Annotated in this window: 53 protein-coding genes and 2 pseudogenes (2 of these 55 running past the window's edge); 18 read left to right on the top strand and 37 right to left on the bottom strand. The window is 45.2% G+C overall.

Features of this window, described 5'->3' with window-relative positions:
* From IPJ71_13705 to ysxC, 12 genes are all read right to left on the bottom strand, one after another.
* A protein-coding gene (locus tag IPJ71_13705; GenBank protein MBK7844720.1) for an AgmX/PglI C-terminal domain-containing protein crosses the window boundary here: on the bottom strand, positions 1–1,586 show its 5' portion. It extends 529 nt beyond the left edge of the window; the window shows 1,586 of its 2,115 coding nt (coding positions 1–1,586); its start codon is at positions 1,584–1,586; its stop codon lies off the left edge, out of view.
* Entirely contained in the window at positions 1,583–1,870 is a 288-nt protein-coding gene (locus tag IPJ71_13710; GenBank protein ID MBK7844721.1) for a hypothetical protein, read from the bottom strand. The genes IPJ71_13705 and IPJ71_13710 overlap by 4 nt, the downstream gene beginning before the upstream one ends.
* Before the next feature lie 11 nt (positions 1,871–1,881).
* Positions 1,882–2,760: a hypothetical protein gene (locus tag IPJ71_13715; protein ID MBK7844722.1), complete on the bottom strand. Its 879-nt coding sequence runs from the start codon at positions 2,758–2,760 to the stop codon at positions 1,882–1,884.
* Positions 2,761–5,988 (bottom strand): tetratricopeptide repeat protein, encoded by a 3,228-nt coding sequence (locus IPJ71_13720; protein ID MBK7844723.1) that lies wholly within the window; start codon positions 5,986–5,988, stop codon positions 2,761–2,763.
* A complete protein-coding gene (locus IPJ71_13725; GenBank protein MBK7844724.1) occupies positions 5,963–7,267 on the bottom strand; it encodes a hypothetical protein in 1,305 nt (434 codons plus the stop codon). The genes IPJ71_13720 and IPJ71_13725 overlap by 26 nt, the downstream gene beginning before the upstream one ends.
* A complete protein-coding gene (locus tag IPJ71_13730) occupies positions 7,215–7,577 on the bottom strand; it encodes a hypothetical protein (protein ID MBK7844725.1) in 363 nt (120 codons plus the stop codon). The genes IPJ71_13725 and IPJ71_13730 overlap by 53 nt, the downstream gene beginning before the upstream one ends.
* Positions 7,574–8,455: an outer membrane beta-barrel domain-containing protein gene (locus tag IPJ71_13735; protein MBK7844726.1), complete on the bottom strand. Its 882-nt coding sequence runs from the start codon at positions 8,453–8,455 to the stop codon at positions 7,574–7,576. Before IPJ71_13735 ends, IPJ71_13730 begins: the two co-directional genes overlap by 4 nt.
* 177 nt (positions 8,456–8,632) lie before the next feature.
* Positions 8,633–9,361, bottom strand: a complete 729-nt coding sequence (locus IPJ71_13740) for an outer membrane beta-barrel domain-containing protein (GenBank protein MBK7844727.1) — start codon at positions 9,359–9,361, stop codon at positions 8,633–8,635.
* A 166-nt stretch (positions 9,362–9,527) separates the two neighbouring features.
* Positions 9,528–10,508, bottom strand: coding sequence for a KpsF/GutQ family sugar-phosphate isomerase (locus IPJ71_13745; protein ID MBK7844728.1), 981 nt, complete (start codon positions 10,506–10,508; stop codon positions 9,528–9,530).
* An 11-nt stretch (positions 10,509–10,519) separates the two neighbouring features.
* Positions 10,520–12,256, bottom strand: a complete 1,737-nt coding sequence (locus tag IPJ71_13750; GenBank protein MBK7844729.1) for a CTP synthase — start codon at positions 12,254–12,256, stop codon at positions 10,520–10,522.
* Between the two features lie 61 nt (positions 12,257–12,317).
* A complete protein-coding gene (kdsB, locus tag IPJ71_13755) occupies positions 12,318–13,067 on the bottom strand; it encodes a 3-deoxy-manno-octulosonate cytidylyltransferase (GenBank protein MBK7844730.1) in 750 nt (249 codons plus the stop codon).
* The gene (ysxC, locus tag IPJ71_13760) at positions 13,064–13,648 is read right to left on the bottom strand and encodes a ribosome biogenesis GTP-binding protein YsxC (protein ID MBK7844731.1); all 585 of its coding nucleotides are present in this window, start codon (positions 13,646–13,648) and stop codon (positions 13,064–13,066) included. Before ysxC ends, kdsB begins: the two co-directional genes overlap by 4 nt.
* 215 nt (positions 13,649–13,863) lie before the next feature.
* Between ysxC and IPJ71_13765 the strand changes: the two genes are divergently transcribed.
* Positions 13,864–15,162: a sigma 54-interacting transcriptional regulator gene (locus tag IPJ71_13765; GenBank protein ID MBK7844732.1), complete on the top strand. Its 1,299-nt coding sequence runs from the start codon at positions 13,864–13,866 to the stop codon at positions 15,160–15,162.
* 26 nt (positions 15,163–15,188) lie between these two features.
* Here the strand turns inward: IPJ71_13765 and IPJ71_13770 are convergent, their stop codons facing one another.
* Positions 15,189–16,181 carry a flagellar basal body-associated FliL family protein gene (locus IPJ71_13770; protein ID MBK7844733.1) on the bottom strand — a complete coding sequence of 331 codons (993 nt, stop codon included), beginning with the start codon at positions 16,179–16,181 and terminating at the stop codon, positions 15,189–15,191.
* Positions 16,182–16,262: 81 nt separating this feature from the next.
* On the opposite strand from IPJ71_13770, the gene IPJ71_13775 reads away from it, so the two are divergent.
* Complete coding sequence (locus IPJ71_13775) at positions 16,263–16,916, top strand: hypothetical protein (GenBank protein MBK7844734.1); 654 nt, start codon at positions 16,263–16,265, stop codon at positions 16,914–16,916.
* Between the two features lie 18 nt (positions 16,917–16,934).
* Here IPJ71_13775 and IPJ71_13780 read toward each other — a convergent pair whose 3' ends face one another.
* The 12 genes from IPJ71_13780 to IPJ71_13835 all read right to left on the bottom strand — a co-directional run bounded on the left by IPJ71_13780 (position 16,935) and on the right by IPJ71_13835 (position 27,219).
* Positions 16,935–18,308 carry a hypothetical protein gene (locus IPJ71_13780; protein ID MBK7844735.1) on the bottom strand — a complete coding sequence of 458 codons (1,374 nt, stop codon included), beginning with the start codon at positions 18,306–18,308 and terminating at the stop codon, positions 16,935–16,937.
* A gap of 212 nt (positions 18,309–18,520) precedes the next feature.
* Positions 18,521–19,525, bottom strand: a complete 1,005-nt coding sequence (locus tag IPJ71_13785) for a 5'-3' exonuclease (protein MBK7844736.1) — start codon at positions 19,523–19,525, stop codon at positions 18,521–18,523.
* Between the two features lies 1 nt (position 19,526).
* Entirely contained in the window at positions 19,527–19,817 is a 291-nt protein-coding gene (locus tag IPJ71_13790; protein ID MBK7844737.1) for a helix-turn-helix transcriptional regulator, read from the bottom strand.
* 44 nt (positions 19,818–19,861) lie between these two features.
* A complete protein-coding gene (locus IPJ71_13795; GenBank protein ID MBK7844738.1) occupies positions 19,862–20,071 on the bottom strand; it encodes a cold shock domain-containing protein in 210 nt (69 codons plus the stop codon).
* Between the two features lie 86 nt (positions 20,072–20,157).
* Positions 20,158–20,481 (bottom strand): septum formation initiator family protein, encoded by a 324-nt coding sequence (locus tag IPJ71_13800; GenBank protein MBK7844739.1) that lies wholly within the window; start codon positions 20,479–20,481, stop codon positions 20,158–20,160.
* A gap of 111 nt (positions 20,482–20,592) precedes the next feature.
* Positions 20,593–21,864: a phosphopyruvate hydratase gene (eno, locus tag IPJ71_13805; GenBank protein MBK7844740.1), complete on the bottom strand. Its 1,272-nt coding sequence runs from the start codon at positions 21,862–21,864 to the stop codon at positions 20,593–20,595.
* Between the two features lie 29 nt (positions 21,865–21,893).
* Positions 21,894–22,901, bottom strand: coding sequence for a hypothetical protein (locus IPJ71_13810; protein ID MBK7844741.1), 1,008 nt, complete (start codon positions 22,899–22,901; stop codon positions 21,894–21,896).
* A gap of 215 nt (positions 22,902–23,116) precedes the next feature.
* Positions 23,117–24,229, bottom strand: coding sequence for a CpaF family protein (locus IPJ71_13815; protein MBK7844742.1), 1,113 nt, complete (start codon positions 24,227–24,229; stop codon positions 23,117–23,119).
* Between the two features lies 1 nt (position 24,230).
* Complete coding sequence (locus IPJ71_13820; protein ID MBK7844743.1) at positions 24,231–24,620, bottom strand: cupredoxin domain-containing protein; 390 nt, start codon at positions 24,618–24,620, stop codon at positions 24,231–24,233.
* Between the two features lie 118 nt (positions 24,621–24,738).
* On the bottom strand, positions 24,739–25,017 hold the full coding sequence (locus tag IPJ71_13825; protein MBK7844744.1) for a cytochrome: 279 nt from the start codon (positions 25,015–25,017) through the stop codon (positions 24,739–24,741).
* 122 nt (positions 25,018–25,139) lie between these two features.
* Positions 25,140–26,468, bottom strand: a complete 1,329-nt coding sequence (locus IPJ71_13830) for a PhoH family protein (protein MBK7844745.1) — start codon at positions 26,466–26,468, stop codon at positions 25,140–25,142.
* 178 nt (positions 26,469–26,646) lie between these two features.
* Complete coding sequence (locus IPJ71_13835) at positions 26,647–27,219, bottom strand: PilZ domain-containing protein (protein ID MBK7844746.1); 573 nt, start codon at positions 27,217–27,219, stop codon at positions 26,647–26,649.
* A gap of 88 nt (positions 27,220–27,307) precedes the next feature.
* Between IPJ71_13835 and IPJ71_13840 the strand changes: the two genes are divergently transcribed.
* The 3 genes from IPJ71_13840 to IPJ71_13850 all read left to right on the top strand — a co-directional run bounded on the left by IPJ71_13840 (position 27,308) and on the right by IPJ71_13850 (position 29,996).
* Complete coding sequence (locus IPJ71_13840; protein MBK7844747.1) at positions 27,308–28,252, top strand: hypothetical protein; 945 nt, start codon at positions 27,308–27,310, stop codon at positions 28,250–28,252.
* 104 nt (positions 28,253–28,356) lie between these two features.
* Positions 28,357–28,932 (top strand): hypothetical protein, encoded by a 576-nt coding sequence (locus IPJ71_13845; protein MBK7844748.1) that lies wholly within the window; start codon positions 28,357–28,359, stop codon positions 28,930–28,932.
* 62 nt (positions 28,933–28,994) lie between these two features.
* Complete coding sequence (locus tag IPJ71_13850; protein ID MBK7844749.1) at positions 28,995–29,996, top strand: aminopeptidase; 1,002 nt, start codon at positions 28,995–28,997, stop codon at positions 29,994–29,996.
* Between the two features lies 1 nt (position 29,997).
* Here the strand turns inward: IPJ71_13850 and IPJ71_13855 are convergent, their stop codons facing one another.
* The 10 genes from IPJ71_13855 to rfaE1 all read right to left on the bottom strand — a co-directional run bounded on the left by IPJ71_13855 (position 29,998) and on the right by rfaE1 (position 40,376).
* Positions 29,998–31,194 (bottom strand): hypothetical protein, encoded by a 1,197-nt coding sequence (locus tag IPJ71_13855; GenBank protein ID MBK7844750.1) that lies wholly within the window; start codon positions 31,192–31,194, stop codon positions 29,998–30,000.
* 143 nt (positions 31,195–31,337) lie between these two features.
* Entirely contained in the window at positions 31,338–32,273 is a 936-nt protein-coding gene (locus tag IPJ71_13860) for a GGDEF domain-containing protein (protein ID MBK7844751.1), read from the bottom strand.
* A 30-nt stretch (positions 32,274–32,303) separates the two neighbouring features.
* Complete coding sequence (locus IPJ71_13865; protein MBK7844752.1) at positions 32,304–33,548, bottom strand: hypothetical protein; 1,245 nt, start codon at positions 33,546–33,548, stop codon at positions 32,304–32,306.
* Entirely contained in the window at positions 33,549–34,631 is a 1,083-nt protein-coding gene (locus tag IPJ71_13870) for a metallophosphoesterase (protein ID MBK7844753.1), read from the bottom strand.
* Positions 34,631–34,963, bottom strand: coding sequence for a GGDEF domain-containing protein (locus IPJ71_13875; GenBank protein ID MBK7844754.1), 333 nt, complete (start codon positions 34,961–34,963; stop codon positions 34,631–34,633). Before IPJ71_13875 ends, IPJ71_13870 begins: the two co-directional genes overlap by 1 nt.
* A 24-nt stretch (positions 34,964–34,987) precedes the next feature.
* The gene (locus IPJ71_13880; protein MBK7844755.1) at positions 34,988–36,022 is read right to left on the bottom strand and encodes a diguanylate cyclase; all 1,035 of its coding nucleotides are present in this window, start codon (positions 36,020–36,022) and stop codon (positions 34,988–34,990) included.
* Between the two features lie 3 nt (positions 36,023–36,025).
* The gene (locus IPJ71_13885) at positions 36,026–37,117 is read right to left on the bottom strand and encodes a hypothetical protein (protein MBK7844756.1); all 1,092 of its coding nucleotides are present in this window, start codon (positions 37,115–37,117) and stop codon (positions 36,026–36,028) included.
* A 142-nt stretch (positions 37,118–37,259) separates the two neighbouring features.
* Positions 37,260–38,168, bottom strand: a complete 909-nt coding sequence (locus IPJ71_13890) for a bifunctional hydroxymethylpyrimidine kinase/phosphomethylpyrimidine kinase (GenBank protein ID MBK7844757.1) — start codon at positions 38,166–38,168, stop codon at positions 37,260–37,262.
* Positions 38,169–38,215: 47 nt separating this feature from the next.
* Complete coding sequence (gene rlmN, locus IPJ71_13895; GenBank protein MBK7844758.1) at positions 38,216–39,298, bottom strand: 23S rRNA (adenine(2503)-C(2))-methyltransferase RlmN; 1,083 nt, start codon at positions 39,296–39,298, stop codon at positions 38,216–38,218.
* An 85-nt stretch (positions 39,299–39,383) separates the two neighbouring features.
* A complete protein-coding gene (gene rfaE1, locus IPJ71_13900; protein ID MBK7844759.1) occupies positions 39,384–40,376 on the bottom strand; it encodes a D-glycero-beta-D-manno-heptose-7-phosphate kinase in 993 nt (330 codons plus the stop codon).
* Between the two features lie 263 nt (positions 40,377–40,639).
* On the opposite strand from rfaE1, the gene IPJ71_13905 reads away from it, so the two are divergent.
* The 6 genes and pseudogenes from IPJ71_13905 (at position 40,640) to IPJ71_13930 (ending at position 46,417) form a co-directional block, all read left to right on the top strand.
* Positions 40,640–41,896, top strand: coding sequence for a Glu/Leu/Phe/Val dehydrogenase (locus IPJ71_13905; protein ID MBK7844760.1), 1,257 nt, complete (start codon positions 40,640–40,642; stop codon positions 41,894–41,896).
* 5 nt (positions 41,897–41,901) lie between these two features.
* Positions 41,902–42,918 carry a quinone-dependent dihydroorotate dehydrogenase gene (locus IPJ71_13910; protein ID MBK7844761.1) on the top strand — a complete coding sequence of 339 codons (1,017 nt, stop codon included), beginning with the start codon at positions 41,902–41,904 and terminating at the stop codon, positions 42,916–42,918.
* An 8-nt stretch (positions 42,919–42,926) separates the two neighbouring features.
* Positions 42,927–43,334 carry a (deoxy)nucleoside triphosphate pyrophosphohydrolase gene (locus IPJ71_13915; protein MBK7844762.1) on the top strand — a complete coding sequence of 136 codons (408 nt, stop codon included), beginning with the start codon at positions 42,927–42,929 and terminating at the stop codon, positions 43,332–43,334.
* Between the two features lie 15 nt (positions 43,335–43,349).
* A complete protein-coding gene (locus IPJ71_13920; protein MBK7844763.1) occupies positions 43,350–44,468 on the top strand; it encodes a hypothetical protein in 1,119 nt (372 codons plus the stop codon).
* Positions 44,469–44,570: 102 nt separating this feature from the next.
* A pseudogene (locus IPJ71_13925) lies at positions 44,571–45,903 on the top strand (glycosyltransferase family 4 protein).
* 232 nt (positions 45,904–46,135) lie between these two features.
* Complete coding sequence (locus IPJ71_13930) at positions 46,136–46,417, top strand: integration host factor subunit beta (protein ID MBK7844764.1); 282 nt, start codon at positions 46,136–46,138, stop codon at positions 46,415–46,417.
* 17 nt (positions 46,418–46,434) lie between these two features.
* On the opposite strand, the gene genX is transcribed toward IPJ71_13930, so the two are convergent.
* A complete protein-coding gene (gene genX, locus IPJ71_13935; GenBank protein ID MBK7844765.1) occupies positions 46,435–47,778 on the bottom strand; it encodes an EF-P lysine aminoacylase GenX in 1,344 nt (447 codons plus the stop codon).
* A 142-nt stretch (positions 47,779–47,920) separates the two neighbouring features.
* Here genX and IPJ71_13940 point away from each other — a divergent pair, with 142 nt between their 5' ends.
* From IPJ71_13940 to IPJ71_13965, 6 genes and pseudogenes are all read left to right on the top strand, one after another.
* Positions 47,921–48,364 carry a hypothetical protein gene (locus IPJ71_13940; protein MBK7844766.1) on the top strand — a complete coding sequence of 148 codons (444 nt, stop codon included), beginning with the start codon at positions 47,921–47,923 and terminating at the stop codon, positions 48,362–48,364.
* Positions 48,365–48,436: 72 nt separating this feature from the next.
* Positions 48,437–48,958, top strand: a complete 522-nt coding sequence (locus tag IPJ71_13945; GenBank protein MBK7844767.1) for a Crp/Fnr family transcriptional regulator — start codon at positions 48,437–48,439, stop codon at positions 48,956–48,958.
* 49 nt (positions 48,959–49,007) lie between these two features.
* Positions 49,008–51,884 (top strand): annotated as a pseudogene (gcvP, locus tag IPJ71_13950) (aminomethyl-transferring glycine dehydrogenase).
* 13 nt (positions 51,885–51,897) lie between these two features.
* Positions 51,898–53,328 (top strand): twitch domain-containing radical SAM protein, encoded by a 1,431-nt coding sequence (locus IPJ71_13955; GenBank protein MBK7844768.1) that lies wholly within the window; start codon positions 51,898–51,900, stop codon positions 53,326–53,328.
* Positions 53,325–54,728 (top strand): twitch domain-containing radical SAM protein, encoded by a 1,404-nt coding sequence (locus IPJ71_13960; protein MBK7844769.1) that lies wholly within the window; start codon positions 53,325–53,327, stop codon positions 54,726–54,728. Before IPJ71_13955 ends, IPJ71_13960 begins: the two co-directional genes overlap by 4 nt.
* Positions 54,729–54,970: 242 nt before the next feature.
* Complete coding sequence (locus IPJ71_13965) at positions 54,971–55,618, top strand: hypothetical protein (protein MBK7844770.1); 648 nt, start codon at positions 54,971–54,973, stop codon at positions 55,616–55,618.
* Positions 55,619–55,657: 39 nt separating this feature from the next.
* Here the strand turns inward: IPJ71_13965 and IPJ71_13970 are convergent, their stop codons facing one another.
* Entirely contained in the window at positions 55,658–56,422 is a 765-nt protein-coding gene (locus tag IPJ71_13970; GenBank protein MBK7844771.1) for a hypothetical protein, read from the bottom strand.
* A 262-nt stretch (positions 56,423–56,684) separates the two neighbouring features.
* On the opposite strand from IPJ71_13970, the gene IPJ71_13975 reads away from it, so the two are divergent.
* Positions 56,685–57,671: the 5' portion of a L,D-transpeptidase gene (locus IPJ71_13975; GenBank protein MBK7844772.1), read on the top strand. The gene runs 60 nt beyond the window's last position; only the first 987 of its 1,047 coding nucleotides appear in the window; it begins with the start codon at positions 56,685–56,687; its stop codon lies beyond the right edge, outside the window.

A 57,671-nucleotide genomic window follows, 5' to 3' on the forward strand; every position in this document is an offset into this window, starting at 1 on the left:
CTCAATTCACCTGCCCCTGAATACGCCTTATCCAACTTTGATTGGGTTCCTTTTGAGCCAAAAGCACCCAACAATCCCACTTTTGAAACGTCGACCTTTTCGCTCGAAGGACTAGCCCCCGATTTCCCGGTATTTATGGCTCCACCCTCACGATTTGAAGTCAGACTCTTCTTGTTCGTCTTGTTTGGATTTGGTTTTGCCTGTGCTGGCGCACCCGCATTTTCTTTAGACTCGGACTTCGGACTTGGTTTTGCCGCAGGTGCCGAAACGGCAACAGCCTTAGGTGTTGGAGCGGGGACTGTTGCAGTGTTCTTTTGCTCGACAATCTTTACAATTTTCTTTTCAGGAATCGGGTCCACTTTTGCTTCCACCACTTCCTTAGGCTCTGGTCGAGGTGGATTAAAAATGACAACAGCCTTGCGCATGGGTTCCTCAAGCAAGGATTCATCGTTTAATTTTTTTGGAGCATACACCATCATGTACAATCCAAAAGTCAGAGCAACAACAGCAGCTAAAATAACTCCCGTCACTTCCGAGGCAGTCAAATCCAGGAGAGGAGCTACAAGGGGCTTTGGGGCCTCAGGAACATAGCGCACATACAAATTAATTAGATCCCCGTAAATTCCTACTCTGGCCATTTCTCCCTGTTTGAGGCCAATTTCATATCCGACTGTATTTCGAACCAAACGGTTTTGTCTGATCAATTCAGAGAAGCTCTTGGTTCCTTCTTCTGAAATCAACTCACCTGACATTTCTCCGGATACGCAGACAGTCGCAAGCGAATCAATACGCACAAGAGAGTGCGAAAATGTCGATCCCAAATTTGGCAGAATGATTTGATTCCCTGGATTGGAACCAACCTTTACCATACCCCTCTCAGTAAAACGATACGTGCTTAAAATTCTTTCACGCCATGCAACGATGACTTCAACGACGGTTCCCTTGCCCGGCCTCAGCACTTCATTCAGACTTCCAAATTCACTAGGCGGCGCGTAGGTTCCATATTTATGAGAGGTAGATACCTTTGGGTTTTCCTTAGACTCTGTCGGCAGACTCCAGCCTTCAGACCTGGTGCCAAAAGAAGGAAGAGATTGGGGAACTTTTACTTCTGTCACGACACTTGGGACCACTGAGTGAACCGTCTCTTCTCGAATAACTGGATTTGTCACCTCTGAAATGAGAGGGGGGATTTCAAGAGCACTGGAGCTCAATTCCTCTGTGATCCCCGCCTTAACATCCACGGCACCAGAGTCCTTCTTCTCAACCTTGGGGGGGGACAGAGGTTTTGGAACCCCCACATAGAAATCGAGCTGGTATGGACCCACCAGGAACGAATCACCAGACTCGATTCTTTCATCCAAAATTTTTCTACCCTTAAATATTGTACCTGTTTGCGAACCGAGATCTGAAATGTAAAATCCCGAATCCCTTTCCTCAATCAAAGTGTGCAAGGGTGCAATCGTCTCCGCTTTCAATTGAATCTGAGAGTTGATACTCGTTCCCACCACGATCTGGGAATCTGAAAACTGCATCACAGATTCAAGCTGCGTACCTTTATAGATGCGTATCACTATTGGCAGCTTCAATCTGCACTCCCACCGCGAGGCATATCCTCAGCGGTTCTTCTCATCTCTGGAAGGAAATTCTCGCGAAGTTTAATCAGCCTTTTGAAATTAAATTGCTTCTTTTGAAGAAGGTAAAAAAGCTCTGGCTTTTTAACCTCGCCTTCAATCAACTCGTCTTCGAAATTAATAGAAGTTCTGCGTTTCTTGGCATCCACCGCTTCTTCTCCAAGAGTTGAAGCCGAAATAACCAAGAAAGACAAAGTCATAACTAAAGAGATAGTAATTCTAATGATCCATTCCCCCATGGCTACCTCATTTATTCCCCAGACTTGAGTTTCTTTTCCAATTCCTCAGCCTTGCGAATAGCCTTTGGATCATCTGCGACAAATTTGATCTTACTGATCACTTTCAAAGCATCATCCTTGGCTTTCAATCGCTCAGTTAAAAGTGTAGCATAATTTAGCAAAACAGTAATATTCCTTGCAGTTCCCCTACCAATTTCCTCATAAATATCGCGTGCCCTATTTGCTTGACCCTCAAAACTCAAGGCAACCGCCAGATTATTTGCCACCCCAACGGCCTCTTCCTTTCCCTCTCGCAGGCCTGATTTAACCATTTTATAGCCGCTGTCCAACGGGGCTAAGGCCCTGTTGTAGTCCCGATACTCCAAATATATAGATGCCAGATTTGTTGCGCCAATGACATAGCCTTGTCTCATTTCTAGACTCTTCTTAAACGACGAAATTGCGGACCGCTGATCGCCCTCAGCTAAAAACACAATTCCCAAATTATTATGCAAAGCTGGCTCTTTTGGATGAACGCTCAAGGCTCGTCGTAAAATGATTTTAGCAAGCCCCAGATTGTTCCTTCCAAAATAGTGCAACGCAAGCGTGTTGAGAGCGACAAGGTGACGAGGGTCCTTCCCCAAGATCCTCGAAGTTGCCGCAATAATTTGGGGTTCAAGACCAGCCCGACGGGCAGTCAGCAATGCCTCAATATCCTCTTGTGCCGTAGTCTCAGGCCTTTCCTTAATCGCAAGTTTTTCATTCGACACGCCACGGACCTCATCCCTGTCCACGCCCGCCTCTTCGGTAGGATCTGAGCCATCAAGATCATCAAACTGAAAAGCTCTAGCTGGCCAAACACCGAAGCTGACGGAGATCACCAAAAGCAAAAATAAGAAGCCTTTTCTCACTTAATTCTCCAGGTAGTCCGGAAGCTTGGTCAAAATAGCTTCCTCTCCAAAATTAGGAAATTTCTCACTATTTAACCGGTTCGCTTCGACAAATGCGGCTTTGAGCCACTCATTGTAGCCTTCGAGCCTGTATCCCTTTTCTATTGCTGCAGTGTAATTGCTCAGTGCCTCGTCCTGAAAAGGCCGTGCGACCTTGTCAACGCCAGCTTTATATTCCTTCAATTGGTCCGGAGAAAGTTTGCTTGGAAGAGCAACAGAATAAAGAGCTGCGCTCATGTGTTGATTTGCCTGACCGGATAAAGTGAGTGCCGCAACAACCATATAAGCATCATCATATTTGATAACCTCTTTTAGTCTCTCCTTTAGTTTACTGATCAGATCAAGCTTTCTACGTACGGCACTGTCCTGCCCCGAAGGATCCGCGGGGATTTTTATGGATCTCAATTCATCGTAAACTCTGTAGATGATTTTGAATTGAGCTTCAGCCGCATAAGCCACTCCAACCGGAGTTCCATTTTTTGAAAACCCCTTCTGAACCGCAACTGTCCTCTTAAAATAGTCGTCAGAGGCCTTCTGTCTTCCCAATTTTTCTTCTATTACTCCAAGTTGAAAGAGCGCCTCTATAAGCGCAGATGCATTTGCTGGATTCAGATCGACGTACTGGCTGTAGTAGCTTCGAGCATTCTTCAAATTCCCTCTCTTTTGCCAGATTTTCGCCATCAAGAAAATAACTTCCATACGATCACGACGCTTACTTCTATCAAAATACTTTTGGTAATTATCAAGAGCTGCATTAAAGAAATTCATGCCGTCCCGAATAACACCAGCATTGTAGAAAAAATCAACTGCGTCCTTATCTCCTTTTGCGTTTTCATTTGCATACTTCTCAAAAAATTCAGCCGCTTCTTTGTATTGCCCAGATTTCTCATACAACAAAGCCATAAATTTCAAAGATTTTTGTTTTAAGGCCTCGTGCCCCTTGCCCGAGCCCTTCAGGACAGATCCATACATAGCTAAGGCCTTCAATAAATCGCCCGCTCTTTCGTAGTTTACCGCAGAATTGAATCGCGCTGAAGTTGCCAATTCGGAACGTGCGTTCTTATTCGAAAAAGACTCAAACTGCTTTGCACTGGACAAAAAATCCTTCTCAGCTTCCATATTTTGAGCACGTTTGAAGGATGATTTCTCTAGAATTGATTGGACCTGAGAACCCACCGGGGACGCGGCCAACTGAGGTATGCTGAGAATTTCCTGTCCGGCCTTTTCTAGTCCCTCATAGTCATTTTTGAGATTGTAGATATCGAGGGTCAGGTTTGCCGAGTATTCGGCAAACTTGGTATTTGGCGCCGTCTTAATTATGTCTTGAAATGACAGCAATGCGCGATCAAATTGATTGTAATAATAATAAAGCGCGCCAAGCCGATACTTAATGGCGATCGAATCCGGACCTTTTGGAAAATCTTTGAGGAATCTCAAGACCACCTTCTCAAACTTTTTGATCGTGGAATCAAATTCGACGGGTGATGTTGTGCCTCCAACGATTTTTTTGACTTCCTCAGAAGTGGGCAATTTCTTTTCCAAAGAGAGAATTGCATTTAGAACTGATTTATCAAAATAAGCGCTATTAGGGGCATTCTCTGCCACCCATAGATAGTGATCCGATGCTCTCTCATATTCTTCTATATCAAAAAGTAACTCTGCAAAGAAAAAATGCATCTCATCTAGCTTAGGAGAATCCTTGAAAACTCGAAAATACAATTCATATCCACTTTTAGCCATCGCTTGAGCATTAGGAGCTCTTGAATTCTGCGCTGTTTGGTGCTGTTGCAAAATGTAGTTTCGCAGAGTCGTCTCTATTAGTTGTGTCGCTTTTGCAATGAGTTCTCGATTACGACCATTTGTTTTTTGCCAGGCACTATCTGGCCCATAGCCCTGAATCCAGTTATAGAGCTCCTGTTTAAAAATTTTGGCCTCGCCCGTCGCCGCATACATCGTTACAATTTGATACTGATAGTCGTAAGCCTTCGGGGCACTTTGGTTTGCTTCAATCAGCTCGTGAAAGGTAAAACGAGCTCCAGTTCTCTGTCCCATATCCGCATAATAATATGCCAGTTTTTCCTGCAGGGAATTAACATTTTTCGGACCTGCAACTTGAGCAAAGTAGTCCTTTGCAGCTTTGTAACTCCCCACTTCAGCATAAAAAATGACAAGATCTTTAAGCGCCTCCGTAGCCAGACGAATGCGACTAACTCCTCCAATTGTCTTTTCCTCTTGGCTCTTTGCCATACGCCCTGCCTTAATCACTCGTTCAAGCGATTGCAAGGCTTCCTTCACTGAGCCCACTTTGTATTGGCACCAAGCCGACTTATAGAGAGCAAACGAAAACAGTCGTGCCCTCCTATTATTTGCCACTTGCTGATAGTGAGGCAATGCCTCTGACCAACGCTCATTTTCAAAGTGAAATTCGCCAATAGCAAAGTTAGATTCGTCAACAAAAGGACTCTTCGGAAATTCTTTTGTCAGTCTTTGGTAATAAGACATACCTTTCTTTTCATCGTTTAATTCAAAATAATTAAACCCGAGAAAAAATAGAGCCTGATCAACTTTCTCGTCAGTAGGAAAATCCCGCAGAAACCACTCATAGAGCTGAACGGCTTTTCTGTTATACTCCTGCGCCGGACCCAAGTTGAGCTTTTGCTTTGGAGAACCTTCCTTTGATTCTCGAATCTTTCGATCGAATTCCTGATGCAGTCGGAATTCAATCAGACGCGATTTTTCCACGTAAAGTTCTGCTAGTCTCAGCCACAACTCACCGCGCTTCTTGCTTGATTTAAATTTATTTGTTAATTTAAAAAGCTGGTCTATTCCGTCATCGGTCACTTTTTCAAGCACTGCTTCTTCAGAACCTTCCTCATAGTAAAGAGAAGTGGACGAAGGAGGCTTGACTGCTTGAAGATTTGTCTGCTTACGGGATTCAAATTCCTGAAATTGCGGCAGTTTTGAATCTCCCTTTTTTATTGAGAGATTCTTTCCTTCAATCTTTCTGAGTACATCACCAACAGTTTTTACCTTTCCTGCCTCTGCTGGAGCTCTTTCACTGGGAGCGCCAACAGCAAATTGACAGAAATTCGATATGAATGCGAAGAGCATCGCTCCGGGAAAAAGAAATCCTCGCCGCCGGCCCCGAATCAGAAGTTCAATTTTAGTTACAACTTTGTGTTCCAACATAATGATAATTACCCAATTCATCTAACCAGTACTCACCTCTAAAAGGCCAGTACTCGAATCCATTTTGAATGTAATAGTCTCGCTCAGCACTTTCATCAACTTGGGCTTGTTCCGGCAGATCCTTCCCCGCCAATTTTTTCTTCAATGATTCCTTTTTGCCATTGATCATTTCGTAACGAATAAAGCCCTCCTGCTCAAAAAGATCGAAGAGATCTTCTCTGATTGTGTCAAGATGACCCCTGATTTGAAGACCCGTCCGTTTTCGGGCTTTGATAAGACGCTTCTGAACAATTCTCTTTGCATAACGTCCCAGTGCGGAATTCTTCCAACCCGGTTCCATTTTTTCAATCAAGGCTTTCTCGGCCAATAGCTTTTTTATGTAGGCATATGAACGAAGAAAATCACCCTCTTTGAATATTTTTCGAGCCACAATCAAGGGGATCTTGTGTTGCGATTCCTTGATTGGATTGTCTCCGCTTTCACGCCATTCCTTCAAGCTCGAAACCGTCTCAGAGAAATACTGATCGGGGGCCGAAGTCTTAAGAAAATTGACGACGTCCCGATAAACAGACTTATATATCTGATTGAAGAGATTCAGCACTTTTTCCATTTCATCATATTTGCATATATAAAGATAAACTATTGACCTTAACAAGAGTGACTCTGGAAGGTATCGATCTTCATAGTAATCAGAATGCAGTGAATGAAAATTACTGAGGGCGGAGCGAAATCGGCCTGAGCGCAACATAGCCCAGCTCGACTCGAAAAGAGTGTCGTGCCACGCGGGAGTATCGCGAGGAATCTGACGATAGCCTTCTATCGCCTCCTCCCATTTCTTCGCCTGATAAAGAACGCGTGCCTTACCGATAAGTCCGGAAACACGGCTCACATCTGTCACTCCGTACCGCTCGCGCGCTTCTACCAGCTCGTCAAAAGCTGAAAAAGCCTCCTTAGATTTCCCACTTTCTGAAGAGGCTAATCCCTCAAGATATTTGGCTCTTGGAAAAAGTGAACTGGTGTTCGCCACTCGTTTGAAGCTTTCTACGGCCTCGGCAAATTGTTGGTTGCGAAGCTGAAATTCTCCAATTCGATAGAAAAGCATGTCCCGGTGAACGCGAGGAAAATCATCGACCTTCACACGAGAGATCGCGTAGTTAAGGAGCGTGTCGTCTCCTAAGGAATCTGCGGCCAATGATAGCTTTTCCAAAGATTGCCTGAGATACTTGTTATTTCCGTCCTTGATTACGCTGATAAATTGAAACGCCGCAATTTGTGGCATTTTCATTTGGTATAGCATGAGACCCAGCAAATATTTTACCTGCATTTTTTCTATCGCGGAATCGCGGATTGTGGCTTAGCTGAAACAGCTTGATGCTTGCTTCTTGAAAGCGACCCACCTTAACCAACTTGAGGGCCTCCACCAGTTCTTGGCGGTTTTTACTTTCCGCTGTCATAGCGGCGCCAGAACGAGAAGAGGGAGAGCGATCAGTTACATTTTCATTTTTAACAGCCGTGGTTTCTGAATTGGCGGCAGCATTCATCGTAAAGAGTGGGAAAGCCATCAAACAGCAGAATATCGATCTATTCATCTGTATGTTGCCTCCGGAAAGAAGAAGCTAAGTCCCAAGGCAACATAGACGTCATCATGATTTGCTTTGACGCTTTGGAGCGAACCACCTTTTAGAACTTCACTCTCAGCTTGGTAAAAATTCCAGTTAATGTCCCAACGAAACGCCATGCCCTTAGAAAGGGCAAAGGACTGTCCACCACCCAAATGAAGGGTCGGGGCGCTGCCTCCCTGGTCAGTATTCGTCATTCCAGCTCCAGCAGAGAAATAGAAGTCAAAGGGAACAATGCGCTTATTCATAAACGTCGTTTTTCCGTACATGGGTGTCCATTTGAAATTTGCTGCAAGGAAATTCTTTGGAGTGACCAGACTCTCGGTCTTAACGCTTCTCTTTGTTCGTAAATTATCCGTGACGGTTCTTTCGGACGAAGACAACATGAAATAAACAAATTCAATTCCATATTTCTCTTGGAAATAATAGCCACCACGAAGCGCCGCGCCCATATTGAGAAAGAATGGATTATTGATTGTTCCCAAAATACTTCCCGACAATTCAAAACGCTTTGTTTTTGGTAAAAATCTCTTCTGGATAACGGCTATGTCGGCAAGCGGAGCTAGCGTAGAGAGCTCAGAAAGCGTCGTCGGATCTGGCTTTGCCTTTTCGATCGATTTGATCTTTTGTTCTGACTCTCTCTTTTCTGCCTTTTTTTCGGTTTCTTTATCTTCAAACTTATCGTAGAGATCTTCAACTTCGTCGTCCGGGGAATCTGATTCCCCCGTCGCTTGTGACTCCGTCCCTGAATTTTCGGAATTATTCGCCATGCTTTGAGAAAAAGCCGACGTGGGACTGATGGCCAATCCAAAAGTAATCAGGAGGATAAGAAAGGGGTTACTCAGCACTGCTGTCCTCACCTTAGATGATCTCACTCTTAAACAGTATCAGTAAAACGGTGAGTTTTTGAGCACATCACATGCAATTCTAGACGTTGTCACTGAGGTCCGGCCCTGATTTCTGTCTGGTAAAGAGAATGAATGACGGGTGAATAAGCAAATAAAAGGGATCTTAAGGACAAAGATCTAGAGAAGATAGACGAGGGCAAGGGTCATCAAGGCATGAATGAAGGTTCCTTCGTCAAAGGCTGAACTTGGGTGGATTGGATCTGTTGGCAATAGTCTTTTTGTCGTAGGATCCGGACCTCTGTAGATAAGGGCACGTAAATCCAGACGAAGTGCCAGATTCGGCGTGAAATAGAACTTCTCTCCGACTCCAACATTAAGGGCGACGACACTCTGGTCATCAAGTCCAATCATTCCCACGCCCACGAGACTAAACATGGATAGATTCATAACCATTTTTTTCGAATAGCTAATTTTTCCATAATAGGCCGTGTATTGGTAGTTGGCCATAAACATATATTTAGGATGAGGAGCTCGACTCGCATCGAAATAATCCCCATCTAGACCTTCGCCCTTCCTCAATTGCTCCCCATAGCTGGAAAGACCACTTTGCCAAAAGGCCGCTGCCAGATTCACTCCATGAATTTCATCAAAATGATAGGAAAGAGAACCGTGAAAATTGAGTGGATTATAGAACGGATCCATCAGATTAAAGCCAAATCCTCCCCCTAGTTCAATTCTCTTTTCGGTGACAACATTTCGGTTTTTCACGTTCGCCAACTTGTCAAAGACAGGCAATACGGATTCACTTGCCAACTCATCCTCAGGAAATTCGATCGTGTCGGCATAGCCTGGAAGAGCAATAGCAATCGCCAGAAAAAGATATAAATAGTTCGATACCAAGTTCATGAATTCATCTCGCACAATTAGAGATCAATACCGAATTCCAAAGACCTACCTCTCGGCATCTTCATCATATGGTTATCTTCGATTTAAGGCTATCGTTTCGAAAATCTCAGGGCTTAGGTCTCATTTCTCAAAAATTTGCCAACTAAATTTTGAAAGATCCAAGCCTCTAACGAACCTTAGCTCGCAACAAATCTTGAAGGTGAATGATCCCCAAAGGAGCCGAAGGGTTTTCTGCCGTCTTGTCGACGACAAAAAGAATTTGAATTTGAAATTGCTCCATGACAAAGAGAGCTCGTTCAGCCAATTCGTTCACGTCTATGGTCTTGGGATGCCGAGACATAAGGACGCTTGCCCGTTCCAGCAGTGGAGATTTACTCTTCTCCAATCGCCGACGAATATCTCCATCTGTCACAACGCCAATCAAGGTTCCGTCCTCCTGAACAACTCCTGCGACTCCCCGAACTTCCTTTGCAGTCATTTGGCTCACAACTGTGGCCATGTCCTCGTCAGGAGAAACCAGTGGAAGGGCCTCTCCGACATGCATCACATCTCGAACTCGAGTTAACAACCGGCGACCCAAGGCCCCACCCGGATGGAACTCAGCAAAATCATCTTTGCTAAATCCTCGACGCTTTAAAACTGCCATCGCCAGAGCATCGCACAAAGCTAAATTTACTGTCGTACTCGCCGTCGGCGCTAGACCAAGCGGACAGGCTTCTTCTGCGACGCCAATATCTAAAGAGACAGTTCCCGCTCGTCCGAGAGTGCTTTCCGAATTAGCAGTCATCACAATAAGCACCACGTTTTTTCGCGCACAATAAGAAATGATAGGAACCAGTTCGGCCGATTCCCCGCCATAGCTCATTGCAATAACCAAATCATCCTTTGTAACAATGCCCAAGTCCCCGTGAGAGCCTTCGGCAGGGTGAAGATATATTGTTGGCGTACCCGTGGACGTAAAGGTGGCCGCTAATTTACGAGCAATAATCCCCGATTTACCAATTCCTGTCGAAATAATTCTGCCTTGACAGGCGAGGACAAGTTCAACCGCTTTAGAGAATTCCCGACCCAGCCTTTCACGCAAATGCAAAATACTTCGAGCTTCAATCTCCAATACTGATCGCGCCTCATCGAGGTCCGCATTCATCTCCCGATCCATCAGGAACCTGCCTCTGGGGCTGGATAAAGACGATCTTTCCATTTTGCTCCGGTGACTCCGCCTCTTCTTGTCTTGGAAGGAATTTCTGATTTTAAAGATGAAGAAACCAAAATTGCAGATTTAACAAAGGAAGTGAATAAGGGATGTGGTTGTAAAGGTCTTGATTTAAATTCAGGATGAAACTGAACACCGATAAACCAAGGGTGCTCATTAATTTCAACTATCTCAACCAAATCTCGCTCTTTACAAACTCCAGAAGAAATCATGCCCTTCTTCTCAAAAAGAGCTCGATATTTGTTATTGAACTCAAAACGATGACGATGTCGTTCATGGACCAATGACTCACCGTAGATTTCACGAACTCGGGTCCCATGAATGAGGCTACAAGGGTAAGAGCCCAACCTCATGGTCCCGCCCTTGTCCGAAACCCCGCGCTGCTCCTCCATCATATCAATGACCAAATTGTAGTTTTTCTTTATTGGTATATTAAACTCGCGGCTCGTCGCATCTTTTATCCCACAAACATGACGGGCAAACTCAATTGCCGCCAATTGCATTCCGAAACAAATTCCAAAAAAGGGGACTTTATTTTCGCGTGCATATTGAATTGCGGCCATCTTCCCCTCAGCGCCCCTTTCGCCAAATCCACCGGGAACCAAAATTCCATCTACACCAGCAAGCGATTCTTTCGCATTCTTGGTATTAAGCGATTCAGAATCAATATAGACCACATTCACTTTCGTGTGATTGGCAATCCCTCCATGAATAATTGCTTCATGTAATGATTTATAACTCTCCTTCAGATCAACGTACTTTCCCACGATTCCAATTTTAGTTTCATGCTTTGGATTCATGAGCGTTGCAACCATCTTCTCCCATTCCTGAATGGCTGGCTCACCGACTTCAATTCCCAGACGCTTTGCAACTTTCTCATCAAAGCCCTCCTGATGAAGAGTCAGTGGGACCTGATAAATACTCGCCGAATCAGGCGCTGCAATAACATTATCCGGATGAACGGAACAAAAAAGAGCAATCTTTGATTTTAATTCACGAGGAATGGGCTTTTCAGTGCGGCAGATAAGAAAATCTGGCTGAATTCCGACTTCACGAAGTTCTTTGACTGAGTGTTGAGTTGGCTTACTCTTTAACTCACCTGCAGCGGCTATGTATGGAACATAGGTGACATGCACAAAAATAGAATTCTGAATTCCAACGTCTACCCTCAATTGTCGAATGGCCTCGATAAACGGAAGTCCTTCAATATCACCAATCGTGCCACCTATCTCAACAATGATGACTTCGGCGCCTTGAGCTGCCTGAAATATCCGAGATTTAATTTCATCGGTGATGTGAGGAATGACTTGGACCGTACCACCCAGATAGTCTCCCCGCCGCTCCTTTGAAATCACGCTTTCATAGATCTGACCTGCAGTAACCGAGTTTGAACGAGTCAAAGAAACGCGCACAAATCTCTCATAATGACCTAAATCCAAGTCCGTCTCGGCTCCATCTTCTGTGACGTAAACTTCGCCGTGTTGCAAAGGGGACATTGTTCCAGGATCGACATTAATGTAAGGATCGCACTTCATAAGTGATACTTTAAGTCCACGAGATTCCAACAAAGTACCCAAACTCGCCGCCGTTAGTCCCTTTCCGATCGAGGAAACGACCCCTCCCGTAACAAAAATGAATTTCGGCTCAAACACCTCAGAGGTCGACTTGAGAGGTGACTTCATTTTTTTCAGAGGTTTCTTACTTCGAACAAATTTCTGAGAGTTCCTGTTTAAATTGGATTTTTTAGCTCCTGCCATTTCCTCGCCTTTTTTGGATCATTGCCTCAATCTTCGCCACATCCTCAGGGGTGTCAACACCCCAAGAATCCTCTTCAACTTGTACCATACGGATCCGTGCTCCTAAAAACAAAGCACGCAATTGCTCTAAGCCCTCCGCCAATTCAAGATCGGCGGGTCCGTGCTCACAAAAAACCTTCAGAAAACTCTTCCGATAGGCATAAAGACCTATATGTTTGTAACATACTTGAGGAAGTTGCTTTGCGTCAATTCGTGAATAAGGGATCGGAAATCGGCTAAAATAAATGGCCTCATGACGTTGGTTTACAATCAACTTTGCAGCGGACATTGATTCGAGATCTCCCGGTTTTAATGCACGTCCCAAAGTCGCCATTTCAAGGCGAACATCCTCTTCGAAAGGAGCTACCAGGGAATCCAGAAGCCCACCCGTCAGAAGCGGCTCGTCTCCTTGTATATTCACAGCCACTTCACACTCCATATCTTTCAAAGCTGCCCAGACACGGTCACTTCCCGATGGAAGGCCTGGCTCCGTCATAATGGCACGAACTCCGCAACTCTCTGCCAATTGAAAAATCTCAGAGTGATCTGTTGCAACATATATCTCTGATAAGCGTTTCGCCGTTCGTGCCCCCTCGATTACCCATTGCAGCAAGGGTTTCCCGGCAATCGGCACCAATGGCTTCCCAGGAAATCGACTAGAACCATAACGAGCTGGAATTACTCCGATAATTTTCATTTGAGCGAACTCCAGTTGCGAATCCATCTCTCGAAAATTGCCTCTTCCACCCCGGCAATTCCGGTTTTCTTGAGGCTAGACACCATAAATACACTTTCCTTGCCAACAATCTCAGCCACTGGGCCCATCTGCCTCAACTTCTCTTCTCTGCCAAGCTTGTCCTCTTTTGTCATAATTACCAGGAGAGGCAAATTCGCTCCCAAGGCATATTCACGAAGTAATTCTTCGTCCTCCGTCCATTTTCGCCTTGCATCCATGATCAAGAGAAGGCCTGTCAAACAGGATCGCTCCATCATATAAACCTCGACCATTTTTCGCCAACTCTTGATTTCGTTACGGCTCCGCGAGGCAAAACCATATCCAGGCATATCGACGTATCTATAGTGCTCGCCTGCCGAATAAAAATTCAGCAAGCGAGTCTTTCCTGGGGAGGCCGATACTTTTGCAATTTTTTTATTGGCCAAGGCATTGATAAACGAGGACTTGCCCGAATTGGACCGCCCAAGAAGGGCCACCTCAGGCAGATCAGGCGAAGGATAGTCTTTGGGTTGAACTCCACTCATCAGAAAATCGATTTTCATGTGCGCCAAGCTAAGCTTTTTCCAAGATCATGACAAGGATCAATGAGTATCCAGTCCAAATCCTGCGACGCAAATCCGAGAATCTGGACTCTCTCCTCGAATTGAGGCGAAAAGGGGCAAAATTACCTCGGCACCAGAATTGTAATTACTTTCAATCTAACGACGGTCCGCCATTATATTAAACCCCTTTTGCGAGGTATTGCATGGACACCCAAATGACTCAATCTATTTCCCGCCCGAAAGTTCCCCAAGCCTTCCTCTCTCACCTTGAAGGCCCAACTCACGAAGTTCACGAGCTCAGCGAGTTTTTGACGATTGGCCGAGACGACAACAACCAGTTTCAAGTCAACGATCCCTCCGTTTCATCCCGTCATGCACGGATCGAGTGGCGCAACGGTATTTATGTGTTAAAAGATTTGCGTAGCCGCCACGGAACTGTGGTCAACGGAGCACAGATATTGGAAGCTCCTCTTTCCCACAATGATAGAATCCGCATTGGAAATTCTGAGCTTATTTTTCGCACTGAAAGGGACAAGCGCCCCTTGTCTTTATTGTTAACGAGCAAGAATACCTCTTGGAATAGTAAATTACGATCGCTTCCAAACTTCAGCAGATCGGACCTTGCCATTCTCATCGGCGGCCCCTCTGGGACAGGCAAAGAAATTCTCGCTCAAATGATCCATCGCTACTCAGCCCGTCGCGAGGGCCCATTTGTCAGTGTCAATTGCAGCGCTATGAGCGAGTCCCTGGCCGAAAGTGAGCTCTTTGGGCATGCAAAAGGGAGTTTTACAGATGCAACTCATGATCGCAAAGGAGCCTTTGAATCGGCCCGTGCGGGAACTCTATTTCTTGACGAAATCGGCGACCTGCCATTGAGCCTCCAACCAAAACTTCTCAGATGCCTCGAAAACCGAGAGATCCGGCCAGTCGGCGCAGATCGCACGATTACAACTGACGTCAGAATTGTTGCCGCCACCCATCACAACTTAAAGGAAAGAGTGGTTCAGGGGGAGTTTCGCGCAGATCTCTATTTTCGCCTAAATATTTTAAACATAAAAGCACCCGCATTGAGAAATCGAATGGAAGATTTTGAAAACCTTCTCCATCACTTTGCCCGAGAATACAAAGTGGCTTTCTCGACCGAGGCGATTGACAGGCTAAAGGAACATCGTTGGCCAGGAAATATCCGAGAACTCAAAAACGTGGTAGCCAGAGCAAAAACCCTCTGCCGAGATAGGGTCATGGCCTCTGACGTAGAAAACTTGATTGATATCCTTCCCGAAAACTTTGGCGTTTCTCTATCAAAGATATCTCCCATCGGACCTGAACCTCTGTCAGGAAATGTAATTAAAGATTTGGAAAGAGCTCTCATAGAGAGAAGGCTCCAAATAAATAATGGAAATCAGCGAAAAACCGCCGCTGATTTGGGTCTGCCCAAAAGCACTCTTCATGACCGGATAAGAACCTACCAAATAGACCTTCGCTCTCTCACATCAGACGGTCCCGACAATTAACCACTGCGAAGAATTGGAGGCAGAAGCTAAGGTTTCGTGATCATCATTTCAATATCTATTTCAAGGGCCCGGCCTTGGCTCAAAACTCGATTGATCTCGTTCCTCACAAGGGATTTAATTGTTGTTTTGCCACCAGGACCGTTGGCCTCTTCGTAGGTGAGTTCTTCGAGGGCTCTTTGCATGCTATCTAACAATTCAATCTGCCGATCCTTAACTTCGACAGCTGTTTCCTGTGAGTCAACACGCACATAAAACTTAAATGCCCCCATGGGATTTTGATGTTCTGATGTTTTTCGAAAATTCAGTACGATCTTTTCCAGCAATACAGTAAAAAAGGGCTGTGGAAACGCATCTGCGAGTAAAATCTCCTTTTTACTGTCGTAAACCTGCACCTTGTTTGAGATCAAACCAAGCTCTCTTGTGTAATCCAAAAAGAGAGAGGGCAGCCACCTCCCCTTCATGTTTTTTGCTACCATCGAGCTAAATCCAACAAAAAATACCAAGGCAGATCCATAGAGTATTTTCTCCTTCCAGGTCTTTGCCCAAAACCTGCGATTGAGTTCAAGACAGAAGGCAATAGCCGCCTTTATTTGAGCTAATAAATACCTCAGTCTGTCAGGAAGTCCATGACGACAAAAACTCCAAAACCCAAATAAAACAGAGAGGAATTCATTCCGCAATTTCAAGATGAAAGTTCTAGATTTTGTTGGAATTCCTTTTATAGGTACAAGACTTTTGGCGATGGCCGTTTGCACCTGTGGATATCTATCCAAAAAACTCTTCTTTTTCTCCTTTTGCTCATCGTCCTCACTCAGTGCTTTTTCGTCCAGGTCCAAAGAACTTATCTCAGCGTCGGTCTTTAGCTCCTCTGGAACAATATCTGCCAAAGACATACTAAACGCTGGATCAGATTCCTCTAAAAATTTATCGATATCCTCAAGAGAAATTGAGCCCACCTGGGCTTCAGAAATTCCTTTTTCACTGCTTTTTTCAAAATTCGTGGTTTTTAAGTCCGCCATTTCAACATTATGACAAAATTTAGCCGATCCTTGGACTTAAAAATTCTTGTTTCATACCGATATCGACTCAGGAGGTCCCAGATGCTGCAAAGCTACGTTCTTTCAGTTCCACTCTTAATGCTTGGACTTTCGTCCTGCTCCCTTCTACAGCGCCATCCTGACAGCGGCTATCTGGGGGCAGAATTTCAAGAATCCAATTCTGCGGTCGATTTCTATCAAAGCCGAAGAATGCGCCAGGAACAACTCGCCTTCGAGGAACTAGGTATAAATCCCTCTCAAACATTAAATGAACAGGACCAAGCAAACATCGAACAAAGACTGCGGCTCAAACGCATGGAATCTGCAATTCCAACAAAACTTCAAAAGCAACAGTATTACCGCTATCAGGCATTTCTAAAAAGTGATCAAGACCGCATCCTATTTCTGCAGATCCCGACCATCGAAGCTCGTGAGCGATGGGTTCAAAGCCTCGGGATTTCCGACACCGACAACGGAGGTTACTCTGATGAAATGGCAAAACTTATTGAGAGCAATGATATTGTGATAGGAATGAGCCAAAAAGCAGTAACAGAATCCTGGGGAGACCCCGAGATTGTTGAAGTTGCAGGGAACCCCATCTATCGAAACGAGTGTTGGAAGTATTCAAAGTATATCTCCTCGGAGGATGGCTATCGACGTGAAATGAGGCTCATCTACTTCGAAGGAGGACGTGTTGTCGGATGGGAAACGATGTAGACAAAAAGGCCGATGGCATTAAGAATGAGCTTCTTCCCAGTTTCTACCCCAAGCCAAGTTAACTTTTAGGGGAATATCTAGTTTAGCCACATTCTCCATTACCTTTTTTATTTCAGCAGACTGACTCTCAACAACCTTTTCCTCGCACTCAAAGAGGAGTTCGTCGTGTACCTGCAAAATCATTGGAGACTCGATTTCCTGGTAAAGTTGAATCATTGCCATTTTTACCAGATCACTGGCCGCGCCTTGAATCGGAGCATTAATGGCGGCTCTCTCTCCGAAGGCTCTGACCGCTGGACGAGAGGATTTGAGTTCCTGAATGTATCTGCGACGCCCGAAAATTGTTTCGACAAATCCATTGATCTTTGCCTTTTCGACTGTCTCCGTCATGTACTCCTTCACTTTTTTAAAACGTTCAAAATATTTTTTTATAATTTCAGCAGACTCGCCACGTGAAATCCCCAAAGTCTGGGCCAATCCAAAAACCCCTTGTCCATAAGCAATTCCAAAGTTCACAGCTTTTGCTTTTCGTCTGAACTCAGATGTCACATCTTTGAGAGGAAGATTAAAAATTTCAGAAGCTGTCGCAGAATGGATATCAAGATCTTCCTTGAATGCTCGAACAAGACCCTCATCGCCCGTGACATGAGCAAGAATACGGAGTTCGATTTGACTGTAGTCGGCCGAAATAAATAATTTTCCTTTTTCGGCGACAAACGCTTTGCGAACCATTCTCCCTCTCTCAGTGCGGATCGGAATATTCTGGAGATTTGGATTTACGCTTGAAAGCCTTCCCGTAGATGTGGCTGCCTGTCGATAGTGGGTATGCAACCTGCCCGTTTCCTTACTGATCAGCTGAGGGAGTGCGTCGACATAAGTCGATTTTAACTTTGCCAATTCGCGATACTTAAGAACCAAACCGCAAATTGGAAACTCAACAGCTAATTTCTCTATCACATCGCTTGCGGTTGAATATCCAGATTTTGTCTTTTTCCCCGCCGGAATTTTCATTTTCTCAAAAAGAATCTCGCCGAGTTGCTTTGGGCTCGCTATGTTAAAAGATTGACCAGCAGCCCTGTGAATTTCAATTTGCAACAGGGACAGATCCTGAGCGAGGAGTTTGCCCTGTTCATTTAGCTCCGCAACATCTATACCTATTCCTTGTCTCTCCATATGATAAAGAACAGGAACAAGAGGGATCTCTAGATGCTCATAAATCCCTTTTCCTCCCATCTCATCGAGCTTTTCAAGAAGAATAAATTTAATTTCTGAATGACAGCTCATTATTTGACCTGCAGAAGCCAAGTCAGGGACATTTTTTTCGCAATATCTCTGATAGATCTGGTTGAAATCATCAACACTTCCCGGATCAAGAACATAGGCGGCGAGCATAGCATCCCATACCACCAGGGGATCACTGATCTGCAAGGATCGAAAAACCTCTTTGAGATCAAAACCTTTCCATTTCAGAAATTTACCACTTAGCACTCTTCCGATCTCTCTATCCTCACCCTCTGCGTATCCGACCCGACCTTTATATCCAAATAAAAAACCACGATCGGTCCTGAGCCCCCAAAGTTTCGAATAAGGTTCAATCGAAGACTTCAGCTCCTCAATGGTCCAATTTCTTTCAATCCATTTCTGTGATTTGCTTTTTCCTTCGGCAGTCGATCGATTCTCAGATTTTTTATCAGGTGAACTTTTTTGATCTGAGCGCTGGCCTCCTCTTTTGGAAACCCAGCTTGAATATCATTTTTGCTCTCGCCGAGAAGACTTTTTTCAAATGATTTGAATCCCATTTCCAATAGAAAATCCCGAAGCCGGTCTTTATCAATGGGTTTAAGACGAAAATCATCCCACTTAAAATCAAGATCAATATCTTGAACAATGGTCACCAGCTTTTGGGAAAGCAGTGCCATATCTTTGTTTTCTATCAAACGAGCTTTCTGAGCCTTAGCAGAAATTTTGTCGATATTTTGATAGATTCCATCTAAAGTTCGGAATTCATTTAATAAATGAATGGCGCCCTTAGGCCCTATCCCCCTGACTCCAGGAATATTATCACTGGAATCTCCAACTAAAGCCAAGTAGTCAATCATTTGTTCGGGAGCCACTCCCCATTTTCCAACAACTCCATGACTATCATATTTTACATTTTTCATCGTGTCGTAAAGCACAGTGAAAGGAGAGACTAACTGCGCAAAGTCCTTGTCTCCACTCACTATGATTACCTCTAAGTTGTTCGCTCTTCCCTTTTTCGCGAGGGTACCGATCACATCATCAGCTTCGTAGCCCGGACAATCTAGTGCGGCTATTCCCAAAATTTCTGGCAACTTCTTAAGGTAAGGAACTTGGGGCACGAGCTCTTCGGGCATTTCCTTGCGATTGGCTTTGTACTCGGAGTAGAGGCCCTGCCGAAAGGATGGCTCTATCCGATCATAACAAAAAACCATGTAGTCAGGCTTATTCTCTCTCAACAATTTTACTGTCATCGACAGCAACCCATACAAGGCATTTGTCGGCGTGCCCTTGGGGCTCGAGAGCGGAGGAATAGCATAAAAGGCCCGAAAAAACATCGAGCTGACGTCAACGAGAAATAGTCTTTTCATTTTACTGGACCTTGTCTGTCAGCCTATAGATCTCTTCGCGATTTATCTGCTGTAGTCCATTCTCTCTGATTAAATTTTCAGCCACGTTTCTTTGCTTGACCCATTCGGCGTTGGCTTCAGCAAAAGAAAGCAAGGTTTTCAATGGAGAAAAATATCGAGGATCTGGCAATGCTTCGCCCAATTCCCAACTCAAAATTGTCCTCTGGGAGCAATCTAAACGGCGCGCCATATTCGCCGTGCACCAACCAAGCCTCAGGCGTAACTGCCTGACTTTTAGACCATCCCACTCCATTCAAATCCCCCTCTAATATGCTATTCAATCAAAATCGAGAATTTTCATCTTCTCAAAGGCCGAATATTCGTTGCTTCCGGCCCCCTTGATGTTTCCAAAAGATCGTAATCTACATCTAACCCAACGATTGAGTCGTCAACTCTACCACCATCACCCCATGAGGTGTAATGAAAATATATAGGCGTTCCATCGTGATGCTGGATATATCCATAACCTTGGTGGGAAAAAAAACACTTCACCCGACCTAAAGACATAAGAAAGCCTCCTTTAAAAAAGTAACTTTTTTATTTGGTACTCCGGACGATTTGGATAGTGCATAAAAAATGTTGAACTCGACATTTTAATGAGTGTCATTCGTGCTTGCCGATTCATCTTCATCATCAGAAAAAACAAAAACCAGATCACCTTGCCCAACTAGGTCAAAACGATCACGAGCTTCTCTCTCAATAAACAAGGGATCCGAGGCATGACGCAGTTTCTCATCAAGCTCTAGAGAACGACCTTCAAGAACGGAGGTCTGATTTTGGATTTTGTAGAAATCATTATGTAACTCCCACAGACGAATCAAACTTCCGTCGGCAAACAGATTGAAAAATGCAAGAGCGGCACAAAACCACAAGACCCGAAGAGGGTGATTCAACTGCTCTTGTATCCACTGAAACATACGGGTTATACCCATCACCTTTATCATACCTTAAAAAAGGAAGGATAAAAGTCCAGGTATTGAGGAGTTCCGCTGAAATTCAATGAAACTCCTCCCCACGCGAAGGCCAAACTAAGCATGAAAAGCCTGAGATCCCCAGTACTTAGCCTTTGAACCCAGATCTTCCTCTATTCGCAAAAGCTGATTGTATTTCGCTGTCCGCTCGCCTCTGCAAAGAGATCCCGTCTTGATCTGCTCCGTTTCCAAGCCCACAGCCAAGTCAGCAATTGTTGCATCTTCAGTCTCACCGCTGCGATGTGACATGACTGTCCGATAAGAAGCCTGTTGGGCCATCTTAACGGCTTTGATTGTTTCTGAGAGCGTTCCAATTTGATTCACCTTCACCAAGAGGGCATTCGCAGCTCCGCGGCTAATTCCCTCCTGGAGGCGTTTTGGGTTGGTCACAAACAAATCATCACCAACCAACTGAATCTTATCACCCACTGATTTCGTAAATTGGATCCATCCCTCCCAGTCATCTTCAGAAAACCCATCTTCAATTGAAACAAGCGGATATTCTTTCATCCAAGACTTATAGATATCAGCCAATTCCACAGAGGATATCGACCGACCTTCCCAAGAATATTTACCATTGTTATACATTTCAGTTGCTGCAACATCGAGAGCGAGGAAAACCTCTTGACCGGGTTTATAACCGGCCTTCTCTATGGCTTTCATAATGAGTTGAAGAGCATCTTGATTTCGCGATAATTTGGGGGCAAAACCGCCCTCATCTCCGACTGCCGTCGTCATTCCTTTTTCATTTATGATTTTCTTTAAAGAATGAAATATTTCACAACCCGCTCGAAGCGATTCAGAAAAAGACTCACCCACAACGGGTACGATCATGAATTCCTGAACGTCTACGCCATTGTTCGCATGGGCTCCGCCATTTACAACATTCATGAGAGGCACAGGAAGCTTCGTTGCACCGGCACCCCCCAAATAACGATAAAAAGCCAAATTTTCGGCTAATGCAGCAGCTTTAGCGGCGGCAACAGAAACGCCAAGAATTGCGTTGGCACCGATTTTTGATTTGTTCTCGGTTCCGTCAATATTTAGGAGCAATTTATCGAAATCCTCTACACTAACGAACTTCTCACCAACAAGTTTCTTGGACAAAATATTATTGATGTTCTCAACGGCAATTCTAACTCCTTTGCCAAAATGTCTTTTCGGATCTTTGTCGCGGAGCTCATGGGCCTCGTAGGCTCCAGTCGAAGCGCCTGATGGAACTGCGAATCGTCCCATATGTCCAGAATCGAATGTCACTTCCACTTCAACAGTCGGGGTACCGCGGCTGTCCAATATTTCTCTACCATGAATGTTCTTAACTTTTGCCACTAATGCTCTCCTTTAATGTTGCTTCTCATTTAAAGATTTAACTGTCGATTCATATTGCCACGATTGGGCCAATCGGAAGAGTTAGCAGTCCCTTGCTCCGAAGGCATTTGGATGGCCGCTCCCCGCAGCTCCGTCTGCAATCCAACCAAACTTGCCACCATGTCTTTGATGAGCTGAGGAAACGTCGAACGTAAGTAATCCCAATCGACTCGCTTCATCGCTTCATGGACCTGGGGGTCCTTTCGCCCTTGACCCACAAGTATGGTTACAAGTTGTTGCGCTCGAACCATATAATCATCAAGGCGCCTCAATTGAGACTTTAATAGATCAAGACGCCCATCGAAATTTCGAGATTCCGAAAACTCGCGAACCCCTTGCTGGCTATTTTCAGCCAAGCAAACCAAGTTCTCAAGCTGCGTCCGATACTTTTCAATTTGAAAGTCTTTAAGAACCAGTTCCCTCTTGCGCTCTTCAAGTTCCCGTTGAGCCAATTCCAATGATTGTCGCATTGTCTTAACAAGTTCTGGTTTAAAGTTCGCGTCGCTGTCTTCGTCTTCAAAAAAACTCTGTTGAGCGTCAGACCACCCAATTGATATTTGGTGACCACGCCAACGCACCATCGCCCGCTGTTTTCCAACATAGGAAGGCAAAGCCTCAAGGGCCGCTCGCAAGTACTCCGACGTCAACGGGTATTCTTCAGCCACCCAAGGCATTTCAAATCTTATTGATTCGCTCTCTCGATGAACCTGTGCAAGATCAGGTGCCGGCGATACAAAATAGGACAAGAAACGATGGGGCTGCTGATAAACATCCTGGGCATTGGGCATCATTCGCAAAACGCTATCCAATACGCCCCAAGACCAAAGCTCATGGCAGTTGTGTCCAACGCTTTCCATCAGATTCCAATCACCCATCCTATCGCCATACTCCCGACTTACGGCGCCTAAAAATTGCTCCACTTTTTGAGACTCAAGCCAGCAGGACGGATCACGCAGAAATTCCTCGGGAAGATCTGTAAGATCATATAGACCTTCCATTCCCGCTCCCTGGCGGCTCACATGAGCTAGAACCGAATTGGTAATCTTTCCGCTAAAATGCACATCCTCGTTGTAACGACTATGAAGGTCGAAAACAAATGATATTCCCTTGTTTTTTCACTCTGTTGTAGAGACTTGATAGAATTGATACGTAGCACCAGAAGCGTCGCGCTAAATTGATGGGCGATAACTTTTAGCCTTATTTCGTCAGTTATTCAGGATGCCTTGGCTCCAAATTTACTCCGCGAAAAGGGAATTTGATTGTCCTCAATCTCAGACATAAAGGATGGAATCTCCCCGGTGGGTTGCAACTGGCCTATGAGTTTTCCATCTGGTCCCTTCGTCAAACGACTCAGATTTAGCAACGGCACAACATCATAGGAACCATCGGAGGTAAATCCTCTGACCTCCGCTATGCTCCCTAACCGCCGGGAGCCATCAGAATACCGAGAAACTTGTACTATCAAATCTATGGCAGAAGCAATTTGGTAGCGCAGAGCTTTTTCACTAAGACCTTTGTCTCCGCCTTGGGCAAGAGCCTCCAAGCGCACAATTGCATCACTTGGGGAATTCGCGTGCACGGTTCCCAAACAACCTTTGTGCCCGGTGTTCATGGCTTGCACGAGCTCAAGGGCCTCTGACCCACGCACTTCACCAACAATAATACGATCGGGCCGTAGGCGCAAACTGCTCTTAAGTAAATCACGAATCGTCACTTCGCCACGACCCTGTTCATCCGCCAGCCTCGTTTCAAAAAAGACAACATGCTCGTATTCAACCCTCAACTCACTGGCGTCTTCAATAACAATAATCCTCTGTCCTTTGGGTATCCGATTGCACAAAACACCAAGCAGCGTTGTCTTTCCCGATCCCGTACCTCCGCTGACCAAAATATTTTTTCCCAATTTCATGCACACATCAAGAAATTGGGCCGCATCAACAGTCATAGCTCCTATGTTCACATAGTCCTTAAATGACATTTGCTTAGTAGAAAATTTTCGAATTGCAACAGTCGTTCCCTTCCTCGAACAGGGCGGAATCACCGCATGGATCCGATAGCCGTTGGGCAACCGAGCATCGAGCCGGGGTTCCTCGTCGCTGATTCGCCTTCCCACGCTTTGAGCAATATTGTTGACCGCCGCTCGCAAGGCGTCCTCGTTCTTGAAATTGAGATTTGTTTTTTGAATTTTTCCAGCAACTTCGACCCAGATCTCATTGTGACCATTAATCATCACTTCAGTGACTCTCTCGTCCTCCAGCAGAGGCACAACAGGTCCTAGAAAATTTCGAATGGCCTGCTCAAAAACACTGCCGTCCCCATTTGCCATATCATTCCTCTGAGGCGGGACGCCGAATCCCCGCCTCAGCGGAGACTGCATGCACGACCACTCTCCCTTGAGCAGAGGTCTCGGGACAGACAAATGAATAGATACCTTCCTTTTTGGGACTCATTACAAATGACCTCATTTTTCCAAAATACGTGGCATGGTGCTCACTAAACGAATCCATCACAAAACTGACGTTTTTTTCTTTTTCATTCACATTCACAACATGAACTTTGTAACTTTCTCCTTCTCGAACTCTCACCGTATTCGGAACAAATCCAGCTTCAGTATTCAAGATAACGATTTCTTGAACGCCGTCTCTGTTCTGAGCAGAAATCAAGTGATCAAAGATTGTCGTATCTTGAGCTCTGCCCTCCGGGGCTGATTCCTTCATCTCACCTTTTCGTTGCTCCTTAAATCTTTTTGAAAAATCAACTGCCCACTCGCCATGAACCTCGCCACTCAAGCCTAAAATGACGAACAGAACGCCAGCCACCAACTTGAGAATTATATTAATGTAAAATTTCACGCGCGTGAAAATCGGCATACTCACGAGCTACCTCCATGGCCAAGTATTTGAGAGCTGACTCATTTAATTTTTTCAATTCATCCATGAGAGTTTTCTTATCATCCTGATAGAGATTTGCGGCACCGATCGCCTTGTGATAGTGATCAAGGTGGTGCGGCATCTGCTCAAGAGCTTGCCCCCAGTCCATTTGCAAAACTGGATCAATGATTCCAAGCTCATAGAGCGCATCAAAAACTTGTTGTAGATTGCCCTGTAAATACATAGACGTCCTTTATGCAAAGGTTCTCTACGCATCTCTTCGGCATTTTTAGGCAGTTGAATGAGGCCCCACGACCAACCTCAGTGTCAACCTCCTCGATGTTGACGTTGTGAGTCGATCTGTTTCTATAGAATATTGGCAGCAAGCTCAGCTAGTTCGGATCTCTCGCCCTTGGTCAGGGTGACATGGGCCGAAATGTGCTGACCCTTGAATCGCTCCACCGCATAAGTCAGACCGCTGTTAGCAGAGTCCACATAAGGATTATCAATCTGATAACAGTCGCCTGTCAGAACGACTTTTGTCTTCTGCCCAGCTCGAGTGATAATGGTCTTGATTTCATGCGGAGTGAGGTTTTGCGCCTCATCAACAATAAGGTACTGGTTGGGAATACTGCGGCCTCTGATATACGTCAAAGGTTCGATATTCAACATACCCTGATTGATCAATTCTTGCGCTCGACCCGCTGCCTTCTTATCTGCTCCTAAAAGGAACTCCACGTTGTCAAATATAGGCTGCATCCAGGGATTTAGTTTTTGCTCCACATCCCCCGGAAGATACCCGATATCTCGACCCATCGGAAAGATCGGTCGGCTCACCAACAGCCTTTGGAAATATCCATCATCAAGGGTTTTATGAAGACCTGCCGCAATCGCCATCAGAGTTTTTCCGGTTCCAGCCTTACCTACAAGAGAAACAAACAAGAGCTCGTCATTCAGAAGTGCGTCCAAAGCAAAACTCTGTTCTACATTTCGAGGGTGAATACCCCAAATGCTCTCGGTGGGACAAATGAGTGAAACAATTCTACCCTGAAGGCCGCTAAATCTGCCAATAGCACTGTGATTTGGATTCGAAGAATCCTTCATTACCACATATTGATTCGAATGGAGCCTCTGGGTTCCTTCATAAACAACTGACTTCTCTCGATAAAAACGATCTATGATCAGAGGGTCTACCTCCAATTCCTTGACCCCGGTGTACATCTCCTCAAATGAGGTCTCGTCTGGATCATAGTCCTTGGCATTGATACCAAAAACATCTGCCTTGATGCGAAGATTGATATCCTTTGTGACCAATTCGACCTGACCAATCGGAAACTTTCGTTGCAAGCTCAGAGCCGTTGCCAAAATACGATTGTCAGCCTTCATACCGTCAAGCTCTGGCGGCATGCCCTCAAGGCTCATATCAGTGCTCACATAAACGTAACTTTTGCTATTTTCTAGCAAGACTCCACTGGCCAAAGGTCCTTGGCTTCTTAAAACATCGATAAATCGAGAAAAATGGCGGGCATTGCGGCCATTCTCTCCTAAATCTCTTTTGAATCGGTCAACTTCTTCAATAACGGAAAACGGAATGAAGATATCCGAATCTTTGAATTTTGTGATCGCCAGAGCATCAAACAAAATCACATTGGTATCGAGAACAATCTTACGACTTGCACGCCCCTCAATTGCCATGAAATACCTCCCAAGTTGACCAACTGCCATTCGTTCAGCAACCAGATCCGCGGCTGTGCTTCCATTCGATCTTATTTAACTATATAAGTATATGAAAAAATAAAGGAAAATGGTCATCCGAAAGAGCAGAAGAAAACTTCCTTCACTCAGAAAATATCGACTAATTCGATGTCTATGTCTATTCCTTTAGATTGGAGACCATGACATCTCCCCCGTCTCTCTCCAAGCTGGCCGAAACGGTTTCTATGAACTTGACAAAATGACCCAAGGCAACGTCATTGACAGACCCCTTTACAAAATCAGCTCCATGGCGAAAAACTCCTTCTGGGCCTTCCTGACGCTGATTTCTCACTTTGATTACAAACGGAAAATAAGTGTATTGGTTGAGGTAGACCCGCATGGCAATTTCTTCGCCCTTGGCAAATTTTCCGAGGTCCATTTCCACATCAAATGACATCCCATTCTCGGAAATATCATAAAGAGAAACCTTCATGAGGCCCATTTGAGGCAACACAGCGAACGCGCCAATAAACTCGGTCAATATCGTGCGCTTTACGGTGCGACGCTCCTTCTGGATCTGCTCGATTCGCCGCACAGTCATATCCACGATAGGGGCCTGTTCTTGGATGAGAATTTGGCTCTCAGCTTGGTTTATTTCGTCGCTGACTGGGGGCTCATCCCTCTTTTTAGACTTTTTTCTAGTCTGACGCCTTTTCGCTAAATCTATGACATTACTCGCTTTAGGTCTCATGTAACCCCCACTCTCTCCTTATCGGCAGAAATTGTCTCAACTTTAAGCGGACTCTTCGATATATTGTTCTCATCAATGGAGTCCTGTATTGAGAAAACACCAATCCTTTCAAGCGATTGTTTTATCTTTCGGGATCCTCCTTAGCCTTTTTATTCATATTGGTGTTTATTTCGGAGCCCTCCATTTGCCCACTCCTATCAGATTTTTGCCAAGTCTCCCTATCGAAGTCGTGTACAGTCGTCCGGCCTCTTCTTCCAAAAGACAGTCTTTCGTAACTGATCCTGATTTGGGTGTTCTCGAAAAAGAGATTACCGAGAGGTCCCGCCTTCTCTCAAAATTCACTCGCCGAGTGAAAGAGGAATCGGTTGCTCGCTTGAATGGCCCTTCGCACAATCGTCCGCCCGGGCGCCCGTTTGCCCGCAATTCCCCTCAAGAATCCAAACAAATAAAAACCTCAAAAATTCAAAAGACCCATTTAAAAAACTGGAAGGATCTGAAGCCTCAGGGAGATTTGTTCATTCACAAAGACTCAAAACCGCTTGATCTGCCTCCGAGGTCAGCCGAGGGGGGCATTTCTTCATCAAGAACCTTGGCGTTCGGAGGTTCCACAAACGGAGAATACATTCCCAATGTTAGAGAAGGAGAATTTACCTCCTTGAACACAGATCAATTTCTTTACTACACCTTCTTTGCTCGGGTAAACGAACAAGTGCGCACTCGCTGGGTGAACGCAATGGCCGAATATTCCTCCTCCCTGAGCAACAATGAATTAGGTAAACTCGCTCTTACCCCACGAATTACGGTCGTCGAAGTCCTTCTTCAGTCTGACGGGTATCTCAAGGATATTTTGATAAATAAGGAATCTGGAAGCAGAGGCCTGGATCAAACTGCTATTTTGGCCTTCTCCAAATCAGCTCCTTTTTTAAATCCACCCACTGATATGATTAAGGAAGATGGTCTCATTCATCTCATTTATTCCTTTCGAGTCGATTGGCAACCCCGATATTTTGTGAAACAGAGCGAAGAGCGATGATTCCCACTTTCAAGGGAATTTATTGCCTAGACATTGCACTTGAATGGAGCGAGAGCGCGCGGATCTGGACCCCTGTATCACTTTCCATTTGGTAAAATACCACCATGAGGATTTCCCAAGCACAGCTTTATTTTTTTCTTCTTCTCTTCATCACTTCTTGTTTTTCGGCTAAAGCGGGAGTTATCGAGATGGGCACTTCAGCAACCTTCAGAAGGTCCACGATAGACGAGAATAACTTCCAGGAAAGCACCAGCTATACAGGTACCGTCAGCTATTATTTCTGGGAAATGTCAGCGCTTGAATTGAGCTATACCGAGGGATCTTCTCTTCTGAGCGTAAAACCTGTTGATGACACAAAGGTGATTACAAGATCCACCTTCCGGCTCATCGGACTGGATCTGGTGATAACCCTTGCCTCCCAGCAATCAAGCCTCCAACCCTATATTAAGATTGGAGGAGCCCGAATTTCGAAAAAAATAGTGCGGCAACCAGAGGGCCTTGATGCCTCAGAAATTGAATCTCCAACAGGAGTGGTCCCCAGCGCCGGTCTCGGACTCAAAATAATTCTCGGCAAGGCCTTCTCAATAAAAATTGGATTGGACGCCTGGACCAGTCCGCTTTCTGAAAGCACGCCCTCCATTGACTACGCCGGCCGAGCCGGAGTCTCTTGGATGTTTTGATGTGGCTTTCTCTTCGATTTGTTTGTCTGACCTCGCTCGTGTTTCAATTGAGTAGCTGCCAGATCACGTACTATATGAAAAGTGCCTATAACCAGGCCAAAATACTCAATGCCCGGGTGAGCATTGATAAGGCATTGGAAAATCAAACCCTTAACGAAAACACCAAACATAAATTGAGATTGGCACTCGACGCACGCCAATTTTCCGAACAAAATTTGGGCCTCAAAGCAACTCAAAACTACACGACCTTCGCAGACATCGGGAGACCCTATGTGTCTTGGATTGTTCACGCCTCTCCCGCCTTCGAACTCAAGCACCATCTCTGGAAATTTCCGATCGTCGGAAGCCTCCCCTACAAGGGCTTTTTTTCAGAAGAGGAAGCAAAACAAGAAGCCCAGATTTTCTCGGATCAAAACTTTGACACTTATGTTCGAGGTGTCACAGCTTATTCAACCCTCGGATGGTTTGAAGACCCAATCCTCAACACAATGATGAATTACTCTGATCATGATTTGGTAAATTTGATCATACACGAAACCGTTCACACAACTCTCTACATAAAGAGTCAAGCCGAATTTAACGAACAATTGGCAAGCTTTATTGGCAATATCGGCACTGAGCTCTTTTATCGCGCGAAAGAAGGCAGCAACTCTCAAACTCTGGAATTGATTTCCAGGCAATCTCACGACGAAAAAATCTTCTCAGATTTTATAAGTCAAGAAATCGACGAACTTACCAAATGGTATCAAACTCAACAGTCCTCCCTGAACACAGATGCAAAGAAGATTCGTCTGGAACAAATCAACGAGCGATTCAAATCCAATATTTTGCCAAAAATGAAAACTGCACATTTTCGATTTTTTAGCCAGCAGGAATTAAATAACGCCAAGCTGCTCGCCCTTAAAACCTACGTTTATGATTTATCAGTCTTTGAACGAGTATTTGATAAACTGAATCGCAATTTTTCCGATTTTCTCAAGCTATGCAAGTCATTGGAAAAGGAGCGAGATCCAAAATCAAAAATCGAAGAATTCGGAACGACCAAAAATCAACCTGACAATTGATTCAGAATTCCAAGCTATCATCAAAATAATTGCTTCCGCGGCCCTGATTTCCCATACCAAGATCCATCATTTCATAGGCAGGAACTTGCGGAAAGGGCTCATTCGCGGAAGGCCTTTGAGGAAGACTTCCCTCCTCTTGCAATTTTAGGATGATCGCCTGATTATCTGGAGAGATCATCCCAAAGGCTCTGGAAAAATCAAAATAGGCTAACATTGCTTTCACACTATCTTGATCAGCAAAATCACTTTGATACCAAGACATCAAATTTGAAAGGACTTGGCGAAATTCCATATCAGCTGTGAGATAAAGAGAAAGAACAGATGTCGCCACGATATCTTCGAGCTGAGACCGCAGATCAACGAAGTGACGAAGCTCCGATGCCCATAAAGAAGCAAACAGAAGTCTTTCTCTGAAAGACTTTGAGGTTTTCCCCAGGAGTTCTCTGGGAGCCTGGTCCGTGATAACCTGGTAAGATTTTTTTTCAGCAGCTTCAATTCGCCTTTTTAAGAAATTCTCTTCGAAAGATTCCCGAAAAGATTCCAATTTATCCTGGCCACGGCCCATTGCAAAACCGATGAGGTCTATAGCAAGTGGATTTCGGCCCAATTCAAGGCTCAAACCATGAAGCTGAATTTGCGTTAGATAGATCTCCATCAATGTCAGACTCAATTCGGCAATCGAGATGTCTCGGGAAGAGATCTTAATCTGCGGAATGAACCTGATTCCCTCACCCAATTGTGATCCCTTGAGAATTCTTATTCGAATGTATTGACTCAGCTTTAACAACATCTCTGTCGAGCCTGGAAATACTCCATTGGTTTGTCGAAAATGGAGCATGATTTTTGAAGCAGATATGTCGGCCCTTTCAAGATACTTCTTATTGTTGCGCATAAATGCCCCCATACTTTGATGAGAATAAATTCTCATCAAAGATCGAGTCATCTTTTCCAAAAAAATACCTTTGTGACGAAGGGATCTTGTCAATTGTGCCACAGTTCCCATCGGTTGAGTGGGAGCCTCCTCAGCAGAATGCAACTTCAAAGCAGCCCGACAAGAGCCCGTCCCTTCTCTTTGTACTGGAATAGAATCTTGTAAGATTTTCTCGTTTGCCAACATTCGATTGAAAGAAAATGTAACGAAAATGACAGTTATCAAGCGCAGGGAATAATAGGGAACGTACTGATTGTTGAAGGCCATTGAAAGTCCTATGAGGCAGGGTTACATGAAGCTGGATAAATTTCTGCAACACTAGTGCCAAAGATTGAAAGGACGAAGTGGGAAAATGGATTTAGCTTGAGCTCGCCCTCAAAGACGAGAGAAAGCTGACTGAGTGGATCTCTTTAAGAACCTACATGGACGCGATTTCGACCCGCCCTTTTTGACACATAGAGAGCCTTATCTGCACGTTCAAAGACATCAGCCCACGTCTTGTCCTGAGGAGTTCTGGTTGCAACCCCTGCCGATATTGTAATTGGAATTTTGCGCCCCTCAAAAAGGAATTCATGAATTTCGATTGTGTGTCTAATCCTCTCACCAATTTCGTGAGCCTGATTAAGTCCGCTACCCAACAGAATCAGGCAAAACTCCTCACCCCCTGCGCGAGCAAAGAAGTCACCTTCCCTGATGAGCTTGTCACGAATGACCCGAGAGATTTCCACCAAAACATAATCACCCGCTGGATGACCAAAAGTATCGTTGACTGACTTAAAATGATCGATATCAAAAGTTACAATGCTAAAAGGGACTCCAAGCAAATCCGAGCGGCGAAACGAATCCATGGCACGAGAATTCAATCCACCACGATTGGCGATGCCTGTAAGGGCATCAGTATGGGCCTTTTCATAGGTCATGCCCGTCGCGACAGTTTCTATGTTTCCTCTCTCCAGAAATTTAAAAATCACGTTCCCCGTTTTTATTTGATCATTGCTCACCAGCTTGTGGGGAACCAATGGCGTCAAGACACGACCATTTATTACTGTTTTATTCGTAGAATCTAAATCAATGATCGAAACGTCCCCGCTAGACAGAATAAGCTTGCAGTGCGACTTGCTCACACTGCGATCATCCACAGAAACATGAGCCGTAGCTGCACGACCCAGAATGCGGTCGGTATCCTCTATGGGCCACTGTCTCCCAACAGCACTGGCCGGCCCCACAAGAAGTATCAGGGATGGCGGCGCCTGGCCCGCCTGGGCCAGACGAACCTTAAACGTCTCGCTCTGAACCACGCTGGTTTTGTCGAGAGGCGCTTCTTCATCATCTTTACCACGACCCATAGACTTCCAATTCAAAAAAACTACTATTTTCTATTCGCCAACTTTTCTCATCAAAAGCTCTTTGGTCAACTTTTTTCCCAACTCGACACCGGGCTGATCAAAAGCATTAATGCCCATGATCTCACCCACTCCACCAACTACTAACTCCATGAGAAAAAATAGGGCGCCTATTGTTTTCGGTGAAAGTTCAGAGAGGCTTAAGGATATGATAGGAATCCCATTGTGAATCAAAGCCGACTGCGTTGCGTCGGCCTGCGCCAAGACCAATTCATTCATATTTCTGCCAACTCGCAGCTCACTGTTCCCAAAAAGACTCTTCTTCAGGCGAGGTCCTTCCTGTTCTGATTTTCTATTTTTTAGAATCCAAACCCACCTTGGTTGGGGACATTCCATGACTTGCTGAAGAGTCGAGTGCTGATCACGAGGCCCAAGACTTGGCACAGGAACAGCGACCATATCTGCTTGTTTGCCATCTCTACGCACGGACTTCCCAAGAGATTCAGCCCACAGCTGCTGGAACCAGCCGCCAAAAACCTCACATCCTTGAAAATAGGGCCAAAAATAAAGCGCTTGATCTTTACGCTTAATGCTCTCAGCAGCAGCGACAACCAAATCTTCCACCAAACCTGTTGCCTGTTTCGTCCATTGCATACCGGTTCGAATATCTTCTAAAGAACATCCCATTAAGGCCGCAGGCAGCAAACCCACTGGAGAGAGCACAGAAAACCGACCCCCAACGTCCTCTGGAATCTCGAGAATCGGAATCTGATGAGATCTCGCCCAATCAGAGAGGCTATTGGATCTTACCTCTGAAACAACCGTGCACTGGGAGCTCAATTCACTCCCGTGGTCCTTTAAAAAAATATCAATGAAATCCGCCATCGCCAAGGTTTCCAAGGTCGTTCCTGACTTCGATATAAGAAAAAAGTGGACCTCCCTCGGATTTTTTAGCTCTTTTAAGGTTCGAAAAAAGACCGTGCTATCCAGATTATCCAAAAAAATCATCTGATCTAACTCGCCCCTATCTTTCCCGAAACAATCCCAAAAAACCTTTGGACCCAAGCTACTTCCGCCCATTCCCAGCAACACAACACGACGGACTCCCTCCTGTTTGAGTTGAGAGGCTCTTTCTTGGGATTGGCTCCAGAGTCTAGATCTCTCTGCCAAATGGAGAAATCCCAACTCACTCCTTTGCCAAAGATTGTCAATGGCTGCCTTTGATTGCTCACGAAATGCCGACGTTAATTCTGGATAAGTTTTTTCTAGTTTAATCATTTATGAAACCGCCACATCTTCTTCAATTCTGTGATACCCATGCCACTCCTTGAGACGTCCCCGCGGACGCCCTCCGTCATCGGGATAATCAAGTAAAACATAGGTGAGTTTAGTTATCATTCCCAGAGATGAAATATCAAGAGAGGTGATCTCTGTCCATGTTCCTGTATTAAAGTATTCCATTTCGGCGCCCCACTGGCGATACTGGTAAACATGAGTATGTCCAAAAATAACAGTATGCACTCTTTCATCTAAAAGAATGCGGCGGGCAGATTCACTCAGATCTGGAAAAATTGTTCGTTCAAAAACCACTTGCAAAATTCGTTTGATGGGAATGCTACGACGGGGGTCCTTTGAGAACAGAGCCTTCACAAAATAAAAAACAAGTCCAATCCCCGCCTTTATTGTAAACCAGGTCTCGTTTAGCAGAGCCCAACGCATCATTCGATTTACGGGACGAATTTTGTCCACATGCGGATACTGCTGTTTAATTTTCAATACAAATTCAACAAAAAAATGAGATCCAAAGGGTAGATTCAAAACTGGTTCAGGTAAATTTCTTCTTAAAAAGAATTTTCGCGGATTCAAACGATTGGCGGCCTCATGCATATGACCATGCTCGATATGCACCCCATCGACAAAGTAGACAATATTTTTAAACCTAATGGTCGTCCCCAAGGTCTCGTTCAGGTGGGCGCGCACTCCGGGCCACAGAATGCATTGGTCATGATTCCCCACCACATAAGTCACGACGTTACCCTCTTTTTTGACAAAATCTTTGATTGCTTGAAAAAATTGGGGGTGCCCCTCAATAATGCGTTTCGTTTTATCCAAAGAGACTGACTCAGTGATAACTGTGAGGAAATGTCCTCTAAAATCAACCTGAAGAAAGTTGAAAATGTCGCCATTCAAAACAAGTTCAACTTCATATTCTGAGTATTTTCCGGTCGTATAGAAATGCAAAAATTCCACAAACTTCTCATCATAGAGGAACTCTTCGAGAGGGTTTGTTTGCCCTGTCTCCAAAACCCTGCCCAGACCAAGGTGGAGATCGCTTACAATCAATTTTATTCGCTTTTTCATTAGCTCGCCAAATACACTAAATTGCGACTTATATTCTTACCTGAGTACATAGCCTGGTCAGCTATTTTGAGTACTTCTTCTTTTGTCAAACCATGCTGAGGATAGGCGGCAACCCCAATGCTCACTGTCACGGAGACACTTTGACCGTCGACAACAAATATCTTGTTTGCAATGTCGTGACGAATTCGCTCCGCCACCGACTTTCCAGCCTTCGCTCCCGTTCCCGTTAAAATTATCACGAACTCATCACCGCCATAGCGAAAACCATAATCGCAGGACCTAATGTTCTCAAAAAGCATTTGTCCCAGCTGCTGAATAATCTTCGAACCAATCCAATTACCGCGAGTATCATTAACTCATTTAAAATACTCCACGTCTAGAAAAAGAACTGTAAATTCTCCCTCCGTCCTCTTGCAGCGGTTTATCTCGTTATCAATTACCAAGGATAGAAATTTCTGGTTATACAGTGGAGTTAGAATGTCTTTAAACCCTTGTGACTCAGCCTCCCAGCAACGCAAACCCAAGACAAGCAAAGGCATGATATATCGCATCGATGCGATAATTTGGCTCGCAAGAAAGTCAATATGGTCTGCTTCGATTTCCTCAAGAAGGAGATGTCCGACGACATGGTCTCCGTCTTCTCCTCTCAATTCAATAAGGGCATGATGTTTTCCCAAAGCCTGCCATTTTAAAAATGATTCATTTTCTTTGACGCCGGAATTTCCCCACGGAATTTCCCTCAGTATACGGTGAACTCGACTCAAGTCCCCCTCGTGATAAGACCGCAAGAGTGGATTCGTCATGAACCGATGTGTCAACTCTAACTTGTATGAACTTTCATCAAGAGCAAAGAGACGAAGCATTTCAGAATGAGTGATCCAATGCACATTGCGGGCTGGAATCAAAGGTCCAAAATGACCAAGCATTCGATCGATTATGTGATTTATCTCTAATCTATCAAACATGGCCAAAGGATCCATTTGAACGGTGTGACGCAGTCTTTTTTCTTGTTCATTCAAGAGCCGACGGAGGGCTCCTAAATTCAAGAGATTTTTTAGAACTTGCCGTTTTCGGCCCTTCGATTCTCGTTCAAACAAATAGAGACGCAGTTCGCCCTCTCCAATTTCGGATCGACCCCGATCTTTTGCAGAAAGTGCAAAAGCGGCGGGTAAACTTGGATATTTCTCCAAGGTAGCGAGTGTCACATTCCAAAATGAAGTCCCTGACTTCCCGTCAAAAAATATGCCGTCAATGTGTTCCCGCTCTATGATGGACTCCAGCTTCGCTGGATCATCGCAGCGAATAACAGAGTAGCCTTCCTTTGCGAGAAAGCTCAGCCAAGGAGCCTTTTGTGAACGCCTGTGCGATAAATATAGCCAAGTCAGTGCCATGCCCTATTTCACTTTCTTTACGGAACCCTCATCGGCCCCTTCAAGCATAGTCAATGCAATGCGCAGTGCTTTAACTGTGCGTTTCACCATTTCCTGTTTTTCTCCCAACTGTTTATTCAACTCCCCGCTTTTATGGCGATAATTATCTAGCTCCATATTTAGCTGATCGGTCTGTCGCTTCAGCTCAAGAACAAATTCATCTTTGGTGCGAACGACAGCAGAACTTTCCATTTTCACAAGTTCCAATCGATTTTCCAACTCACGCTCTCGCACCCGCACCTTCTGCATTGTTGAATTGAGCCTTAGTTCTAATTCTTCGATCTGTGTTTTTAGTTTTTCAATGTCTTTGTCGCGTGAGACCAAAGAGCTTTTAAGAATATCCTTCTCGTCTTGGAGCGAGGAAATATCGAGGTCATATTTTGCCTCCATCGCCTCGGATTTTGCCAAAAGTTCATCGGCCTTTTTTCGAATCATCTCCCCGGCCGTAATAAGATTAGCATTTTCATTGCGCATTTTGTCCATGATCTGTTCCAATTCCAAAATTCTTTGCTGAGCAATCCTGAGGTTCTCACTCTGTGCCAGCGAAGCGCTGGACGGATTAATGGCACCACCCGTGCGTCCAGCAGCAAACTTTCCTATAGACTGCCGCACAGGATCAGACGGTATGGATTGCACTTTTTCTGAGGTGGCCTTGGGCGCTGATCGTTCAGCCAAAATAAAGGTACTCGAAGACGTGTTTCCCTCTTTGCCAATCGGGATACTTGGGACCTCAGGCTGAGCAACTATTTTTGATTCATTCAACTGCCAGGTTTTATCTAGAACACTTGTAGAAGTTCCCTCTTTTCCTTTCGCAGCCCCCGACTTGAATGAGCCAACTTTAGAATCTAAGGACAAACTGCTGGCATTGCTATCAATATCAAGTTCCACCACATCGCCTTCCCGATTTGTAACAGGAGGACGTGGCTGTGATTTTTTGAGCTTATTCTGATCAATGGATTCCGTCTTTGACGAAGATGAAAGTGGTCTCTTCCCATCTTCGAAGAGATCATCCAAGATCATGCTCTCCGCAATGTCTTTTCCTTTTTTTGCCTTCATTCACATAACTTATCGGAAAATCAGGCAAATCGATAAAGATGAAACCCCCAAAAAAGCGCACTGAACACCCACAAAAGACGGATGAAAGACCTCGTCTCTTGCTGTTCTTTACAGGCCGAACGGCGGGATTTCTGATCTCATTCTAATGATGAGAAACCACGGTCCGGTATTCGGCCAATCGTTTCTCGATCATAGGCCAGTCGAGGTGACGAATGGCATTCAATCCAAAACCTTGAACCGTATGGCTCGCCATCACACAGCCGTGCATACAGGCTTGTTTCAAATGACTTAAATTCCACCCCGATCCAATCCTCGCCAAATAGCCAAAAAATCCTCCAGCAAAAGTATCGCCAGCACCTGTCGGATCAACCACATGTGAAATGGGAAAAGAAGGCAGAATAAAGAATTGCTCCTCAGCGTAAAGAACAAATCCATATTCACCTCGCTTGATCACCACTCCACGGGGGCCCATGCCCACGATTTCCCTGGCTGCTTGAATGGTGTTTCTTTGACCTGTCAACTGCTGAGCCTCTCCCTCATTTACTAACAACAAATCCACGCGACGCAAGACGTCAGCCAATTGTGAACGTCTCGAAGTGATCCAAAAATTCATCGTGTCAGATCCCACAAACTTCGGATCTTCGACCTGATCAAGAACTCGCAACTGAAGCTCAGGGTTAATATTAGCTAAAAATACGAATTTAGATTTGCGATAGGATTTTGGTAGTTCCGGATCAAAATCCTCAAAAACATTAAGCTGAGTTTCTAAAGTGATCGCATCATTCATATCGCGCTCATATTTACCTTCCCAATGAAAGGTTTTGCCAGACACCTGCTTCAAACCCTCAAGATTAATTGAGCGCCCAGATAACAAATCGAAATCCTCCTTGCGATAGTCGCTCCCCACAACGCCAACCACATTCACCTTCGCATACAGCGAGGCCGCCACAGAAAAATAATTGGCACTTCCGCCAAGAGTACACTCCACTCTGTCTTCAGGAGTCGAAATGGTATCATAGGCCATGCTACCAACTACCAAAATCTCTGACATAATTATCCCCTTCCCCTCTATTTTCCCTCTCGGTTGGTCAATCAAATTCAATTTATCACGAGTTGAGGCTGTTCCTTATTGGCCGTCGTCAACTGACCGCAAGCCGCATAAATATCCCGCCCCATTGTTCGGCGGCGTAATACATGGACGCCTCTGCGCATCAGCTCTTCCTGAAAAGCGACAACCCTACTGTCACTCGGTCGCTCAAATCCCGAATTTGGATGTTCATTAAACGGAATAATGTTGATCTTGCAAGGAACATCCTTGGTTAATTCATATAGCCGCCGTGCGTCCTCTAAGGAATCCGTAACACCCTTAAGAAGCACGTATTCTAAAGTCACCTTGTCTTTTGAGATTCGGGCATGCTCGCGACAAGCTTCCAGCAAAGCGCGCAAAGGCCACTTTTTATTGATCGGCATGATTTGATCTCGTATTTGATCGCTCGCCGCATTTAAACTGACGGCTAACCGCGCCCCACTTGCTGTAACCAAAGGTATTTGTGGAATCAATCCCGATGTTGAAACCGTCACTTTCCGAAGCGACAAATTATAACCCCAGGGATTATGCCAAATATCGATGGCATCAAAGACGGCCTGCGGATTATCAAGTGGCTCCCCCATGCCCATGAATACGACATTCGTTATTCGTCGCGATTCTTCGTACAAGCGATACTGAATCTGAACGAACTGCCCCACGACCTCCCATGTTTCCAGACGACGAATCAGCTTTTGCTTGCCAGTGAAACAAAACCGACAAGCCATATTGCAACCCACCTCAGTCGAAACACATAATGTCAGCCTGCCTTTTGAGGGAATTAGAACCGCCTCGACGGAACGACCTTCACCCATGTCAAAAAGAAATTTTTGGGTTCCATCCCCACTCACCCATTCTTTGATGACTGGAGGAAGAGAAAAATCAAATATTTCAGGTATTTGAGATCTCAGTTTCTTGGAAATATTGGTCATTAAGTCAACTTCCAAGACCCTGAGACCATAGACCCAACGAAACAATTGTTGGGCTCGAAACCTCTCCTTGCCCTGGCCAATGAGCAGTTCCTCCAGTTGAGACTGAGTCAGTCCATAGAACTTCACCCTGCTACCAATCGGATCCGATATCGCCGAATTTTCCATAACTCCCTCTTAATCACAGCATAACACAATGCACTAGCACCGGCTTTTAGCACAAAACCAGATAAAAAACACGAAGGCAGAATTTTTAAGAAAGTTGATTTATGTACTCGACAAGCTCATCTGTGCGGCAAGGCACACAGCCGACCTTACCTACGACGACTCCGGCGGCGTAATTGCCAAGTACGCAGGCTTCCGGCAAGCTAAACCCCGAAACCCAGGCCAGCCCCAAGGCTGCAATGACCGTGTCCCCCGCACCCGTCACATCAAAAACCTGGCGAGCAAAGGTAGGAAACTGATGGACTCTGCCTTCTGTAAACAAGCTCATTCCCTGCTTGCCCTGCGTGATAACCAAATGCTCAAGTCCCAACTTTTTAACGAGGGTTTCTCCAACCTTGAAAAGTAGGTCAGGACCGTCTTGAAGGTCATCGACTTGACAACCCGATAAGCCATAGGCTTCGTCACGATTGGGAGTCATTAAAGTGGCGCCCCGGTAAAAGTTCGATGGAGTTTGTCGATTTGGATCTACCATCAAGGGCTTTCCGGCCCCTCGGCAAATCTTAACTAATTCCTGTGCGCATCTTTCGCTGACAACACCTTTGGCGTAGTCCTCAAGAACAACCCCATCTGCCTGGCCGAGAAGATCTCCGACGATCGACAGCAATTGGTTCTCCCTTTCCAAGTCCAAATATCGACGGTGCTCGTAATCGACCCGCACCAGATGGTGATGACCAGACATCACTCGCAATTTCCGTGTGGTTGGTCGATGAGGATCTACAACCAGATAATCCGTTGAAACGCCAGCTGAAGTAAGAAGACTTTTTAAGTCCTCACAGGCTTGATCCCTTCCAACAACCCCTACCAACAAGGAAACTCCACCTAAACTTGCAATATTTTGAGCCACGTTGGTTGCCAAACCAAGCCGTTGATCCTCTGACGCTCCTTCTAACACTGGAACAGGTGCCTCAGGACTGATTCTACGGACCTCTCCGTGAACATATTGATCCAGCCCCAAGTCACCAACCACAATCAACTTCTTCCCTCGCAAAGCGGGCAGATTTCTGAGAATCGTCTCCCTCATTCCATCAAAACTATTCTCACTGACTGTTGTATCGGCTGCTTTCATAGAGCTTCCAGTGATACCATAATCCATTGGTCAGTCATCCATCGCGGAGAGAAAAGTCTTTATGCGTTATGGATCGGGTTTTGCCGTTCACATTCTCAAACCTCCTCAAGGGATGAACAAATTTTGGTTGTCTCTGGATTGGAGCCGAGGCAAATTCGAGGGGTGTTGGGAAATGACGAAATTTTAGAACTCGATCTCCTAAAGGGGGGGCAAAAACAATGGAAGGTTTGACGGACGGATCGCTTTATCGCAACGTTCTCGAAATCCTTGAGAATGCTGGCAAGCTCATAAAGGTCAATCAGAACGTTCACGAAAGATTGCGAGCTCCTCGACGTGCTATCGTTATCGGAATACCAGTTACGATGGATGATCGCCGGATCCAAATTTTCTCGGGCTACCGAGTGCAACACAATCAAACTCTCGGACCGTTCAAAGGGGGGCTGCGCTACCATCCCTCTGTAACTTTGAGTGAGGTTGCAGGCTTGGCAGCCCTGATGACATTTAAGAATTCACTTCTTGGATTGCCCCTTGGAGGAGCGAAAGGCGGCGTGCAGTGCGACCCCAATTCGCTCAGCAAATCAGAGCTCGAAAATCTGACCCGGCGTTTCACTTCCGAATTGGGCCCATTTATTGGGCCAGACAAAGACATCCCTGCTCCGGACGTGGGAACAGACTCTCAAACGATGGCTTGGATTTTGGATACTTACTCTAGCGAAGCTGGATTTTGTCATACGGGGGTAGTTACCGGAAAGCCGATTGAAATCGGCGGGTCTCTCGGCCGAGAATCTGCAACTGGTTTAGGGGTTGTTTATATTGCACAGAAAGCGCTCCACACCAAAAATCGCAAAATTAATCAAGCGACGTTTGCTATTCAAGGATTCGGGAAAGTCGGAATGCACGCGGCTATTGAAGCAGCGGCTCTCGGCGCCAACATCGTCGCTTTAAGTGACGTTTCGGGGGCTGTTTACAACCCAAAGGGATTTGATGTCGCAGATGTTGTTCGCTATGTGAAAGAACACCATTTTCTTAAAGGCTACCCCAATGCAGAACACATCTCAAATGAAGATCTTCTCGGACTTGAGGTGGATGTCCTGGCCCCCTGCGCCCTTGACGGAGTCATCACTCTTGAAAATGCGGAAAGCATTCGGGCAAAGATAATCATTGAGGGTGCAAATGGTCCTGTCACAACGGGTGCCTCTCGTATTCTTCACCAGAAGGGAATCATGGTCGTCCCAGATATCTTGGCCAATGGCGGAGGAGTCGTTGTCAGCTACTTTGAATGGGTCCAAGACATTGTTTGGCTCTTCTGGTCAGAAGACGAAGTGCGCAGCAAGCTCAAAACAATCATGGATAGGGCCTTTGATCGAGTTTATGAATTCTCCACTCAATACAATACAGAAATGCGGATTTCCGCCATGGCCGTTTCACTTAAACGACTAGAAAAAGCGATGCTGCTTCGGGGGCAGGCTTGGTAGCAAACTTGAAACCTTGGTTGTGGATGCCTCCCCAACTAGCACATCGCATAAGTCCCTATTTTTTGCGGTTCTACGCTCGCATAAGACCTTTGCAAACTCTGACCTGGGCACCCTTCACATGGCGCGGACTGGATTTTTCAAACCCCCTTGGAATAGCAGGAGGTGTGGATAAAAATGCAGAATGCATTGATGGATGGTGGTCCTTGGGTCCTGGTTTTTTGGAGGTGGGCACAGTAACTCCGCTTTCACAGTCAGGCCACTCTGGAGTCGTGATTCGGAGAAACCTAAAGGCCAAGGCCGTCTGGAACCGCCTTGGCTTTCCCAGCAAAGGCCTGGATTCTGTTGTCGCGCAAATCAAGGATCTCTATCAACCACATTTCACGCCTATTTTTGTCAATATTGGAAAAAATAAGGAGACCCCTTTCGAGAAGGCCCATGACGACTATATCAAATGCATCGAGAAAGTTGGTCAATCAGCAGACGTTTTTGTCATCAATATAAGCAGCCCAAATACAGAGGGCTTGCGAGACCTTCTAAAACCGGAAAATTTGCGGGCTTTTTTGAAACCTATCGTAACTGCTAACACTGAAATTACCGGATTGAAAAAAGTTGATCGAGCAACCCCGCTGCTTCTGAAAATAAGCCCTGATATCTCGATGGATGAGCTGAGAAAAATTATTGAAATTTCTCTCGAGCTTGATATTGGCGGTTGGGTGCTGACAAATAGCAGTTTAGGAATGAGGGAAGGCCTGGATTTTTCAACCGAAGGTGGTATTTCTGGCCAGCCTTTGGCCCGAAAATCCAAAGAGATGTTGGCTGCAACACTTCAAATTCTTGGCGAACGCCGCACTGGCAAGCTGATCGTCTCATCTGGGGGTGTCCTTTCAGCAGAGGATGCCTTTGAGCGCCTTAAAATGGGAGCTGACCTTGTGCAAGTTTATTCGGCATTGGTCTTTGAAGGTCCTCTGTTTTTTCGGAAGGTTGCCTACCGTGCTTCACTCAATCCCGATATCAAGAGTTAGGAAGCTGAATGAAAAAGCGCAGACCTACTTGGATTCCAGTGGTTGCTGGCCTTATCCGCAAGAACAATCAATTTCTCGTTGGCCTCCGACCAGCTGGAGGAGGTATGTCCACGGTCTGGGAGTTCCCTGGTGGCAAAATTGAACCGGGCGAGGATCCTGCCAAAGCACTCTGTCGTGAGCTGATGGAAGAACTTGGAATTGAAGCCCAAATTGGCGAGCTGCAATTTGTAACTTCGCATCAGTATGGAGATACAAATATTCTTTTGATCTTTTTTGATGTCTTGTACTGGAAGGGCGAGCCTAAGCCCATACACCATGAGACTCTCAAATGGGTGACCTTGAGTGATTTGGCCAAGCTGGAACTGCCTGAAGCAAATCGCACAATCTTGCCGAGAATACGTGAAGTTCTGCCCTAACACCGGAGGCACCAAGTGGCCCGTGTTGTCTTGATCGCTCCGTCTCTTCCGCCATCCCCTGAACCAGAAGCTCTGTTGGCCTGGAGACTGGCGAATTCACTGGCAGAATGCCAGCATGAAATTAAACTTCTGACGGGCAAGCACCCCTACCAATTATTTCCGCAATTCCACCCCCGAGTTGAGCTCCTTCAAATCTTCCAGCGCTGGTCCGTTTTTGAAATTCCAAAAATTCTCCAGATTTTGCATCAATGGAGACCAGAGGTTTTGCATATTCTTCCTCCCCCTCAATTGAGTCCCGTTTGGATGAGTCTCCCCTTTACAGCTGGTCTGATGAATCCCAACAAACCGGCTAAAGTCGTCCTCTCTTTTTGGAGACTGCCTTCCTCTGTTTCCAAAATCCCTTTGCATTGTGCAGATGCAATCACTGTAGCAAATGATACCCAGAAACACATTTTGTCCTCTCGACCAGGCCATTTGCCCCACATTGAGACTCTCGAGCTCATTGATAGTCGAGTCCCGTTTGAATCAAAATCGGATATTCTGCCAGATGAGAAGTTCTGTCCCTTCCTATTCATTCCAGGCAATCCCCAAGATCATCATGATTTTGAACAGACCCTTTCTATGGCTTTGGCCACTCTGAAAGAGCATTCTAACTGGCATATCATTTCTGCAGGATCGCTCTCCCATTTTGGCTACAAACGGGAGCAAGAATGGCAACTCAAAATAAGGAGGGAAAACCTCACAGGCAAATGGTACTTTGCAGGAGATTTGGATTTAACCTCAACGGATCAATTTGCAAAGTTAGCAAACGTGGTTTTGGGCTCCCATTTAAAAATTGAAACGGCTGTCCTACCCATTGTAACCCACGCCTGTCGAACCAGCGGCATACCCCTCATATTGAATCATCTCCAAGCTCAGGCAGATCCCTTTCCCTGGGCTCACGGCGACAATGTATTGCTTTCTGGCCGCGACGGGCAGGAACAGATTCATCTCATCGGACAAATCCTCAAAGACTCGCAACTCCGCCATAAGTTCAGTGTTCGACTCCTTGGGCTTAGTGATCACAATCTTACGGATCACTTCTCTAACATTATGAGCCGAGTCTACTCGACGACAGCTCAAAATTTTTTTTAATTGCCGATCTTTTTCAAATCATGGAATAAAAAATCTATGGATCGCCTAGCAATTGAAAATGTGGCATACTCGCGGTGATGGAATAAACAGATCGAGAAATGAATGGCAAAGCTCCCCATGCCCGAAAAACTGAATATCTGCATGATCTGCCAGAGGTTCCCTATCTTAGGACGGGCCTCTGATCATGGATTCTTGTGGCCAATTGCCCGACGCTTGGCCCTCGATGGACACCAAGTGACTGTGTTGTCTTGGAAAAATCCTCAGGGAAAGAAAGAAATTCTTCAAGAAAACGTCATGGCATTTTTTCTGGGCGAATCTGGGTATCGCACAATTGATCAGTTTCCTGAGCTTGTAAAAAACAAGTTTTTGGCTCTCCATGGCGCAAACCCGTTTCATATTGTCCACAGCATTGATCGTGGTGGCTATCTTATCGGAAAAAGAAGTCGGCTTCTTAAGGTCGCCATGGCCTATGATGTCGAGGCCACAGGAATGAGCGAAATATTTTCATTGCTGGGAATGGCTCGAGAAACCTTAGGTGGCCTTTTGCGAACAGCCGTTTTGGTGGGTTCAAAGTTTATCATTTCCTATTACGGTCGAGATCGCCAGCTATTGAAAACAGCTCATTCTGTGTTCGTCACGAGTCCACAACAGAAAATTGCTCTTGAAAGGTACTATCTCTACCCGGAGCTAAAAACCCACAGTGTGCCCTACGGAATTGAAATCACCGATCTTTCTCCGAGAGAAAAATCAGAGGAGTTGGGGGAAAAAGCTCGGGCTCCCCGCAAATGCACAAACCATCGTGACCATAACAGACATGACGGAATTGGGAGAAGTAATTAACTTGCTGAGAGCGTTTGAGAAAGTAGCGGTAAAAAAACCAGCCTCTCGAATGATCGTACTAGGGCATGGACCCTTAAAAAAAGAAATCGAATTTGAGATGCTCAATCTGGCCCTCGGGAATAGGGTCATTTTTACCGGAGCAATTCCCAACACTGCCCTGCCCGACTACATTGCTCTTGCGGATGTCTTCGTCAATCTCAGCTCGCGAACCTCTGGATTTGAACCAAGCCTCCTCGAAGCGATGGCCCAGAAAAAAGTGATTATCGGTTCTGAAGTGAGCCCAATTTCTACCATTGTGGAAGACGGACGTGATGGTTTTTTGGTCAGACCCGCTGACGTGAATTCACTTAGCACTCTGCTGATCCAAATTTTTTCTGATCAGCTTCCCACGCGCGAAATTGGCGAAAACGCCCGCAATAAAACTCTCAATCTTTTTGATATGGGAAAAATGGTGAACCAAACGGTCGAGGCCTATCGGCAAACGCTCTGGTCAACTGGCTGGTATGAAAAGAAGAAGACTAAGAAGGCACTTCGCGATTCCTCCTCTCCCGACACGACGGTATCCAAGCCTCCTCTTGATCAGTCGCTTTCTTAAGATCAAATCAAGATCTCGTGTTAATGCATTACGACATTCTGTTTTGTCAAAATAATGCGAAGCATTGCAATCCTTTGATTTTTCTTTTTCAAAAGAAATCGCATCAGATTGATAAAATGATCTTTTCAATGCGATTCCAAGGAGATACCATAGCCAAGTAGTTTCGATAAGTTAGGGAACTGGGCGGGTTTGAACATGGCTAAAAAACCTTGCTGCCACCTCAGGGGATAACATGACGAAAGCGGATCTCATTAACCACATCTCAGAACGCGCCGGAATAACAAGAGTGAAGGCTGAAACTGTTGTGAATGCCATCTTTGATTCGATGGTTGAGGCCTTGATGCGCAATGATCGCATTGAAATCCGAGGTTTTGGTTCCTTTGTAAACCGTCTTTATGGTGCCTACAAGGGGCGCAACCCGCGAACGGGTGAAGTTATTAATGTCGGGGAAAAAAAACTACCTTTTTTTAAGGTTGGAAAAGAGCTGAAGGAAGATATCAACGGCGCCGATTAGCACCTGAGATGACCCAATCAAATATCAAACCTAAAACTTCTCATGTCTCGTAGGTCACTGACTCCCCAGGCCGCCATATATAAGCGCTCAAGACCCAAAGCAATTCCACCAGATGGCGGCATTCCACTCTCGAGAGCCTCCATAAACTTCTGATCAATAGGCAAGGGATTCTTACCCATCAACACTCGCTCTCGATTGTCAGAATCATTTCGATATCGCTGCTCTGCTGGATCATTGAGTTCATGAAAGGCATTCGCTATTTCAAGGCCATTCCAATAGAATTCAAGCCGATCGGCCCATCCGTCTTTCGTCATTCGCGCCAGGGCCGCCTGGCTCGGCGGAAATTTTTCGAGAAAAACCAGGCCCATCTGTTTCAAGTGAGGTTCAATTTTCTCAATAAAGACGAGATGAAACAAATCATTCCAAGTCTCAACTGATCCAATGTAAATTTCCAATTTTCGGCAAAGTTGATAAAGGTCCTCTTTTGTCGTTGTCACCCGCAGCTCAAAACTCAACACTTCCTGAAATAGTTCCGCCATAGTGACCTCCCTTGGTTGAGAGATAGGAGTCGGAATCAGTGCCCTCTGCGCCAAAAAACTAAGAAGGCCCATCAAATCAAGCTTGATTGAATCAAGATTTGCGTAAGCTCGATACCACTCAAGCATCCAAAACTCAGGCTGGTGACAATGACTGAATTCTCCGTCGCGAAAACATTTTTTGATCTCAAATAGATGAGTTGCACCCAAGGCCAAAAGCCTCTTTAGGTTGAGTTCAGGCGACGTCGGCAAGTAAACTAGCCTCTCCCCGCCTTCGTAGTGAAGAGAAACTGGAAAAGGATCAAGAGTCGGTTCCATCCCGGGACAAGTTACCAAATAAGGAGTGTCTGCTTCCCAAAAACCATTCTCTAAAAAATAATTTCGAACTCCTCGAATCAACTCCTCCCAGCGCCGAAACGAAATCCACCTCTCCGGAGGCTCATAGATCATGCTGTGACAAGGCGCTAAAAGTGTAAACTGAACTCCAGAATGGAACCAAACGGTCTTGCCGACTCTCTTTTCAACAGCTCCAAACTCAATAACTAGAACGTCACCCTGAGAAAGAACTAAAAATGGATCGCCCGCTTCGGGAGAATGACTCCAAACCGCTGGACCTGAAACAAGAATTTTCAGCTGCTGATCGCCTTGGTAGATTAAGATCGAGCGCTCTTCTGGCGAAATTTCCAAAACCTTTCCAGCTAAGCGACGTGAAATAGCCAAAGCCGATGGATTGAAGGAGAAGAACTGAGAAACCGTCATGAATGGCCCCTGGATTTCAGGATAAGGTAGCCAAACTGATTTCAGATAGTGTTCTCGATGGGACATGAAAAACTCCATGGTGTACACCGACGTAAGTTAAAAGGAATTACAAAGCAAGGTGATAGACCCGCTAACCTTGACAATCACGAATTTTTTTCCCATTTTAGTGACACCAAGAATTCTTAACCTCCAATAAGGGAGATTACTTATGCAATTCGATCTGAACATCAAGAAGGTAAAAGAGGAGATTCAAAAACTCGGCGACCTCCAATACGTAAAGGGAGAGATTCGCCGCCTTACCGATGAAATCCGTCAGTTCGATATCCATGAGAAGCTGAGCCCTTCGGCTCGAAAAAAACTGAAAAAGCTTGAAACCCGATATGAAACATGGGTTCGCTCTCTCTCAAAAGCCCAGAAACAGCTAGATAGGGAATTCAGTAAGGCTTTGAGAAATATTAAGAAAACCCATTTGGACGTTCAAAAAGGATTCGGCTCTGTGCGTCAGACGATGAGAAAGCAAAAGACTAAGATTGCCAAGTCTTCGGGCGAACTGAAAACAAAACTGGGAACAAAGAGAATTGCGGCAAAGAAGAAACTTACTTCTCAGAAAAAACGAATCCAGTCTAAATCTGCTTCGCCCAAGAAAATATAGTTCGAGGTTCACCTTACTGTCCCCTGGTTTGCAATCTAGATTCAAAAACTAGAGGAAGGTCGTCTGTTGTATGTGCGCAGAAAAGTGGAGCTGTCTGTGAACGATAAAATGAGTAGCAAAAGTGGACTTGAAAAAATCACCTTCAAGGTCGGAGACCTGCTCTTCAGGGAAGGAGACCTGTCACGACATTTTTATATCATTCAAGAGGGCAATGTAGAGATTTTCCAGAAGGGACTTCATGGCGAGAAGATTCCTCTTTCTGTTGTAGGGGCAGGCCAATCTCTCGGTGAATTTGCGATGATTGACGATTCTCCTCGCTCGGCAACCGCGCGCTGTCTCACTCCCGTCGAGGCGATATTAGTAAATGAAGAGGCCTATAGATACATGATCGATAAATTGCCCGATTGGGTTGTTTCAATGATGCAGGGTTTGGTTTCCCGCATTAGAGAAACCAATGAGATTCTAAAACGCCATGGCATTGTCGATCAAACTGTCACTCAGAAAATTGCCTCGACTGAGTTTGAAGGCGATGTTACAACCGCTATCAACATTGATCTGAATGACTTGGATGATCAAGACCATAAAGACGAGTAGCCGCTCGTTTTTATAGAATCAATCGAATTCATATAGGAGGTCCACTTCGATGGAAGGTCGCTCTCAACCCAGACTTCAAGGTGAAACCTTTTCTCATAGGCACATCGGTCCAAATGAAATTGACCAACAAAAAATGTTAGAGACTCTTAATCTTAAAAATGGAAATGACCTGCTTGATAGGACGCTCCCTCAAGATATCCTTTATGAAGGCAAACTCGATCTGCCCTCTCATGGGCTCGCTGAATCAGAGTTTTTATCGATAGCCAGGTCCGTAGCAAATAAAAATCAAATCTATAAAAGTTACCTCGGACAGGGCTACTATGACACCCACACGCCAGGAATTGTTCTTCGCACCATTCTGGAAAATCCAAGTTGGTATACGGCCTACACTCCCTACCAGGCCGAAATTTCACAGGGTCGTATGGAAGCCCTTCTTAATTTCCAGACCATGGTTGCTGACTTGACAGGTCTTCCGATTGCCAATTCTTCCCTTCTGGATGAAGGAACTGCTGCGGCCGAGGCCATGACGATGAGTCACTCGGTCAATAAGAAAATCTCTTCAAACCTATTTGTTGTTGATGAGGATATTTTCCCACAAACTCTCGAAGTCTTGCAAACATGAGCTGAACCTTTGGGCATTGAAATCAAAAGTGTGAATTTAAAGGCTTGGAATTTCTCTGCGCCTGCGTTTGCCATTTATGTCCAGTATCCTTCCTTCTCAGGAGAGATTTGTGATCTCACTGAAATTTGCGAGAGAGCTCATCGTCATAATTCCTTGGTTATTGCTGGCAGCGATTTGTTGGCATTAACTCTCCTGAAGCCACCTGGAGAAATGGGTGTCGATATTGCCGTCGGGTCAAGTCAGAGATTTGGAGTACCCATGAGTTTTGGGGGCCCTCATGCGGCCTTCATTTCCACTCGCCAAGAATATATCAGATCAATTCCTGGTCGCCTTATTGGGGTTAGCAAAGATATCGATGGCAAGCCAGCTCTTCGTCTCACCTTGCAAACACGCGAACAACATATTCGACGAGAAAAGGCGACAAGTAATATTTGTACGGCACAGGTTCTTCTTGCGGTAATGGCCTCAATGTACGCTGTCTATCATGGTCCGGATGGGTTGAAAAGAATTGCCTCTGACGTCCACATTTTAGCAAAAGCCACAGCAAATCTACTAAAAAAACTCGGATTCAAAATTGTCAATGAGCACTTTTTTGATACATTGCGAGTGGAACTTTCAGCAGATCAAAAAAAATCCGTCCTCTCTTTGGCCAAAGACAAGAAAATTAATTTAGCTGATGTGGGAGATCACACTCTCGGGATATCGTTTGATGAAACAAAAACGGCTCGGGACGTTGAAGAGCTCATCAGTTTATTCACTGCCAGTTCCACAAATGAGATTTCTGAGGTTTTAAATCGAACGGAATGCAAGTTTGGGCTTCTCTCCAGAAAAAGTTCATTTTTGACTCACCCAACGTTTAATTCCTACCATTCCGAAACAGAAATGCTTCGCTATATCCGTCGTCTCGAATGCAAAGATTTAACGCTTGCGAATGCGATGATTCCGCTTGGCTCATGTACCATGAAGCTCAACGCTGTGAGCGAGATGATTCCTATCACCTGGCCTGAATTCGCGAAAATTCACCCCTTTGCTCCCTTAGACCAGACTCAAGGTTACCAACAATTGATCTCTGAACTTGAGAAATGGTTGTGTCAGCTAACGGGATTTGCTGGTATTTCCTTTCAACCTAATGCCGGTTCACAAGGGGAATATGCAGGCCTTTTAGCCATTCGGAAATTTCACCAGTCCCGTCATCAGGGTCATCGAAATATCTGTCTCATCCCCCGATCGGCCCACGGAACAAATCCAGCGAGTGCCGCCATGGCGGGCATGGAAGTCGTTGTTGTCGGTTGCGATACGAGCGGAAACATCGACGTTGATGATCTGCAAATCAAGGCGCATTCTCATAGAGATAAGCTTGCCGCACTCATGGTGACTTACCCGTCGACACACGGAGTTTTCGAAGAGGAAATCATTAAAATCTGTCGAATTGTTCATGAATTTGGTGGACAAGTTTACATGGATGGCGCCAATTTCAATGCCATGGTTGGCCTCGCGCGACCTCGCGAAATTGGCGCTGACGTTTGCCATCTCAACCTCCACAAAACCTTTAGCATTCCACATGGAGGAGGGGGACCTGGGGTTGGTCCCATCGGAGTTGCAGAACACCTGATGCCTTTTCTTCCGACTCATCGGCAACAAACTTATTGCGGACCTAAAACTGGAGTTTCAGCCGTCTCTTCAGCGCCGTGGGGAAGTGCTGGAATCTTACCCATTTCCTGGGCCTATGTTCATATGATGGGCTTGGATGGCTTGAAGAAAGCGACGGAGGTGGCCATACTCTCAGCAAATTATATCGCAAAACGTTTAAGTGCACACTACCCAGTAGTTTACCGCGGGAAGCAAGGCTTTGTAGCCCACGAATGCATCTTAAATTGCAGTGAATTTCGTGCATCCTCAGGTATTCAAGTCGACGATATTGCGAAGCGATTGATGGACTACGGTTTTCACGCCCCCACAATGTCATGGCCCGTGCCAGGAACTCTGATGGTTGAGCCAACAGAGAGCGAATCACTGGCTGAGCTTGATCGTTTCTGCGATGCCATGATTCAGATTCGCGACGAGATCAAACAGATTGAAATGGGACAAGCAGACAAAGAGGATAACCCTCTTCGCAATGCCCCCCATTCCATCGAACACTTAACATCAGACGAGTGGAAACATCCTTACACGAGGGAGGAAGCGAGCTTTCCACTGGCGTGGGTGAAAGATCATAAGTTTTGGACTCCAGTCAGACGAATCGACAACGCTTACGGGGACAGAAATCTTGTCTGCAGTTGTCCCAGCCCTGACGAATATGTATGATGGCGCACCCTTTATGAACGAGCCCCATTCTCAACTTGAACAGCTAAAACTCTCCTCGTTCTGCGCCTATCCATTTGTTCAGATGTCGACGATTCCTGCCGGTTTTTTTCGGCCATGTTGCTATTATACAAAAATGTTGCAGGCGCCTACAGGACGAAATTTTTCTGTCGCAACTGACACGATAGAAAAAGTTTGGAACAGCGAAAGTCTTCGCATGATTCGAAAAAAAATGCTGAGCGGAGAAGCGCTTCATCAGTGTCGTCAGTGTTATCAGGAAGAAGCCTCTGGCTCCACAAGCATGCGCCAGCGAAGTCTACAGGATTGGGGAGACCATGAAGGCCTTGCGAAGGCGATCATAGAAGCAGAAAGCAATGACTATCAGCTCTCTTCCCTACCTTATTTTCTGGAACTCAAGCCGGGTAACCTCTGTAATTTAAAATGCAGAATGTGCAATCAGTTTGATAGCAGTTCCGTTGCAAATGAACTCAAAACTCTGGCAAACAAGTATAGCCATCTCATATCACTTAAGGATCCAAGGCTTTTCGATAAAGAAACCTTTGAAGTTGACTTTACCGTTGATCAAATGCCGAACTGGTCGGATATTCCAGAATTCTGGGCTGAAATTGCCAGTTTTATTCCGTATATCGAGACTCTTAGCTTCGCCGGAGGTGAGCCAACCCTCCTTCCTGAAGTTTTCTCTCTCCTTAAGGCTTGTGTTGACAGCGGACATTCGAAACGAATTCGAGTCTTTTTATCTTCAAATTTTACATATTTGAGCAATGATCTGATTGAAGTCTCCACCCAATTTAATCCCTTTGAATTCATAGCAAGTATTGATGGGACGGGTTCTGTTCAAGAGTACATTCGATTTCCTTCTAAATGGAGCGTAGTTGCAGAAAATTTTCTACTCGTGAAAGAGAGGGTAAAGGAAGGGAGAGTAAAACTCCTAGTGAACCTAACGCTACAAATGTATAACGTACTTTCTTTTACCGATGTTCTTGATTGGATTGAAACTCTCGCATTGGAACAGCCTCACTTCTATCAATATCCTTACTCAATAAACATTCTTTTTAAACCTAGATTTTTGAATATCGATATTCTTCCCCTTTCTCTGAGAGAAATTGCCATTGAGAGAATCAATGCCTATCTGAAACGTTCCCGTCTCATCAAAAATCTCGAAGGTTTAGGAGATCGCTTCGACCTCATACTCCATCAACTCAAGCAGCCGCTGCCGCTCGATTATGAAGAAAATCTGAAGAAGTTTTGGGCCTACACCCAGCTCCTTGATGACCACCGAAAGCAGAAGCTCAAGCATGTAGATCCAATTCTCTATGCTGGTGTCGCCACCGAGGCCGCTAGATTGGGTTTTGAGAACTGGAATTTTTCGAAATCTCAGCTCAAAAATGAGCCAATTCCCTCCTTGCTTGGCGAGCACAATCCATGAACGATCTCAATGCTAATGATCTCAAGGCTGCGGATCCCGATCAAAATCGACCCCTCGTACCCGATGGAATTTGTCCTTTGCCCTGGCTGCACTTTAGCGTAAACACGGACACGTCGATTCGAGTGTGTTGCAATACAGATCATGGTGGCCACATTCGCGATGATCAAAATGATCCCATTTACCTCTCGAAACTCAAATCGGTGGACCAGGCATTTAATAGCCCCTTTATGAAAAAATTTCGTTTGGCTATGGCAAACGGCGAGAGGCCAGATTTTTGTGGAAATTGTTATCGAGTTGAAGACAATGGAGGTGTCTCCCTACGCAATATCTACCTCAAGCAATATGAGGAAAGTTTTCATCGTCTTCTCGATGCGATGAGAGAAGATGGTACGGCAACAAATGAAATTTCGTTTTTGGACCTATCACTAAGCAACCACTGCAATTTGAAATGCCGCATGTGCGGACCAACCTCTTCCTACGCTCTTAATGATGACTTCGAAGCCCTTAAAATTCATTTCTCCAAAGAACATGCACAGAGAGCCCACCTTAACTGGCAGGATGACACCCATCTAACAGAGATTTTTTCAAAAATTTTGCCTGGCCTGAAAGAAGTACTCACCACAGGAGGAGAACCATTTCTCTCGAGATTGCATTTGAAACTTCTCGAATTGGCAGTTCAAAATGGATCGAGTCGCAACATTGTTCTCCGCTACCATTCAAACATCTCTGTTCTTCCACCTCGCCTTCTGGAATTGTGGTCGGAATTTAAGGCAATCGAAATTCATGTCAGCGTGGAAGGGCACGGGGATATCAACGATTATATCCGTTACCCTCTCAAGTGGAGTATCTTTCACAAGAACTTTGAAAGTCTGATTGAATTAAAGAAAAGGCTTCCTCTCTGGCTCGAAGTTCACACTTGTTTTCAGGCCTACAATATTTTACGTCTTCCTGAATTTCTCGATTTTCTCCTCGACTACCGTGAGTCTCTGCCTGCCATGCCTTATTTTATTTCGTTGGGAAATCCATCCTACCTTTCAGCCTCTGTTCTTCCCTCATCCCTTAAAGAATTAGCCATGGAAAAAATCTACCGCCACCTTGACAGACATGTTTCCAACTACGATGAACACTTTGGCCAATTCAATCGGGAAAAAATTGAAATCCTATTAAGTCATTTCAAATCTTTGAGCAACCCAACCAACTCTGAAATTCAACGCAAATTATCGTGGGCGAAATTTATGAACTACACCTCATCATTTGATCGCTTACGGAACCAATCTATTCTAAAGCTTCTTCCAGAAATGAAGCCCTTTTGGAATTCGGAAAACGAAGAAAGTGACCACAACGCGGCCATGGCTTATGACTCCAAGCTTCCGTTCTGCAATCCACAGAGCGGAAAGTAGTATCTATATGATGTGCAAGCCTTATTGGAGGCCCATCTGATAACTCGCTCGATTTTGGCTCTCATACTTTTAGCTAGTTCTCATACAGGATGGTCCGCAACTGAGACTCGCTCGGGGTTGTGTAATTGGATTATTAAGAAAATCACACGGGTAAATCGAAAATTCCGGTCCCCGATTGGAGAAGGAATCTCTATAAACTTGGGAATTTTGGAAGAACCGATCTAGATGTTTTCGATCGCCATTTGATTGCCCGAATTGAAGTCCTTCTATCTGAATTGGATCCAGAGCAGAAGGCGAAATTTCTTTCGATGATGGGTTTGATCTCCTTCAACCCAAACCGGACGTATGGGGGACTTTATTTTCGCGTTTTGGGCCAGGCGGGAATTGAATTTGATCCGAATCTCCAGGGTCACCCAATGTCCCGACTGGTTTATATCCATGAACTCAGACACCTCTCTGATGATATCAAAGCAGGCCTTCCACCAGAAGGAATGAATCTTGATACTCAAAAAACAGAAATGGCAGCCTTAGGTGAAGGCTACAACTATATGGCCCTAGTGAACAACGACCCCGAGTTCCGGATGGGACAATTTCCTAAACACGATATCCCTGTCGAGCGAAGTGCGGGGGAAGACGACGAAACCTGGGCGAAACGAGAATACGACGACCATTTTGGCGTGGATCTTTATGCCGTCAGAAAGCTTTCTCGCGAAGAATACCTTGATAGAACCATTCGTGCCTATGACGAAAGGATCAGGGTTCAAGAACGCAGGGGCAACAACGATGATATTTATGCACTCATTGCTCAAATGAAATGGGGTAATTTTTTTAAAGACCTGGATGGTTCAAGAAATGAATCTTCTAGCAAGACTCCGGGCCATGAACGGTGACGCTGATCTTGTTCCTCTGCTTGGACTACAAAACAACTGTCATTTAGCCGCGATTTTAGAACTACCATTCCACCAGTTCGAAACTTCGTCGGCTATGTCAATGGCACCAGTGTCTGATCCTAATCCATACATATGGTTTCCATGTCGTCTCATTCGAATTTGAACTCTGTTTGTCGGAAGTCGCTTTTCCCAGACATAGGCCTCTGATACCGGTACCTCGGAGTCAGCATCACCATGAAGTATTAGAAGTGGAAGTCTTGATAGCCCGGTAAAGTAGGTCCAATTATTCTCAAACTTAAACTCATCAACAAGACGTCCAGCAGGACGATCTAAACCCAACATTTGGTCTCGTGGAAGAGAAGACAAATTTGCCAGCTCACTTTCAATTTGCGCCCTCTCTATCTTGCTTTTTGCCCGGGACAAGATGACGTCTCTTATGTTGGTCGAAATTCCACCAAGCAATACGACGCCATCCACCTCTCCGAGAGGGAGCAAATGAACGTGGAGGCTGCCCTCACTCCAAGCAAATACAAGACGAGGCTTGTCCGTCGGGAGCAGTTTCCAGAGATCCAGTAGTTGAGCCTCAATTGATGCGATGTCCGTCTTGCAATATTCGTTAAAATCGACTGACTCCATTGAGACCCCAGGTTTTGAATATCGGACGACATTCCATCCATTTGTCTCGAGCGAATGAGCAAGTTTTAAGTAAAAATCTGTTTTCCGATATCTACCAGCACGGCTGTCGGGCACATTCCCGTCCTCATTGAATGGAGCACTCCCATGGATAAGCAAAATCGAGCCCACCGAATTAGTTCCCCTTTTTTGGTTACCTGAACAGCCAAGCATTACAATTATTAGCATCGAAACTAGGACATGCTCCATTCGAAAAAAGCTAACACCTGGTGATATTCCTGTAAATAATGAACCTTTTTTCAAAATGAATTCAAGCATAGAGTTTCCCTTCACGGCAAATTATTCAATTGAACGCCTGCCATTTCTTTTCTCTCTGATAACGGTACAATTTTGCCTAGCCATCGGCATTCAATTTTTTGGGGAGGGGATCTATATGTTGAACCAAATTTCTCGTCGTCGTGTTCTTCAAGCACTTTCATTGACAATGACCGGAAGCCCTTGGCTGTCTGCTCTTGCTGAAAGGCAAGCCAATCAAAATATCCCCAAATTAAGTTTAAAAGCTCGGATTGTTGAGACCGGCGAAATTGTAGATATCGATAACGATGAAGTCGGACAATTGATTTTCGAAGGGAAAGCTCAGATTGTAGAGGACAAATCGAGTGTTGTCGAAAAACTTGAGTATTTTTCCTCGCTCGCAATTCCTCGATTTTTGAAGTTTGAAAATGTTATGAAATCTATTACGCCTGAAATTGAAGCCCATTTTGATTACTTCATTTGTGTAAATACAGCAAAGGCTGATTCCTCTCCAACAAACTTTGTGCCTGCCCAATTCATGTCAGTCATTGGGCGTTCACGAAAAGGTCAAAGTATTTTTGAACGCAATTCCTCTCAAGAAATTGTCGGTATAACCAATAGTGCCCAGAAGTTTCAGAGCGATTTTTTTGTAACCCACCTCGAAGAGCCACTCAAGCAATCCTCCGAATATGCTCGCCGCAATGATATCGATCTCAATTTCCAAAATGATCAACTGCCATACGCCCTTCCCGTTTCATCTGGATTAACGGGATCGGGATCTATATTGACGATATCTGGGGCTTTTCAGATTCATTTTGAAAAAACAAGAGATCACCAACAAAACACGATTGGCTCTCCCATGTCTCATGCCATGTATATCTATTATCGCTATAGTTCTGGAGGCCGTTGGTCCGGAATCGCCATCCATGGCACTCCACCAAGCAATTGGAAAAAACTGGGGGTTTCCAGGGCCAGCCATGGGTGCGTCAGAACCTTACCATATGTAGCGAAAGCCTTGCGCAGGGCCTTCGTTGAGTCGAGTTCCTTTTTATCGGCCAACTTGCCTGAATTTGATGCGAACTCAGCCTTGCCCAAATTGACCGGGAAAAATATCTCAGAAAGCCGC

The sequence above is a fragment of the Bdellovibrionales bacterium genome, assembly GCA_016714165.1.
In the GTDB taxonomy this organism is placed as follows: domain Bacteria; phylum Bdellovibrionota; class Bdellovibrionia; order Bdellovibrionales; family UBA1609; genus JADJVA01.

Excerpts from the sequence above, each read along its gene's own strand:
- IPJ71_13800 (MBK7844739.1), bottom strand. The coding sequence starts at position 20,481 with ATGTTTCAGTGGATACAAGAGCAGTTGAATCACCCTCTTCGGGTCTTG.
- IPJ71_13915 (MBK7844762.1), top strand. The coding sequence starts at position 42,927 with ATGAAAAAGCGCAGACCTACTTGGATTCCAGTGGTTGCTGGCCTTATC.
- IPJ71_13780 (MBK7844735.1), bottom strand. The coding sequence starts at position 18,308 with ATGCTCGCCGCCTATGTTCTTGATCCGGGAAGTGTTGATGATTTCAAC.
- IPJ71_13830 (MBK7844745.1), bottom strand. The coding sequence starts at position 26,468 with ATGGCAATTGAGGGGCGTGCAAGTCGTAAGATTGTTCTCGATACCAAT.
- kdsB (MBK7844730.1), bottom strand. The coding sequence starts at position 13,067 with ATGAAAATTATCGGAGTAATTCCAGCTCGTTATGGTTCTAGTCGATTT.
- IPJ71_13880 (MBK7844755.1), bottom strand. The coding sequence starts at position 36,022 with ATGGCACTGACTTGGCTATATTTATCGCACAGGCGTTCACAAAAGGCT.
- IPJ71_13845 (MBK7844748.1), top strand. The coding sequence starts at position 28,357 with ATGAGGATTTCCCAAGCACAGCTTTATTTTTTTCTTCTTCTCTTCATC.
- IPJ71_13820 (MBK7844743.1), bottom strand. The coding sequence starts at position 24,620 with ATGAAGGAATCAGCCCCGGAGGGCAGAGCTCAAGATACGACAATCTTT.
- IPJ71_13810 (MBK7844741.1), bottom strand. The coding sequence starts at position 22,901 with ATGGAAGGTCTATATGATCTTACAGATCTTCCCGAGGAATTTCTGCGT.
- IPJ71_13860 (MBK7844751.1), bottom strand. The coding sequence starts at position 32,273 with ATGGGTCGTGGTAAAGATGATGAAGAAGCGCCTCTCGACAAAACCAGC.
- IPJ71_13885 (MBK7844756.1), bottom strand. The coding sequence starts at position 37,117 with ATGAAGGCAAAAAAAGGAAAAGACATTGCGGAGAGCATGATCTTGGAT.
- IPJ71_13960 (MBK7844769.1), top strand. The coding sequence starts at position 53,325 with ATGAACGATCTCAATGCTAATGATCTCAAGGCTGCGGATCCCGATCAA.
- IPJ71_13790 (MBK7844737.1), bottom strand. The coding sequence starts at position 19,817 with ATGGAGTGGGATGGTCTAAAAGTCAGGCAGTTACGCCTGAGGCTTGGT.
- IPJ71_13835 (MBK7844746.1), bottom strand. The coding sequence starts at position 27,219 with ATGAGACCTAAAGCGAGTAATGTCATAGATTTAGCGAAAAGGCGTCAG.
- IPJ71_13815 (MBK7844742.1), bottom strand. The coding sequence starts at position 24,229 with ATGGCAAATGGGGACGGCAGTGTTTTTGAGCAGGCCATTCGAAATTTT.
- rfaE1 (MBK7844759.1), bottom strand. The coding sequence starts at position 40,376 with ATGAGGGAGACGATTCTCAGAAATCTGCCCGCTTTGCGAGGGAAGAAG.
- ysxC (MBK7844731.1), bottom strand. The coding sequence starts at position 13,648 with ATGAAAATCGATTTTCTGATGAGTGGAGTTCAACCCAAAGACTATCCT.
- IPJ71_13720 (MBK7844723.1), bottom strand. The coding sequence starts at position 5,988 with ATGTTGGAACACAAAGTTGTAACTAAAATTGAACTTCTGATTCGGGGC.
- IPJ71_13725 (MBK7844724.1), bottom strand. The coding sequence starts at position 7,267 with ATGCCACAAATTGCGGCGTTTCAATTTATCAGCGTAATCAAGGACGGA.
- IPJ71_13930 (MBK7844764.1), top strand. The coding sequence starts at position 46,136 with ATGACGAAAGCGGATCTCATTAACCACATCTCAGAACGCGCCGGAATA.
- IPJ71_13865 (MBK7844752.1), bottom strand. The coding sequence starts at position 33,548 with ATGATTAAACTAGAAAAAACTTATCCAGAATTAACGTCGGCATTTCGT.
- rlmN (MBK7844758.1), bottom strand. The coding sequence starts at position 39,298 with ATGGAAAATTCGGCGATATCGGATCCGATTGGTAGCAGGGTGAAGTTC.
- IPJ71_13730 (MBK7844725.1), bottom strand. The coding sequence starts at position 7,577 with ATGAATAGATCGATATTCTGCTGTTTGATGGCTTTCCCACTCTTTACG.
- IPJ71_13905 (MBK7844760.1), top strand. The coding sequence starts at position 40,640 with ATGGAAGGTTTGACGGACGGATCGCTTTATCGCAACGTTCTCGAAATC.
- IPJ71_13955 (MBK7844768.1), top strand. The coding sequence starts at position 51,898 with ATGAACGAGCCCCATTCTCAACTTGAACAGCTAAAACTCTCCTCGTTC.
- IPJ71_13750 (MBK7844729.1), bottom strand. The coding sequence starts at position 12,256 with ATGAAGTCACCTCTCAAGTCGACCTCTGAGGTGTTTGAGCCGAAATTC.
- IPJ71_13785 (MBK7844736.1), bottom strand. The coding sequence starts at position 19,525 with ATGAAAAGACTATTTCTCGTTGACGTCAGCTCGATGTTTTTTCGGGCC.
- IPJ71_13745 (MBK7844728.1), bottom strand. The coding sequence starts at position 10,508 with ATGAATGCGGACCTCGATGAGGCGCGATCAGTATTGGAGATTGAAGCT.
- IPJ71_13795 (MBK7844738.1), bottom strand. The coding sequence starts at position 20,071 with ATGTCTTTAGGTCGGGTGAAGTGTTTTTTTTCCCACCAAGGTTATGGA.
- IPJ71_13855 (MBK7844750.1), bottom strand. The coding sequence starts at position 31,194 with ATGGCCTTCAACAATCAGTACGTTCCCTATTATTCCCTGCGCTTGATA.
- IPJ71_13775 (MBK7844734.1), top strand. The coding sequence starts at position 16,263 with ATGCTGCAAAGCTACGTTCTTTCAGTTCCACTCTTAATGCTTGGACTT.
- IPJ71_13940 (MBK7844766.1), top strand. The coding sequence starts at position 47,921 with ATGCAATTCGATCTGAACATCAAGAAGGTAAAAGAGGAGATTCAAAAA.
- genX (MBK7844765.1), bottom strand. The coding sequence starts at position 47,778 with ATGTCCCATCGAGAACACTATCTGAAATCAGTTTGGCTACCTTATCCT.
- IPJ71_13710 (MBK7844721.1), bottom strand. The coding sequence starts at position 1,870 with ATGGGGGAATGGATCATTAGAATTACTATCTCTTTAGTTATGACTTTG.
- IPJ71_13890 (MBK7844757.1), bottom strand. The coding sequence starts at position 38,168 with ATGTCAGAGATTTTGGTAGTTGGTAGCATGGCCTATGATACCATTTCG.
- IPJ71_13740 (MBK7844727.1), bottom strand. The coding sequence starts at position 9,361 with ATGAACTTGGTATCGAACTATTTATATCTTTTTCTGGCGATTGCTATT.
- IPJ71_13770 (MBK7844733.1), bottom strand. The coding sequence starts at position 16,181 with ATGGCGGACTTAAAAACCACGAATTTTGAAAAAAGCAGTGAAAAAGGA.
- IPJ71_13870 (MBK7844753.1), bottom strand. The coding sequence starts at position 34,631 with ATGAAAAAGCGAATAAAATTGATTGTAAGCGATCTCCACCTTGGTCTG.
- IPJ71_13765 (MBK7844732.1), top strand. The coding sequence starts at position 13,864 with ATGACTCAATCTATTTCCCGCCCGAAAGTTCCCCAAGCCTTCCTCTCT.
- IPJ71_13825 (MBK7844744.1), bottom strand. The coding sequence starts at position 25,017 with ATGTATTTACAGGGCAATCTACAACAAGTTTTTGATGCGCTCTATGAG.